58 protein-coding genes and 3 tRNA genes (2 of these 61 only partly in view) are annotated in these 57671 nt (G+C 40.2%); 37 read left to right on the top strand and 24 right to left on the bottom strand.

The window, feature by feature from the left end; translation table 11 throughout:
• The 3 genes from uppS to V7O67_RS13540 form a co-directional block, all read right to left on the bottom strand.
• A protein-coding gene (uppS, locus tag V7O67_RS13550; RefSeq protein WP_406670256.1) for a polyprenyl diphosphate synthase crosses the window boundary here: on the bottom strand, positions 1–384 show its 5' portion. The gene continues 498 nt to the left of window position 1, outside the view; 384 of the gene's 882 nt are visible here — the first part of the coding sequence; it begins with the start codon at positions 382–384; its stop codon lies beyond the left edge, outside the window.
• A gap of 74 nt (positions 385–458) precedes the next feature.
• The gene (locus V7O67_RS13545; protein WP_406658087.1) at positions 459–770 is read right to left on the bottom strand and encodes a DUF2551 domain-containing protein; all 312 of its coding nucleotides are present in this window, start codon (positions 768–770) and stop codon (positions 459–461) included.
• A gap of 118 nt (positions 771–888) precedes the next feature.
• Positions 889–1944 (bottom strand): radical SAM protein, encoded by a 1056-nt coding sequence (locus tag V7O67_RS13540; RefSeq protein ID WP_342304340.1) that lies wholly within the window; start codon positions 1942–1944, stop codon positions 889–891.
• A 91-nt stretch (positions 1945–2035) separates the two neighbouring features.
• Here V7O67_RS13540 and V7O67_RS13535 point away from each other — a divergent pair, with 91 nt between their 5' ends.
• Positions 2036–2221 (top strand): 4Fe-4S binding protein, encoded by a 186-nt coding sequence (locus V7O67_RS13535; protein ID WP_342304341.1) that lies wholly within the window; start codon positions 2036–2038, stop codon positions 2219–2221.
• A gap of 27 nt (positions 2222–2248) precedes the next feature.
• On the opposite strand, the gene V7O67_RS13530 is transcribed toward V7O67_RS13535, so the two are convergent.
• Genes V7O67_RS13530 through V7O67_RS13520 form a run of 3 tightly spaced genes read right to left on the bottom strand, consistent with a single transcriptional unit; the run spans position 2249 to position 7318 of the window.
• Positions 2249–2812, bottom strand: a complete 564-nt coding sequence (locus V7O67_RS13530; RefSeq protein ID WP_342304342.1) for a flavin reductase family protein — start codon at positions 2810–2812, stop codon at positions 2249–2251.
• A gap of 59 nt (positions 2813–2871) precedes the next feature.
• Positions 2872–4866 (bottom strand): hypothetical protein, encoded by a 1995-nt coding sequence (locus tag V7O67_RS13525; protein WP_406670253.1) that lies wholly within the window; start codon positions 4864–4866, stop codon positions 2872–2874.
• Complete coding sequence (locus V7O67_RS13520) at positions 4799–7318, bottom strand: type II/IV secretion system ATPase subunit (protein WP_342304344.1); 2520 nt, start codon at positions 7316–7318, stop codon at positions 4799–4801. The genes V7O67_RS13525 and V7O67_RS13520 overlap by 68 nt, the downstream gene beginning before the upstream one ends.
• A gap of 224 nt (positions 7319–7542) precedes the next feature.
• On the opposite strand from V7O67_RS13520, the gene xseA reads away from it, so the two are divergent.
• From xseA to V7O67_RS13505, 3 genes are read left to right on the top strand one after another with little or no spacing between them, the layout of a single operon-like run.
• Positions 7543–8766 (top strand): exodeoxyribonuclease VII large subunit, encoded by a 1224-nt coding sequence (gene xseA, locus V7O67_RS13515; protein WP_342304345.1) that lies wholly within the window; start codon positions 7543–7545, stop codon positions 8764–8766.
• A gap of 4 nt (positions 8767–8770) precedes the next feature.
• Positions 8771–9022 (top strand): exodeoxyribonuclease VII small subunit, encoded by a 252-nt coding sequence (locus V7O67_RS13510; RefSeq protein ID WP_342304346.1) that lies wholly within the window; start codon positions 8771–8773, stop codon positions 9020–9022.
• Positions 9023–9048: 26 nt separating this feature from the next.
• A complete protein-coding gene (locus V7O67_RS13505; protein WP_406670250.1) occupies positions 9049–9822 on the top strand; it encodes a class I SAM-dependent methyltransferase in 774 nt (257 codons plus the stop codon).
• A gap of 14 nt (positions 9823–9836) precedes the next feature.
• Here V7O67_RS13505 and ccsA read toward each other — a convergent pair whose 3' ends face one another.
• Together ccsA and V7O67_RS13495 are read right to left on the bottom strand one after the other, a co-directional pair.
• Positions 9837–10931, bottom strand: a complete 1095-nt coding sequence (gene ccsA / locus V7O67_RS13500) for a cytochrome c biogenesis protein CcsA (protein WP_406670249.1) — start codon at positions 10929–10931, stop codon at positions 9837–9839.
• Positions 10932–10935: 4 nt separating this feature from the next.
• On the bottom strand, positions 10936–11964 hold the full coding sequence (locus V7O67_RS13495) for a cytochrome c-type biogenesis CcmF C-terminal domain-containing protein (protein WP_342304348.1): 1029 nt from the start codon (positions 11962–11964) through the stop codon (positions 10936–10938).
• A 156-nt stretch (positions 11965–12120) separates the two neighbouring features.
• Between V7O67_RS13495 and V7O67_RS13490 the strand changes: the two genes are divergently transcribed.
• The 5 genes from V7O67_RS13490 (at position 12121) to V7O67_RS13470 (ending at position 15768) form a co-directional block, all read left to right on the top strand.
• The gene (locus tag V7O67_RS13490) at positions 12121–12654 is read left to right on the top strand and encodes a CDP-2,3-bis-(O-geranylgeranyl)-sn-glycerol synthase (protein WP_406670247.1); all 534 of its coding nucleotides are present in this window, start codon (positions 12121–12123) and stop codon (positions 12652–12654) included.
• 32 nt (positions 12655–12686) lie between these two features.
• Positions 12687–13220, top strand: coding sequence for an orotate phosphoribosyltransferase (pyrE, locus tag V7O67_RS13485; RefSeq protein ID WP_406670245.1), 534 nt, complete (start codon positions 12687–12689; stop codon positions 13218–13220).
• A gap of 159 nt (positions 13221–13379) precedes the next feature.
• Positions 13380–14684, top strand: a complete 1305-nt coding sequence (gene purD, locus V7O67_RS13480) for a phosphoribosylamine--glycine ligase (RefSeq protein WP_406670243.1) — start codon at positions 13380–13382, stop codon at positions 14682–14684.
• A gap of 31 nt (positions 14685–14715) precedes the next feature.
• Complete coding sequence (gene argF, locus V7O67_RS13475; protein ID WP_406670241.1) at positions 14716–15621, top strand: ornithine carbamoyltransferase; 906 nt, start codon at positions 14716–14718, stop codon at positions 15619–15621.
• 59 nt (positions 15622–15680) lie between these two features.
• Positions 15681–15768, top strand: a tRNA-Leu gene (locus V7O67_RS13470).
• Positions 15769–15809: 41 nt separating this feature from the next.
• On the opposite strand, the gene V7O67_RS13465 is transcribed toward V7O67_RS13470, so the two are convergent.
• The gene (locus tag V7O67_RS13465) at positions 15810–16595 is read right to left on the bottom strand and encodes a winged helix-turn-helix domain-containing protein (protein WP_342304352.1); all 786 of its coding nucleotides are present in this window, start codon (positions 16593–16595) and stop codon (positions 15810–15812) included.
• 333 nt (positions 16596–16928) lie between these two features.
• Positions 16929–17702: a winged helix-turn-helix domain-containing protein gene (locus tag V7O67_RS13460; protein WP_342304353.1), complete on the bottom strand. Its 774-nt coding sequence runs from the start codon at positions 17700–17702 to the stop codon at positions 16929–16931.
• A 56-nt stretch (positions 17703–17758) separates the two neighbouring features.
• On the opposite strand from V7O67_RS13460, the gene V7O67_RS13455 reads away from it, so the two are divergent.
• Together V7O67_RS13455 and V7O67_RS13450 are read left to right on the top strand one after the other, a co-directional pair.
• Positions 17759–18441, top strand: a protein-coding gene (locus V7O67_RS13455) for an IS1 family transposase (protein ID WP_406669886.1) whose coding sequence is annotated in 2 segments (ribosomal slippage) — positions 17759–18119 and positions 18119–18441 — 684 coding nt in all. Because the reading frame shifts where the segments join, the coding sequence is not laid out codon by codon here.
• Between the two features lie 63 nt (positions 18442–18504).
• Entirely contained in the window at positions 18505–19098 is a 594-nt protein-coding gene (locus V7O67_RS13450; protein ID WP_342306466.1) for an FAD-dependent oxidoreductase, read from the top strand.
• A gap of 25 nt (positions 19099–19123) precedes the next feature.
• Here the strand turns inward: V7O67_RS13450 and V7O67_RS13445 are convergent, their stop codons facing one another.
• Entirely contained in the window at positions 19124–20422 is a 1299-nt protein-coding gene (locus V7O67_RS13445; RefSeq protein ID WP_342304354.1) for an MFS transporter, read from the bottom strand.
• A gap of 99 nt (positions 20423–20521) precedes the next feature.
• Here V7O67_RS13445 and alaXM point away from each other — a divergent pair, with 99 nt between their 5' ends.
• Entirely contained in the window at positions 20522–21235 is a 714-nt protein-coding gene (gene alaXM / locus V7O67_RS13440; protein ID WP_342304355.1) for an alanyl-tRNA editing protein AlaXM, read from the top strand.
• 25 nt (positions 21236–21260) lie between these two features.
• Here the strand turns inward: alaXM and V7O67_RS13435 are convergent, their stop codons facing one another.
• Positions 21261–23648 (bottom strand): ATP-binding protein, encoded by a 2388-nt coding sequence (locus V7O67_RS13435; protein ID WP_342304356.1) that lies wholly within the window; start codon positions 23646–23648, stop codon positions 21261–21263.
• A gap of 355 nt (positions 23649–24003) precedes the next feature.
• Between V7O67_RS13435 and serA the strand changes: the two genes are divergently transcribed.
• The 16 genes from serA to V7O67_RS13355 all read left to right on the top strand — a co-directional run bounded on the left by serA (position 24004) and on the right by V7O67_RS13355 (position 35398).
• Complete coding sequence (gene serA / locus V7O67_RS13430) at positions 24004–25575, top strand: phosphoglycerate dehydrogenase (protein ID WP_342304357.1); 1572 nt, start codon at positions 24004–24006, stop codon at positions 25573–25575.
• A gap of 92 nt (positions 25576–25667) precedes the next feature.
• On the top strand, positions 25668–26108 hold the full coding sequence (locus tag V7O67_RS13425) for a hypothetical protein (protein WP_406670237.1): 441 nt from the start codon (positions 25668–25670) through the stop codon (positions 26106–26108).
• Positions 26108–26584, top strand: a complete 477-nt coding sequence (locus V7O67_RS13420; RefSeq protein WP_342304359.1) for a DUF2240 family protein — start codon at positions 26108–26110, stop codon at positions 26582–26584. The genes V7O67_RS13425 and V7O67_RS13420 overlap by 1 nt, the downstream gene beginning before the upstream one ends.
• Before the next feature lie 135 nt (positions 26585–26719).
• Positions 26720–27100: a 50S ribosomal protein L18e gene (locus V7O67_RS13415; RefSeq protein WP_406657879.1), complete on the top strand. Its 381-nt coding sequence runs from the start codon at positions 26720–26722 to the stop codon at positions 27098–27100.
• 11 nt (positions 27101–27111) lie between these two features.
• On the top strand, positions 27112–27531 hold the full coding sequence (locus V7O67_RS13410; protein WP_406670235.1) for a 50S ribosomal protein L13: 420 nt from the start codon (positions 27112–27114) through the stop codon (positions 27529–27531).
• Between the two features lie 17 nt (positions 27532–27548).
• Positions 27549–27953 carry a 30S ribosomal protein S9 gene (locus V7O67_RS13405; protein ID WP_406657881.1) on the top strand — a complete coding sequence of 135 codons (405 nt, stop codon included), beginning with the start codon at positions 27549–27551 and terminating at the stop codon, positions 27951–27953.
• A 10-nt stretch (positions 27954–27963) separates the two neighbouring features.
• Positions 27964–28152, top strand: coding sequence for a DNA-directed RNA polymerase subunit N (locus tag V7O67_RS13400; protein ID WP_406657882.1), 189 nt, complete (start codon positions 27964–27966; stop codon positions 28150–28152).
• A 1-nt stretch (position 28153) separates the two neighbouring features.
• Positions 28154–28250: transfer RNA gene (locus tag V7O67_RS13395), tRNA-Pro, on the top strand.
• 197 nt (positions 28251–28447) lie between these two features.
• Positions 28448–28630 carry a DNA-directed RNA polymerase subunit K gene (locus tag V7O67_RS13390; protein WP_406670233.1) on the top strand — a complete coding sequence of 61 codons (183 nt, stop codon included), beginning with the start codon at positions 28448–28450 and terminating at the stop codon, positions 28628–28630.
• Positions 28631–28638: 8 nt separating this feature from the next.
• The gene (gene rpsB, locus V7O67_RS13385) at positions 28639–29289 is read left to right on the top strand and encodes a 30S ribosomal protein S2 (RefSeq protein WP_406670231.1); all 651 of its coding nucleotides are present in this window, start codon (positions 28639–28641) and stop codon (positions 29287–29289) included.
• A gap of 68 nt (positions 29290–29357) precedes the next feature.
• On the top strand, positions 29358–30155 hold the full coding sequence (locus tag V7O67_RS13380) for an MEMO1 family protein (protein WP_406670229.1): 798 nt from the start codon (positions 29358–29360) through the stop codon (positions 30153–30155).
• Positions 30156–30179: 24 nt separating this feature from the next.
• Positions 30180–31097, top strand: a complete 918-nt coding sequence (locus V7O67_RS13375; RefSeq protein ID WP_342304367.1) for a mevalonate kinase — start codon at positions 30180–30182, stop codon at positions 31095–31097.
• Entirely contained in the window at positions 31090–31860 is a 771-nt protein-coding gene (locus V7O67_RS13370) for an isopentenyl phosphate kinase (RefSeq protein ID WP_342304368.1), read from the top strand. Before V7O67_RS13375 ends, V7O67_RS13370 begins: the two co-directional genes overlap by 8 nt.
• A gap of 19 nt (positions 31861–31879) precedes the next feature.
• On the top strand, positions 31880–32989 hold the full coding sequence (gene fni / locus V7O67_RS13365; RefSeq protein WP_342306467.1) for a type 2 isopentenyl-diphosphate Delta-isomerase: 1110 nt from the start codon (positions 31880–31882) through the stop codon (positions 32987–32989).
• A gap of 60 nt (positions 32990–33049) precedes the next feature.
• Positions 33050–34396, top strand: coding sequence for an RNase J family beta-CASP ribonuclease (locus V7O67_RS13360; RefSeq protein ID WP_406657889.1), 1347 nt, complete (start codon positions 33050–33052; stop codon positions 34394–34396).
• 36 nt (positions 34397–34432) lie between these two features.
• Positions 34433–35398, top strand: coding sequence for a polyprenyl synthetase family protein (locus V7O67_RS13355; RefSeq protein ID WP_406670227.1), 966 nt, complete (start codon positions 34433–34435; stop codon positions 35396–35398).
• A gap of 136 nt (positions 35399–35534) precedes the next feature.
• Here V7O67_RS13355 and ppdK read toward each other — a convergent pair whose 3' ends face one another.
• Positions 35535–38201 (bottom strand): pyruvate, phosphate dikinase, encoded by a 2667-nt coding sequence (gene ppdK / locus V7O67_RS13350; protein WP_406670225.1) that lies wholly within the window; start codon positions 38199–38201, stop codon positions 35535–35537.
• A 229-nt stretch (positions 38202–38430) separates the two neighbouring features.
• On the opposite strand from ppdK, the gene V7O67_RS13345 reads away from it, so the two are divergent.
• The 4 genes from V7O67_RS13345 (at position 38431) to V7O67_RS13330 (ending at position 41535) form a co-directional block, all read left to right on the top strand.
• Entirely contained in the window at positions 38431–38691 is a 261-nt protein-coding gene (locus tag V7O67_RS13345) for a Gar1/Naf1 family protein (protein ID WP_342304372.1), read from the top strand.
• A 99-nt stretch (positions 38692–38790) separates the two neighbouring features.
• Positions 38791–39804, top strand: a complete 1014-nt coding sequence (locus V7O67_RS13340; RefSeq protein WP_176964572.1) for a transcription initiation factor IIB — start codon at positions 38791–38793, stop codon at positions 39802–39804.
• A 115-nt stretch (positions 39805–39919) separates the two neighbouring features.
• Positions 39920–40531, top strand: a complete 612-nt coding sequence (locus tag V7O67_RS13335) for a LysE family transporter (protein WP_406657893.1) — start codon at positions 39920–39922, stop codon at positions 40529–40531.
• A 26-nt stretch (positions 40532–40557) separates the two neighbouring features.
• The gene (locus V7O67_RS13330; protein WP_406670222.1) at positions 40558–41535 is read left to right on the top strand and encodes a class I SAM-dependent methyltransferase; all 978 of its coding nucleotides are present in this window, start codon (positions 40558–40560) and stop codon (positions 41533–41535) included.
• A 23-nt stretch (positions 41536–41558) separates the two neighbouring features.
• On the opposite strand, the gene V7O67_RS13325 is transcribed toward V7O67_RS13330, so the two are convergent.
• Entirely contained in the window at positions 41559–42473 is a 915-nt protein-coding gene (locus tag V7O67_RS13325; protein ID WP_342304376.1) for a hypothetical protein, read from the bottom strand.
• 203 nt (positions 42474–42676) lie between these two features.
• On the opposite strand from V7O67_RS13325, the gene V7O67_RS13320 reads away from it, so the two are divergent.
• A tRNA-Thr gene (locus tag V7O67_RS13320) sits at positions 42677–42748 on the top strand.
• A gap of 140 nt (positions 42749–42888) precedes the next feature.
• Entirely contained in the window at positions 42889–44565 is a 1677-nt protein-coding gene (locus V7O67_RS13315; protein ID WP_342304377.1) for a hypothetical protein, read from the top strand.
• Here the strand turns inward: V7O67_RS13315 and V7O67_RS13310 are convergent.
• Positions 44558–44806 carry a hypothetical protein gene (locus V7O67_RS13310; protein WP_342304378.1) on the bottom strand — a complete coding sequence of 83 codons (249 nt, stop codon included), beginning with the start codon at positions 44804–44806 and terminating at the stop codon, positions 44558–44560. The two genes, V7O67_RS13315 and V7O67_RS13310, sit on opposite strands and share 8 nt — an antisense overlap.
• 443 nt (positions 44807–45249) lie before the next feature.
• On the opposite strand from V7O67_RS13310, the gene V7O67_RS13305 reads away from it, so the two are divergent.
• Positions 45250–47223, top strand: coding sequence for a UvrD-helicase domain-containing protein (locus tag V7O67_RS13305; RefSeq protein WP_342304379.1), 1974 nt, complete (start codon positions 45250–45252; stop codon positions 47221–47223).
• A gap of 760 nt (positions 47224–47983) precedes the next feature.
• Here V7O67_RS13305 and V7O67_RS13300 read toward each other — a convergent pair.
• A complete protein-coding gene (locus V7O67_RS13300) occupies positions 47984–48946 on the bottom strand; it encodes an endonuclease/exonuclease/phosphatase family protein (RefSeq protein WP_406670220.1) in 963 nt (320 codons plus the stop codon).
• A 102-nt stretch (positions 48947–49048) separates the two neighbouring features.
• Between V7O67_RS13300 and V7O67_RS13295 the strand changes: the two genes are divergently transcribed.
• Positions 49049–49729: a tetratricopeptide repeat protein gene (locus V7O67_RS13295; protein ID WP_342304381.1), complete on the top strand. Its 681-nt coding sequence runs from the start codon at positions 49049–49051 to the stop codon at positions 49727–49729.
• 386 nt (positions 49730–50115) lie between these two features.
• Here the strand turns inward: V7O67_RS13295 and V7O67_RS13290 are convergent, their stop codons facing one another.
• The 8 genes from V7O67_RS13290 to V7O67_RS13255 form a co-directional block, all read right to left on the bottom strand.
• Positions 50116–51852, bottom strand: a complete 1737-nt coding sequence (locus tag V7O67_RS13290; protein ID WP_342304382.1) for a DUF2326 domain-containing protein — start codon at positions 51850–51852, stop codon at positions 50116–50118.
• Complete coding sequence (locus V7O67_RS13285; protein ID WP_342304383.1) at positions 51840–52085, bottom strand: ABC-three component system middle component 6; 246 nt, start codon at positions 52083–52085, stop codon at positions 51840–51842. The genes V7O67_RS13290 and V7O67_RS13285 overlap by 13 nt, the downstream gene beginning before the upstream one ends.
• Positions 52085–52993, bottom strand: coding sequence for an ABC-three component system protein (locus tag V7O67_RS13280; protein WP_342304384.1), 909 nt, complete (start codon positions 52991–52993; stop codon positions 52085–52087). The genes V7O67_RS13285 and V7O67_RS13280 overlap by 1 nt, the downstream gene beginning before the upstream one ends.
• Before the next feature lie 164 nt (positions 52994–53157).
• A complete protein-coding gene (locus tag V7O67_RS13275; protein ID WP_406670217.1) occupies positions 53158–53637 on the bottom strand; it encodes a YecA family protein in 480 nt (159 codons plus the stop codon).
• 79 nt (positions 53638–53716) lie between these two features.
• Complete coding sequence (locus tag V7O67_RS13270; protein ID WP_342304386.1) at positions 53717–55165, bottom strand: hypothetical protein; 1449 nt, start codon at positions 55163–55165, stop codon at positions 53717–53719.
• A gap of 34 nt (positions 55166–55199) precedes the next feature.
• Positions 55200–55409, bottom strand: a complete 210-nt coding sequence (locus tag V7O67_RS13265) for a hypothetical protein (RefSeq protein WP_342304387.1) — start codon at positions 55407–55409, stop codon at positions 55200–55202.
• Between the two features lie 226 nt (positions 55410–55635).
• Positions 55636–55869, bottom strand: coding sequence for a hypothetical protein (locus tag V7O67_RS13260; RefSeq protein ID WP_342304388.1), 234 nt, complete (start codon positions 55867–55869; stop codon positions 55636–55638).
• 117 nt (positions 55870–55986) lie between these two features.
• Positions 55987–57159 (bottom strand): site-specific integrase, encoded by a 1173-nt coding sequence (locus V7O67_RS13255; protein WP_342304389.1) that lies wholly within the window; start codon positions 57157–57159, stop codon positions 55987–55989.
• Between the two features lie 150 nt (positions 57160–57309).
• Between V7O67_RS13255 and V7O67_RS13250 the strand changes: the two genes are divergently transcribed.
• Positions 57310–57671: the 5' end (the start) of a tyrosine-type recombinase/integrase gene (locus V7O67_RS13250; RefSeq protein WP_342304390.1), read on the top strand. 808 nt of this gene lie beyond the right edge of the window; 362 of the gene's 1170 nt are visible here — the first part of the coding sequence; the start codon lies at positions 57310–57312; its stop codon lies off the right edge, out of view.

Raw genomic sequence — 57671 nt, 5'->3', positions numbered from 1 at the left:
ATCGATATCTCCAATGGCATGAACTCTCATCTTTCTTTCATGCGTTCTTTCGTCGACGACTATCTCATCGAACTTAATTCTGATAAGGTCAAAGAGTTTATCCTTCTCATCGTCAGACCTGTTAAAATTCTCAGTTGAAAAAGCGTAGATGGTAAGGTGTTCCACTCCTATCTCACAGGCCCATTCCATTACATTCTCAGTAACATCTGCTCCCCTGCTGTGTCCGAAAGAACTGATCTGGCCGAGCTTACGCGCATACCTGCGGTTCCCGTCCATAATAATAGCTACATGTCGTGGAACATCTTCACTTTGAACTTCCTGCGTAAGCAGACGTTCATATCCTTTGTATACTATTCGGGGTATACTTCTTAGTATGAGTGACACTCCCGTGTTTTAAGTGAAATTTAATTATGTTTTTAGCTTGAAACCTTTCAAAATGGAAAAAGAGAGAGTTTACGTTAATAATTTTCCAGAACAGTTTTTACAATATCTCTATAATCTTCTTTCAACAAATAGATATTATGATCACCAGTCACATCAATGCTAAGTATTCCTAATCTGGTATTCATAAGGCCTACCATTGCTGAAACACCTCTGTAACTTACATCAAAATCAGCGTTGTGAAGATGTTCGTAAACGTCGCCTGTAGTGAATTTACCCCCTTTGAGGAATAATTTCAATACGACTTTACGTATACCTGTGTCATCGCGACTAAGATATTTTATGAGTCTCTCCCTTACTCGCTCTTCTATCGTTTCCAGTACAAACACCTCTTTTTTTTATATGTTACTTTCTCTTATAAAACTATTTATTTGAAATAGCTTTAAAATCCTTATTGGATATGAGAATTGTACCATCTATATCATTCTCCCTTATATATTTTAGCTTTTACAAGGGTATCTTCTCAACAATTAGTCCATCTTTAAGAGGATATCTTTCAAGAATGTACAATTTTCTTATCGGAGTCCTGATCGATTCTGCAACATCTTCCAGTATCCACCAGGCAATATCAATTCCATCTGCAGCGGTTTCCATCATTTCAGGAGGTACTTCCATCTGCAATAGTTCATTATTTACAATTTTAAGTTCATCACTTGTAACACATTCAATATGTCCATAATATATAGTGCCATCCTCACTTATCTCATCAAAGGGCCTTGCGGTGTTCTCAGCAATACGTATAAGCCTGTTTCGAAGCTGAACCGCATCTTTGTAACTTGATGAACAGAAGTGTATCATTTCACAATTTTGGGCAATTTCAGTTGCATATTCCTCAGAACCGATAACTGCATTTGATACATCATCTCTCAGCGTATAACCTTTTGCTTTCATCGCATCAGTATTTGTGTCGGAAAACTCCAGTTCATTAAGGTTAAGGAAGCACCCGACCTTCTCTACAAAAAGTGCCATTTTATCAGCACCTTCAATAGAAGGTATCTCTATTCCTGCTTCCATTTCCAGTTCCTTTGCAAAGTTTATTGAATCTGCATAGCTGGTAGTATCCATTCTGCCCCACAGCTCCACAGGGGGATGGAACCTTATCTCATCGAGTCCTGCCTGAGATAGCTCATTTAGCGTTTTCCTGTCAGGAGCAATGGATGTATACATGTGTATATGGTGTTGAGCCCCGAACTCTTTTTTCAGGAGTTTAATATAATGGATAACTCTATCCATTTTTAAAAGAGGCTCTCCTCCGGTAATCCCTGTCCCGAGTGCATTCATCTGTCTCGCTTCTTCAAGGACATCCTGGTCAGAAAGGACCTTCCTTTCATTGGCATAAGTATCGTCAGTACGCCTCTCGTCTGATACAGGGCAATAAAAACAATCTTTCGGGCAGACTCCTGTGACGAAAAGCACCATCTTTGCTCCTTGCTGGCAGAGTTTGCATCCATCCGATAGAAAAGAAGAGAATGAACCTGATTCTCCCGGGATAAGTTTACTCATTCAGGCTTCCTATAACTTGCAGGTATATAAGGTTATTTTTATAGCCCCACATCCTAACTCTTATTTAGAATCCACGTAATAATTAATTCCGATGGAAGAACGTGAAGGCTTTATTGTATCCATTGGATGCAGGAAATGTGGGAGGTGTGAGAACATTTGTCCCAATGGAGCACTTTACAGGATCAATGGTTTTACCAACGTGGATCACGAAAAGTGTGATCTCTGTATGAAATGCGTAAAAATATGTCCTAACAAGACACTGGAATATATGGAATGAACCAGGCCACTCCATATAGTTTCGCAGTTATTCTTTCATTCCGATGGAAAATGCCTTGCCTAGTAACTTGCCAACACCGTAGTAATTCCTTTCAGGTGAGTAGATAATCGGTTTTATTTTTTGAATTTCGGGATTTCCTTTTTCATTCAGTACAGACTCATCTGCTTTTATATCTACGATCTCCCCTATGAATTGTGTATGAAGTCCCAGCTCAAAGCTCTGTACCAATTTACATTCAAGGACAATGGGGAATTCTTCTATGTAGGGTGCATACACAAGATCACTTTTCACAGCTGTAAGTCCCATCTTTTCGAACTTGTCAACATCCTTTCCACTTGCCATGCCAAAGTAATCTGTTTCCTTCACGTATTTCTCAGAGGGAATGTTTATGGTAAAAGCTTCCTTTTCCATTATGTTGGTATAAGTGTAAGTGGCCTTGCGCATGGATACGCTAATGCATGGTGGTTCTGAACAGCAGATACCTCCCCAGGCGGCAGTCATTGCATTTGCATTTCCAAACATGTCATAGCTTCCAACGACCCACGCAGGTGTCGGGTAAGCTAAGGATTTTGCTCCGATCGATTTTTTCATAGGATACACCTCTGCAAAAAAGGTCTTAGGAAACCTTTAATCTTGCGGCAGTTGCCTCATCATATCATTCCCCTGAAAATGACCCTTGAAAGTATGGTTGACACAGTGAAGACTATTATGGTAACCGGCAGGATCTGCCCGATATCGTATCGCAGTTGTGCCTTGTCACCTCCATACTCGATAGTGCCTGAAAAGCGAATTAGTATAACCGTTATAAATATGATATATATTCCAATGGCGAACATGAAAAGATCAGAAGGTATGGACTGGTTCAGGTTCTCAGGGGATATTTGAGCAGGACCCGGGAATGCATTTTCAGGCAGACGTTTTATGCTTTCTGCTATATTCTGGAGGATCTTTGCTATCACTTCAGAAAGGGCAATGGTAACTCCTGCTATAAGGGGTGCGAAGACCGCAGCAGTCGTACGCATGGTTGAGGTCATATCATAGAGTGACTGCTTTATGTTCAGCTCCACGTCCTGAAGTTCCTTAAGGTGGTCTGCAAGCTTAACAATAGCGACACCTGCTACCACATGGCTCTTGTGGGCACTTTCAATGAACAGCATCATTGTGGTCTTGATCCTCTCTGAATAGATGTCCTTGAATGCTCCGAAATCCTCATCGAATATTGCTGAATGGATATCTGTTCGCATGTTCATCAGGTTAAGTGATATCCTCTCAAATGCGGTTGCTATGTCAGAACCACGCATTGTAGCTGCTGTGTGAATGAATGCTTCTTCAGCAGACCTGCCCTCGGATATCCTTCGACCAAGGACAAACAGGGCATCTGAGAACTCATTTTCCATTCTGCGTATTTCATCTCGTATCTTTTTGTAGGGTGCATAGCTGATATTCAGGTAAACGGAAACAGCAAATACAATACCCCATATTATGAAAAGCGTGGGTGGAATAATTCCATCCAGGGTTGCTGTTGACACTATGTTCCACGGGTTTCCCCTGTAGATCAAAACGTATCCAAGTAAAGATATTGCAATACCTATTGCTGAGGAAAGCAGAAGTGCGTGTCTTTTTCGATTTTTTATATTAGCGAGTTCCGGGTGGCTTTCAGGTATGTCCTGTGGGATGAATGCAGCAGGTCGTTGCATTAATATATATTCTGCATATGCGAAGGTTAGCAAGGGCAGGACCACATCATAGACTGTCACAAGGGTTCCAATCCCAAAACGTATCCCTACCACGGTTATTGCAGGCATCAAAGCTACAAGTGCAAGTGGTATCAGGATGAATATGGAGTAAAGTACGTAGGTAGGTGTCTTCAGTTTAGAGGCGAAACTATCCATAAGGGTACGTGTACTTTCAAGCACCAGATCAAGTGCCCGGTTAAGAGTGATAACTCTCTGTACCTCATCCGGTTCACATGTAGAGCTTTTGATTAGATGCAACGCCCTTTTGAAATACTCGCTGTCCTTCCCCCATAGGTTGGAAAATTCCAGTATAGCATCATCGATTCCCCTGTATTCTCTCACATGCAGGTTCCATATCATCTTTTTCAGGTCCTTTGCAAGAGGCCTGCTGGAGTTGCTGGCTGCAAAACGAATGGCTACCTCCATATTTGGCACCAGTTTCATTGACATCACAATGTAGCTGATGATCTCCGGCATATCGCCAAGCGAACTTACTTTCATCCATTTTGCATGTATTTTGATGTACTCGCTCATGTAGAGCAGCACTGCCAATGGAAATAGCAGGCTCAGCAAAACAACGGCCATGAGGGTAGACGTTTCAAAGTTAGTGATCCTGAAAAGGAAAAAGTCAAAAATAAGTATTCCTATCAGTGTAAAGGCAGCAGTCACATAGGAAAGAAGCACGGTTTCATGAGCTTCGAGTCCCAATCCTGTGTATACCATTGCATTGCGGTAGCTCTCACTGGTAGCATTATCTGAACTCTGGCGAAAAACATCGAAATCCTTTACAAGCCATCTGAAGTTTGCAGAAGTGAACTTGCAGCTATGATAATACCAGTTCTCATTGTACAGCCTGACCACCTGCGCAGATATAATGTTCAATTTGCCCGACAGTTTGCTGTCCTTCACCTGTGATTGTAGCGTGTTCTTCAGTTTTCCCGGCAAAATCATTGAACCAGTCCAGCCAGCGCTCATAGACTCTTTGGTAATCAGTGCCGTCAGGTTCTGTGATCTCCCTGTCCATAAGCAACCAGAACATGTTGTTTGCAACAGCCACATTCCTTGCATCAAGCAGGCGCTGGTCTTCTTTGCCGTATTCTGCTATCCTGGTTTTTATTTGCGCTCGCATGCGTATGTTGCGGGAAGCCTCATCCATGGAAATTCCCCATTTGTCTGCAATCTTAGCGATTAGGGCGGATTGTCCCCTGTCCATTATGTCAGAAGGTTTGAGACAGTCATCTAATGCACTGTAGGTGAGTATATCCGAGAAAACCTTGCCTGAGTTTTCTTCCCATTTTTCATTGACCTCAGCAACCTGCATGACCCGCCGTTTCATTGTCATACTTCCTGCTATTCTGGTATTGGCGCAGACAATGACCGCATCAGTGGCTTTGAAGGACGCAGGCGGAACTCCAAGTGTATTTACTATTCTCTCGTAGACTGCATCTGTGGATGAGCCATGTATGGTTCCTATTACTGAGTTTCCAGCGGCACCTACCTGCATGGCTTCATATAGAGCAGCTACCTCTGGTCCCCTCACTTCTCCCATAATGAGGGATGAACTGCCAAGTCTCAGGGATGCTCGCAGTGCTACAGTTGGCTCTATCTCAACGCCGTACTTCATTATGGCAGATTGCGAGTTAAGCCCCTGGACTTTCCAACCCATTTCCTGGAACTGTTCAACAGGTATCTCAGGTGTGTCCTCAATGGTTATCATGCGGTATTTTTGTGGCATTTCCATGAGCAAGGCACACATAAGTGAAGTCTTTCCGGCTCCAACACCCCCTGCAACAAGGACAGAAGCCTGTCCGTCCATGATAAAACTGAGAAGGCCTGCAGTGAGTGCTGAGATGGAACCGTTATTGATGAGTTTAGGGAGTGTCCAGGGGTCCTTTGCGTGTTTCCTGAATGCATAGGCTATCCCTTTTGCACTAAGGGGATCTCCAATGACTGAAACACGTACTCCATAGTCCCTGAGGAACATTTCAAGTACAGGTGTCGCTTCTCCAAAAGGACGTCCGCTAATGGAACGAAGTCTTGAGACCATGGATTCCATATCTTCCTGGGAAAGATAGATGTTAGTTACACATTCCTCGCCATCCAGAACCACATGAACCGGATTGCGGTCTGCCGGTGCATTTACATAGACATCAGTGACACGTTCATCTGACAGCAGGTCCTCAAGTATCCCGAGTCCGGTAGTATATTTCGTCAGCAGGCCACTGCAGATATTCATCTTTGCAGGGTTGCAGGTTATATCGTCAACGTCCTTCTCTTCGAGCAAAAGCTGCTTGCTAAGCCTGCGGAAATATTCCCTTGAGTTAGCCGGGTCGGCAAACTGCAGGTCCACAGGCCGGTGCATTATCATCTTCTTCCTTACTCTCTCTATTAGTTTGAGTTCCTTTTCTTCAAGGGAGTATTCCATTGGGTTGATGATGTACATTTTCTCAGGACGGTCCGCTAACTGATATATGTTCACAGGCAAATGTCTCTCATCCTGATAACTGATGTCGTAACATTCCTGGAATATGGTATTGTCCGGTGGTTCTGTGTAGATCCTGGATGTGGAAAAAGGAGGTCTTACATAGGACCTGAGATGTTTTTCATAGTCAACTTCGCATTCTGTGCCGAATTCTCCAGAGCTTTCAGGACCAATGCCTTTTGTTATTCTTTTTGAAATGGAATTCATTTCACAGAGGATGCCTGTGAAATTCTTCCTGCATAGCACACATTCGTCCCGGATATCAGACAACTGATCTTTTGCTTCGTTGTATTCAATTAGCTTGTCAATTATGTAACAGGTTTTAAGTGGATCAGTTCCTGACGATTCAAGTATCATGTTCATTATGCTTGCGTGCTCTTTTCTGCACTGCTCATTGCTCTGACATGTTTCAGGTACGATTTTTGAACTTTTGTAGGATATCAGCTTGTCTTTCAGGCCGGACATCAGGTATATCGTTGCAAGTGATTTTCCCTCATAGTCTCTTTCGTAGAGTTTTGAAAGAGTGACCCTTCCTGCAACAGGTTCTTTCTGGAGGATATTGAATATCTTCTTTCTGCATTGTTCATCTTCAAAAGTGGATTCATGGTCGCATTCCTTGCAGTCAATGGTTATGGTTTTGCTATTTTTTGAGACCTTTGACCTGTAAGGGCAGCCTTTATCATCATTTTCCTTTTTCCCTGCAAGTAAGGAAACACCTGAACGGAATTTGCTTAAAATCCTGTTGATCTTTTTCTTATCACCAGGCAGATCATTAACAGGCATTCGTTCAGAAAGTACCAGTTGCATTTGTTGGTATTGTATGATATTATTGGTGTCGTTTTTCAATATCAGGTCGTTTTCTATTTTTTCAAATGTCACGTTTTTATCCCACCAAGTAAGTTTTTTTAAGAAACAGAATAATCTATTAAAAGTTTTCGAAATTAATTTCCAACAATTTAATTTTTTACACACTTATTTTTTAGAAAGTTGTTGTTCCTTTTCCGGTCAACCTGCAACAAGCGTTAATATAATACTTTCACATAACTTCCCACTGGACTTTATATTCCCGAAGCATAATTTGTTTTAGAGGCCGGAGATTCTACATGGGTATATACACTGTTTCACAATTGAATGAATACATAAAACAGGTTCTTACACAGGATCCGCAGCTAGGGCAGGTATGGGTGCGGGGTGAGATCTCAAATTTGACGAAACATAGTTCCGGTCATTATTATTTTACTCTGAAGGACAAGGGAGCTCAGATAAGTTGTGTGAGCTTTCGGATGACCAATCGTACTCTTAAGTTCGAACCGGAGGCCTCCATGAAGGTTCTGGTTTTTGGAACAGTGGATGTCTATACCGTGCGTGGGCAGTATCAGTTGCGGGTACTGGATATGCGTCCTGACGGAATCGGTGAACTCTACAAGGCGTACGAACAACTTCGTAACCGGTTACAGGAAGAAGGTCTGTTCGAAGTGGTCCACAAGAAAAAGATTCCTCGTTTTCCATCAAAAGTGGGTGTTGTTACGTCACCCACAGGTGCTGCAGTCCACGATATTATCCATGTGCTCAAACGAAGGTTCCCTGTAGATATACTGCTAAGCCCTGCAATAGTACAGGGAGATAATTCTGCTGAAAGCATCGTCAGGTCTCTTGAGCATCTCAACAGGACCGATGTTGATGTGATCATTGTTGGCAGGGGTGGTGGTTCGCTGGAAGACTTGTGGTCTTTTAATGAGGAAATAGTCGCAAGGGCAATATTTGACTCAGCAGTGCCGATAATCTCAGCAGTGGGTCACGAAACAGACTATACGATCGCTGACTTTGTTGCTGATGTAAGGGCGCCAACTCCATCGGCTGCGGCAGAGATTGCAGTTCCTGAAAAGTCAGACCTTAAGACGCATGTGCTTTCCTTGACATCACGTATGCAGCAGGCTACAATACATTTCATATCCGGCAATAGAAATCAGGTGGATTACCTTTCTTCCAGGATCGATCATGAAAGGTTTGCTGAAATACTGCGACGTGATATGCAAAGAGTTGATGAGCTCAGTTCCCGCATAGAGTTTGGTGTCAAAAAAATAATAGAATCAAAGGTATCATCTCTTTCCGGGGTTGCCGGTCGGTTGAACGCAGTAAGTCCTTTGAATACGCTGGAGCGGGGTTACAGTATCGCTCTTCGCAATACTGACCACAGTGTTGTCAGAGGTATTGATGATGTAAGTCCTGATGAATGTTTGGATATCAGGGTAATCGACGGTACCTTGGAGTGCAGGGTGACAGGCGTTAAGTCAGAAGAGCGAAGCATTGGTGAGAAGAAGAGTTGAGTTTATGAAGGAAAAGAAGAATGAGCCTGAAGACCAGGATGAAATGAGTTTTGAAAGCTCCCTGGAAGAGCTGGAGTCTCTAGTAGAGAAGCTTGAAAAGGGTCAGTTGACCCTTGATGAGAGTCTTGGGATATTTGAGCGTGGCATGAAACTTGCACGTGTGTGCAATCAGAAGCTCTCAAAAGCTGAAAGAAAGATTGAGATACTAATTGAAGAGAATGGGAAACTGAAAACTGAATCATTCAGTGATGAATAATTCTAATCTGGGGGAGTTTGAAGGGAATGGGTTTTGACGGTCAAAAATACGAAAAATTCTCAAAGCCTCAGCAGGACTGGGGAAGCAGGTTGATGGATGAGCTTGATCTTCAGGGCGATGAATGTATCCTTGATCTTGGTTGTGGTAACGGTCTTCTCACAGAAAAGCTGGCAAAAAAAGTGCCTGATGGGAGGGTTGTAGGAGTTGACAGTTCTGTCTCAATGCTTGAGCAGGCTAATTATCACAAGGCTGACAATATGGAGTTTCGCCTGCTGGATATGGAGGACATGATTATTGAGGAAAAATTCGATGTTATTTTTTCTAATGCTGCCCTACACTGGGTCAAAGATCACTCCCATGTCCTCAATACTATTCATGACTCTCTAAAAAGTAATGGAATAATGAGGGTGCAATTTGCCGGAAAAGGTAACTGTATACATATTGCTGGTGTAATGATGGAGGCAATATCCTCTCCAGAATTCGAATCAGAATTCAGGTCCTTTGAATGGCCGTGGTATATGCCTGATAAAGGTGAGTATGAAGAACTGCTCCGCTTGTCAGGCTTCGAACAATACAGGGTATGGATGGAGGATGCTGATCGCAATTTCCAGGACGATCAATCTTTTGTAGGATGGATTGAGCAGCCAAGCCTTGTTCCGTTTGTGTCTGTTCTTTCGGAAGATAGAGCTTCTCTTTTCAGGGATTTCGTAGTTGACAAAGCAAAAAAAGTAGCCGGACAGCCGGACGGGACTTATTTTGAATTTTTCAGAAGGCTAAATATATTTGCTGTCAAAAAATAAAAAAATGGGATGAATCAGGCAGAGTCTATTCCTGTCTCTTTCTGATCATTCTCATCTTCCAGGTATCTTTTTGCTAACAGGAATGTACTGCTTCCTGTGAGTATCACCAGGAATATGGCAATTACAAGACTTTCGGTTGTGAAGTCCTGCCATGAATGTACTGATGCCCACATACCGCTCCTTGTTACAAAGGTAGCAAATATCACAAGTATGAACGAAAGCACTGCAAGCAGAGGCGCAAGAAATCCGTATTCTCCATATGATACTCGTGTTCTTGCATGCAGGAATGCAGTGGATGTGATCCAGGGTATAAGGGATGAAGTTTCCACAGGGTCCCAGGTCCAGTACCATGCACCCCATCCAAGTACTTCATATGCCCAGAATCCTCCAAGCCCGATTCCGAGTGTGAGGAAGAGCCATGCTACACGCATCCAGTCCTTTGCTATATCTGTCCACCTGCTGTCCTTTGTAAGCAGATTTGCGATTGCTGCTGCAAAGGGTATCGTAAATGCAGCATATCCAAGGAAAAGTATGGGGGGATGCACTGCCATCCAGGGGTTGCGGAGCAGGGGATTCATGCCCTGGCCGTAGGGAACATCATAAAGTATAGCGAACGGGTTCCAGTTAGTTGCTTCAACCGTGCCAGTTGGCAGTATCTGGTACGCAGAAAATGGATTATCAATGACAAGCAATAGCAGGAACACGGATACAACTATCATGGATATCATTCTTGTGATGTCCATCATCTTTGTTTCAACAAGTTCTTTTGTGTGTCCTGTGTAGCGGAGCAGCAAAAGCATCACGAGGGTTGCCCAGGCCCAGAGTAGTAGTGATCCTTCCTGACCGGCCCAGAGTGCTGATATCCTGTAGTACCATGCCAGGTCAATGCTGGAATGGCTGAATACGTAATCATAGGATGCATTCACACTAAGCAGTTGTATTATGAGTATGAGTGCAGAGAGTGTAATACATGCTGTACACAACATTTCCAGCTTATTCCAGTGCATTTTTGCCCTGTGCTGCGATGATGTATAGTAACTAATTGAATAGAAGGTGGCACCCCATCCACAGATGAATGCCAGCCATATGAGGATCATACCTAAGTTCAAATCATCACCTCTTTCCCTTTGCTCTCTTAGCTTTTCGTTTTTCTATTTCATCTTCGAGCATGCGGTCATATCTTCCTTCATTTGCTTTATTGCTCATTCCGGATGTGCCTGATTTGATGCCTTTACTGCGGTCTGTTAGTAGCAGGCTGGTCATGCCTATTACCATCATGTAGATACCTCCCCAGAGGCAGTTGATGAATGGTACCGTTCGCATGTAGAGGTCGATCTCACCACCTGACTCGTCAATAGCTCTTGGAGCTATGAACAGTTCTTCTGTTGGCCCGCGGTTAATGTAGGTAGTCGTATATGTCTGCCCCCACTTGAAATCGGTGATGTAGCTGACCTTACCGCTTTTGAAATAATTACCGTTCTTATAAATGTCAAAATCGACCCTTGTAGTATAGGCTGATGCCGGATAGGTGCGGAAGGGTTCACCAGTGTAGTATGAATCCATATTATTGATCTTTAGCTGATAGTGCTGTCCTTCAAATGAACCGGTTTGATCTGTACTCAGGACAGCGGAACCTTCTACTTTCATGTTTGAGCTGAGGATAATTCCAAGCAGGATGAGTATGATGCCTACATGGATTACGTGCGCGCTGAGTTTCCTTATCTTTGCTGATGAAGGGGCATTTTTGTTGATGATGAATATCCTGATAATCCTGTAGAAGGTTGCCATCAGTGCAACGATAAGGATGGGCACAGCAATATCCATGGGTGTATTCCCAAAGGGCGACATCACTGCAAAAAGTATCGAAAGGGTAGCAGATAATCCTATTATTGGGATGATGTACTTGCGATCAGCATAACCCACGAGCATACCTGTGCTCAGGACCAGAACAAGGATAGCAACGGGAATTGCAGTTCTATTGTTGAAGTATGCGGGTTCAAGGCCAAGCTCGACCCCGGTTGTGAGTTTTGCTATAAGGGGTGTTAACATCCCCATTGTTATGATTGTTGCCAGTAAAAGAAAAGTGACAACAGCTGCAAGCATAGTATTACTTGTTGTCGGGTAGGGTATTTTGTTTTTCATCTTGCTGGCAAATCCTATGTGTACAACATATTTATAATTAAAGCTATTTTATCTATTGTGCTTCGATATATTAAATAACGATGTTGCATATCAGAACAGAACAACAAATGAGAGTTGATAATTACGATAGAAATGCTGATAACTGCTGTGTGGCTAATGCTTCCGGCTTATATCCCGAACTCGACTGCTGCTGTCTTTGGTGGTGGAAAACCCATTGATGGTGGCAAAACAATGGCTGATGGGCGGCGTATACTCGGAGATGGAAAAACATATCATGGCCTTCTTACAGGTATATTCTTCGGAATGGTGGTGGGTCTGCTTCAGATGTATTATCTTTCTAAGAGAACAACACTGTTCTCAGTTGAGCTACCATCGTTTGCAGGAAATGGTTTAAGCGCCAGTGCGGTAATCGTGATATTTACGCTCGCCTTTGGTTCTCTTTTTGGTGATATGTTCATGAGCTTCTTTAAGCGAAGGCTGGGGCTGAAAAGAGGTGCACCGTTGCCTGTAATTGACCAGCTTGATTTTGTTTTTGGTGCATGGTTGCTGACTTATATAGCATCTCCTGTGTGGTTTACTGAAAATTTCACAATTCCAGTAATCATTGTGCTTCTGGTGCTGACTCCTGTTCTACACCTGGGTACGAATGTCATAGGTTACTTCATTGGGGTCAAAAATGAACCCTGGTGAGCATTTTAAAAATATAATTATTAGGTGATCGAATGTCTGATGGGAATGGTAAACGTGCATTGATCGATGCCCTGAAAGAATGTGGAGCTGTCAGGTTCGGAGATTTTACTCTTGCTTCAGGGAAGAAGAGCAGTTATTATGTAGACATCAAAAAGGCAAGCACTGATCCTGCTACGCTTAAAGTGATAGCAGAGGATGCCGCAATGGTCATAAAAGGATTGGATCTCGATGCTGTTGGTGGTGTCGTGCTTGGTGGTGTTCCTCTTGCTACGGCTGTTTCCCTTGAAGCAGAGCTTCCATTGATACTAATTCGCAAATCTGCAAAAGATTATGGCACTGGTGGACGCTTCGTCGGTGAGTTCAAACAAGGTTCTAAAATTGTCCTGCTTGAAGATGTGACTACCAGTGGAGGCTCAGTCAAGGATGCCATTGAGGCTATTCGTGAAGCAGGTGGCATCGTGGAAAGGGTCATAACTGTTGTTGACCGAGAGTCTGGGGCAGAGAAAAACCTGAGTGACATAGGTGTGAAGCTTGTTCCTCTTGTCAGGGCAAGTGACCTTCTTTGATATTACACATTAAAATAAAGACAAGTTATTTATTTCAGGAATTAGAACTCTTTGATATTCTGATTCCTAACAAAATAGGAAATAATAACAGATATTGAGTTAAGTTCCGGCTTATCTGCATATCATTAATAATAATTTTCTGATGATGAGGTTTGATATATGAATGTATTAGTAGTCGGTGGTGGCGGAAGGGAGCACGCTATAATAGCAGCATTGGCAAAGAGCAGGAAAGACCCTTCTCTGTACGCAGTAATGTCAAAGAAGAATCCGGGAATTGCACATCTATGTGAGGATTTTTTGCTGGAGAAGGAAACCAATGTTGAGAAAGTGGTCGAGTTTGCTGCCAGGCACAACATTCAGATCGCAGTGATTGGTCCTGAGGCTCCTCTTGCAGCCGGACTTGCCGATGCACTTGAGGATGCGGGCATTAGTGCTGCAGGCCCCAGAAAAGCAGTTGCGGAAATAGAGTTCAACAAAGCATGGGCACGAAATTTCATGAAGGAGAACAATATTGCCGGATGTCCCGAGTTTGAAGTATTCGACGAAAGGGAGCCAATGGATGCTTTTATCGAAAAGCTTGGTGATGTTGCTATCAAACCTGCAGGTCTTACAGGTGGAAAAGGCGTCAAGGTCATGGGTGACCAATTGCCTGATCTGGACGCGGCCAAAGAATATGCTGCAAGCCTTCTTGATGGGGATAGCGTTGTGGTTGAGGAAAACCTCAAGGGCGAGGAATTTACCCTTCAGGCTTTCGTTGACGGTGAAAATCTTGCTTTCATGCCTACAGTACAGGATCACAAGCGTGCCTTTGAGAGTGATCTTGGTCCTAACACCGGTGGAATGGGTTCGTACAATGCGCCGGGAGAGATACTTCCTTTTCTTACTGCTGAAGATGTTGAAAGTTCAAAGCAGATAATGGTGGATACTGTAAAGGCGCTCTACAAGGAAACCGGGCAGAAGTACAAGGGTACATTGTACGGACAGTTCATGATAACTCCTAACGGCCCCAAGGTCATTGAATTCAATGCCCGTTTCGGTGATCCTGAAGCAATGAACGTTCTGCCACTTCTGGAGACCGATTATGTGGATGTTCTCTCTGCAATTGTCACTGAAACCCTTGACAAGCTTGATGTCAGGTTCAGCGGAAAAGCTACCGTCTGCAAATATGCGGTTCCTGCAGGCTATCCCGATAACCCTACAAAGGACCGGGAAGTTGTAGTAGGCGACATCGGAGAAGCACTGATATTCTATTCAAGTGTCTATGAGAAGGACAATAAGGTCTATACAACTGGTTCAAGGGCTGTGGCTGTTGTAGGTATGGCTGATTCAATACAGAGAGCTGAAGAGATTGCTCAGAATGCACTGGAGAACATAACCGGTGACCTGCATTCCAGGCGGGATATCGGTAAAGCAGCTCTTATCCAGAGGCGCATTGACCACATGAACCAAATACGTGGACAGTAAGATTATTAGTTATTTAATGAGGGTTGATAATATGAAACATCTTATTTCAATGGCTGATCTGACTCATGATGAGATTATTGAGATACTGGATATGGCAACGGACCTGAAGGAAAAACGCCAGAGGGGTAAAGTCACAGACCTGCTGAAGAATAAGAGTATCGGTATGATTTTTGAGAAATCATCAACCCGTACCAGAGTTTCTTTCGAGGTAGCTATGTCAGATCTCGGAGGTCATGCCTTGTATCTCAATACAAGGGATATGCAGGTTGGAAGAGGAGAAACCGTAGCCGATACCGCTGCTGTGCTTTCACGATATCTCTATTGTATTGTTGCCAGGGTATACAGTCATGATACTGTAAAAGAACTGGCTGAACATTCCAGCATACCTGTGGTAAATGCACTTTCTGATCTGGAACATCCCTGCCAGATAATTGCTGACCTGATGACCATCCGTGAATATAAGAATCGATTGACAGGTCTGAAATATGCCTGGATCGGTGACGGTAACAATGTTTGTAACTCTGCAATTCTGGGCTGTGCCCTGGTAGATATGGAAATAGTTGTTGCATGTCCTCCTGGCTATGAACCGGATGAAAATATAGTTGAGCAGGCCAGAAAAATGGGAGGCAAGGTCACGGTAACCCATGATCCTGCCGAAGCTGCAAGGGATGCAGATATCATTTATGCTGATGTGTGGGTTTCCATGGGAGATGAGGAAGAGCGCGAAAAGCGTTTAACGGAACTGGCACCCTATCAGATTAATTCAGAACTTGTAGACCTCGCAAAGCAGGATGTAATAGTTATGCATTGCCTCCCTGCACATCGTGGTGAAGAAATTTCCGCAGAGGTTATGGATGGTCCTCATTCTGTGGTTTTCGATCAGGCTGAAAACCGCCTGCATGCCCAGAAAGCCCTGCTATTGAAATTAATGTGCTGAACCGCTTATTCAAACACAAGCTTTAACTAGAAAAAGCGCTACTAAACAGCATTCAGTTTGCGGGAGTTGCCCAGCCAGGCCAAAGGCGCTAGGTTCAGGGCCTAGTCTCGTAGGAGTTCGTGTGTTCGAATCACACCTCCCGCACCACGAACTTTTTTTAGAGTAACGGAATAGTACAAAAAGCAATTTTATATTTTAGTTATTGCCGTTGAATCCTTCAAGTAATACTCGAAAAGATCTTTACTCCATTGTTTTGCTCTGGGGTTGCAGCAGGCTAATTGCTTGTTACTAAATTCATTCGTTTTGGAAAGCAACCTTAAATTAAAACAATGTTTGCTTACTGACAAGGATAACAGTTCCATATGTTTCTGGCAAATGTAAAATTTAATTTTACCACCATCAATTAACTCTTTGAATTCCTCATACCAATCTTCTTTGAGTTTTTCAAATAATTCTTCGGTGATTATTACATGAACATCTTTGTTTTTTTCTGCAAAATTTGAGAGTATTTGATAGAAGATCGGGTGTACAAAAGTAAATATAAAAGACAGTGAACTCGATTCATTAGCCTTTTCGATAAAATCCTTGTTGATCTCATATGTATTGATCAAACTGGGTTCTATTATTTTGCAATCCTTAATTTCATTTATTCTTTTTAATAGGTGAGGGGGAATGAATTCAGTTTCGTGGCATGCAAAATAGCCTTTAGTATGCTCAAAAGCAGCAATAGTATCCAGGAAAGGTTTCGTTTCATCAACTATTAGTTTTCCTATAGTAGTTAATTCGTAAACATCTCCGGATTGAGTTACAAGGGAGTAATTTTTTAAAATCTTGGCTTGAGGAAGCAATGCCGTTCTTGTTGTTTTTAGTGACTTTAGAATAGTCTCCATTTCCTGGGGACCTTCATGCAACAATAAAAGCATACTTTTTCTTTTTTCAGATGCAAACATTACATCGGTCAACATTTTTTTCATGCACTGCACATCCTGCCAGTAAATCCAATTATCTGTCTACTGCAACCAAAAATAACACAGAGTCATATAATATTCCTAATAAATCGCCTTTTATAGATATAGCTATCGAAAGTTTTCACATGTACACATGTATATCTCCACTACGCAGTACTATTTATTTTTCTTTCCTGAAAACATTTTTTTCTAAACATGAAATTGTGGAAACTAGGCTAACAAATATTGGTGAGAAGAAGGTTTATGAATATGCACATAACTAAAATACGTAGGGCTGAAAACAGGACTGAATATAAACTATTATCATAAGAATGTAGTAGCATACAAATCAAAAAGATTCTATATTTCAGTTATTGCTGTTGAATCTTTCAAGTAATAATTGAAAAGGTCTTTACTCCACTGACGTGCTTTAGGATTGTAGCAGTATAGTTGTTTGTTACTAAATTCATTATTTTTAGACAATAATCTCAGAACAAAGCGCTGATCACTTATTGATAATGGCAAAAGTTCTATATCTTTTTCACAGACGTAATATTTGATGTTTTCACACCCAAGAAAGTGCTTAAATTCATCATACCACTCATTCTTATGTTTTTCAAAAAGCTCTTTGTTGAGTATCATTGAAACTTTTATGTTTCTTTTTGCATAATCTGACATAATTAAAGGAAAATCAGGATGCATAAAAGTAACTACAAAGAATAATGAATTTGATTTATTAGCCATTTCAGAAAATATCTTGTTGACTTCATATGTATTCAGTAAACTAGGTTCTATTATTTCACAATCTTTGATTTCGTTTATTCTTTTCAAAAGATTATTGGGAATACAATCTATATTATGAGATGCCAGATATTCCTCATTCTGATCAAGAGCATCAATAGTTTCCAGGAAAGGTTTTGTTTCATCAACTACAACTTTTCCCATAGTCGTCAATTCGTAAACATCTCCGGATTGAGTGACAAGGAAATGATTTCTTAAAATCTTAACCTGTGGGAGTAATGCTGTTCTTGTTGTTTTTAATGACTTTAGGATTGTCTTCATTTCTTTTGGACCATCCTGTAGTAACAAGAGCATATTCTTTCTCTTCTCAGAGGCAAATATTACATCAATCAACGTTTTGGCTTTGGTAATTAAACATCGTTATATAATATGATGGCCTCTTTTTATATATGAATTGTCCAAAGTGTAAGAGTTCCAGTCATAAGAAGAACGGTAGGATTGATGGTCGACAACGCTACAAATGCCATGATTGTGGATACAACTATTCAGTAGATATAAAATCCACCGCTAGCCCCGTATCTGTTAAGCGACAGGCTTTACAACTCTATCTGGAGGGGTTGGGATTTCGTTCAATTGGACGTTTTTTGGGCGTTAGTCATGTTTCTGTTCAAAAATGGATTCGAAAATTTGGTAGTGAATTAGAGGATCTAAAAAGTGAAAATGAGATTTCTGTTGTGGAATTGGACGAGATGCATACTTATATTGGGAATAAAAAAACTACTGCTGGATATGGATTGCTGTTGATAGATATGGGAAGAAATTCATCGATTGCTCTTTTGGCAGCAGAGGAACAAAAACAGGACAAAAACTCTGGAAAAAGTTAAAGACAAAAGAGGTTGGGGAAGTAATGACGGATTATTGGAGGGCATATGCCAAGTTAGTCCCCAGAAACATCCATACTCGATCAAAAGCAGAAACATATACTGTTGAAGGATACAACAGCATATTTAGGCATTTCCTGGCAAGACTAAGGAGAAAGTCAAAGTGTTATACTAAAAGTCTTGAAATGCTAAAAATCTCCGTTTTGCTCTTGATGAAATATAGGAATAAAGAACTAGCTATGTTTAATTAACAATGCCAAAAAAAGAACGGTTCTCTTGAATTAAGCGCTTATGACAGTAAAAAGCAGAAAGATATCGTCCATGAATGCAACATGGTGGTCCACGGACTTGGAAGGGTTCCTGCCATAGATGGCCTTGAACCTGAAAAAGGTGGAGTGGATATCGAACATGGAGCCATTGATGTCAATGAATATCTGCAAAGCATATCAAATCCTTCAGTATATGCCGCAGGAGATTGTATAATCCCCGGACCTGCACTTACCCCTACTGCAAGTCTTCAGGCACACATAGTTGCATCCAATATACTGGATGGAAACAAACATACAGCAGACTACACAGAAATAGCCTCTGCAGTATTTACCATTCCCACACTTGCAGCAGTAGGAATAATGGAAAAGGATGCTACTGACAGACATAAAGTTCTATTCAATGACATGAGCCAGTATTATTCTGCAAAGAAAACGAACCTTGGGTTTTCTGCATCCAAGATCATTATTGAAAAAGATACCGGAAAAATAGTAGGAGCGCACGTAATTGGACCAAATGCTGAAGATACTATCAATCTTTTCACTCTGGCCATAAAGGCAGGACTTACCGCTGAACAGGTAAGGGAACCCATGTACGCCTATCCTGCAAGCAGTTACGATGTGAAGTATATGCTCAAATAAGAGCATAATTTTTTTTCAAAAAATACTATTCAGTTGAAAAATCAAAGGAGCGAAGACGCAGGGCTAGTACAAATACAAGATAGATTATAAGCGCAGATACTATGAACGCTCCTCTTCCCATAAGTTCATAGATGAAACCGCCTCCGATTAGTCCCAGAATACTGGCGATGCTCATAAAACTCCCTGAAACTCCCTGAACAAGCCCTTGATTTTTATTTCCTGCAAGTTTTGATAGCATGGACTGTATGGAAGGCCACATGAAACCGTTGCCAACTGCGAAAAATATCGCTGCCACATACGTAAGTAATGTGCTACCAAAGGCCAGAAGCACAAAATTGCTTCCGAGTATCAGACTCCCTGATATTATCAGAAACACGTCCGAATATCTTTTGGAAACGTATGAGAGTACCGGCCCTTCAACTATCACAAGCATGATACTCAAGAAAGAAAAATAGAAACCAAGCTCTGCAATACTCCATTGAAGATCATTTGCTGCATGTACCGGGAAAGCCGTATAGAATGTATTAAAACCAAGGAAGATGAGGAAATAAATAAGGAACATGTAAGGTATGTGTTTCAATTTCATCACATCCCTGAACTTCTGCTTTTGTATAGGTGTGGCGTCAACACATCCACCCGGCTTGTCAGACATTGCGGATAATTCCATCGGAATCTTGTTCTTTAAAGCGCATCTATGAGACTCTGGGACATAGAGTGCTATCATTATAACGCCTGCAAGGGATATGAGAATGGCTGCAAGCACCGGCAGAGCTTCACCATATATGGTCACACTGAGAATTCCGGCAAGTGCAGGCCCGACTATGAAGCCAAGGTTTGTGGAAACTGACATTTTACCGAAATTCTTGCTTCTGTCCTTATCCTTAGTAATATCAGCGATGTAGGCGTTTGAAACGGAAACGTTACCCCCGGTAAGTCCGTCAAATCCTCTTGCAATGAAGAGAAGAACAAGTGGAACCGTTATTACGAAAGTTCCCAGTATCCCGGAACTTACAGGCACCAGCACGGCTACCGGTACAAAAAGAGCAATGAAGAAAATGATCCATGACAAAAGAGTGCCTGCCTGGCTGAGAAAAAGAACTTTTTTCCTGCCATATGTATCAGACCATCGTCCCAAAAGTGGAGAGCCTATTAACTGGAAAACAGGATACATTGAAGACATAATACCATATATCAGTGCATTGCCACCGAACCTTTCAACAAGAAATATGAGAAAAGGCAAGACTAAACTAAGCCCCATGGTGCCGATAAAATTCACCAGAAGGAGAGGATAAAGAGAGATTTCATTTGTTTCTTTGTCATCCATTTTCTCAATAATTTTAGGGTACAGCTAATATATGATGCTTTTGTGACTTTTGTAGAATATCCAAAAAATTAATTATGGAAAGGATCTTTACCTGTATCCATGAAAGAACTATACCTTACTGACTGTTACTTGAAAGAATTCGATGCAATGGTTGAGAGTGTCAAGGACGACAAATTCGTAGTACTTGATAAAACAGCATTCTATCCTAATTCCGGCGGACAGCCAAATGACACCGGAATGCTGGTAAAAGAGGATGGAACTGAATTCCCTGTGAGCTATGTCGCAAAATTCGAGGGCAATATCAGCCATGAGGTTACAGCAACAGGATTGAAAGCAGGAGATAAGGTAAAGGGAATTATCGACTGGGAGAGAAGATACAGGTTCATGCAATACCACACAGCCTGCCATATACTAAGTGCCATAATACACAATGAGACAGGGGCTAAGATATCAGGCAACCAGCTGGGAGAAGAAAAGACCCGTGTAGACTTCAATCTGGAAGATTTTGACCGGGAGCAGATAAAGTCCTACGAAGCTAAGGTCAATGAAGTAATAGACCGCAAGATACCTGTGACTATTACTATTATGCCAAGAGATGAAGCATTCAAGATCCCTTCTGTAATTAAGCTGAAAGATGCATTCCCTCCGGAAATTGATGATATTAGGGTAATCAGCATCCCTGATGTGGATACACAGGCATGCGGTGGCACTCACATCGCAAATACAGGTGATATACCCCATATAGAGATAATCAAAGCCGAGAATAAAGGAAAGAACAACAGGAGAGTATATTTCCGATTTGCAGATAACTGAGGAAATATAAGAAAATGGCTTTTTTCTAATCGTGAATATCCGGGTTGTACAGAGGAATGGACACGTGGACAACTGTGCCAACGCCTTCCTCACTTTCAACCTCAATTGTTCCGGAATGCAATTCCACAATATTCTTTGCAAGATAAAGACCCAAACCATTACCCCCATGGATACGTGTGGCTGAACCATCAACCTGATAGAACCTGTCAAAAATCAGGTCCATACAATTTTTGGGGATTCCCATACCATGGTCACTTATGTCCACATGAATACTATTAACATCTTCCTTGATAGAAATAGAAACTATAGAGCCATGTGAAGAGAATTTTATTGCATTATCCAGAACATAAACAAAAAGATACTGTAAAAATTCACAATTACCATATACCAGGTTCATATCAAAAGAATAATCTGTGTTTAGCTGAATGTCCTTTTCTTCCACCTTGCTATGGAGGCCGAATATAGAATTATCAAGAACTTCTTTAAGATGAATAGGTGACAATACATGATATTTTTCAAAGTAAAGAGAATTCATGTTAAGCAAAGACTCTATTAACTGCTCAAGGCGTTCTGAATTAGAAACAACGATTTTCATACACTTCTTTTGTTTTTCATCAAGCTCACCAAGAAGTCCGTCATAAATAGCTTCACTATACCCTTTAATGGAGATGAGAGGTGTTTTGAGCTCATGGGTGATATTAGCTACAAACTCATCTTTCATCCTGTCAAGAGATTTCAGCTCTTCATATGCGTTTCTGGTTTCATCAACAAGACGAATATTCTCAACAGCGATACCAACCTGATGACCTACGTTACCAAGTATATCAAGGTCAGTGTTTGAGATAATAATCGCATCATCGGGGAACAATAATATGACACCAACCAGATCTTCACGGGAAATAACAGGAACAAAAACAAATCTTCCGGCATTTTCGTTCACGTTAAACTTTTTCAGGCTACCCTGAATATCATTTGCCTTATCTGTGACCAATGTACTCTTTTTTAAATCGGGAATGGTCCGGAATAGGGAATCATCACAATTGATACCGTTAAGTTCTCCTTTTAGCTCGTCTTTTATTCCGTTCGATGAGCAAACCTTTAAACTCTTGTCCGGGGAACAACAAAGACAAATCACACCTGAATTGCACCCTAGATAAGAAAGTACCTCATTGAGAATATCATCTAAGAAATCCTCCATCTCCATTGAACTTGCAGCGATCAATGCCGTGGACTGTAAAATCAGCAGGTTACGGTTTTTTCTTTGAAGGTCTTCTTCTGCAAGTGATCTGTCAGTGATATCCTGGGTGGTTCCCAGAAAAAGAACCTGTTTGCCATTATTATCCCAAGTTACTTCACCAAGAGAATGAAGGATGCAAATTGAACCGTTTTTCTTTATTACCTTGGTCCTAACTTCGAATTTGTAACCCGGAATTGAAAGTGCCTTGTCTAAGCAGGAATTGAACAAACTGCGATCATCCGGGTGTATGAAAGTAGAATAGAGATCCTTGTTAATTGATATTTCATTGGGTGAAAAGCCCATGATCCGATACATCTCATCAGACCAAAAATGCTTTTTTGTGCGCAGATCAATTTCCCAGCTCCCTGTACGTGATATTTCCTGTGCCCTTATGAGCCTTTCTTTGTGTTTAACAACAGATTCTTGAGCTTTTTTTCGTTCTATACTGTCTACAAAAATATCTCCAATTATCCTCATGAGTTTTATGTGATTTGGTGGCCATATCCGATTCTGGCTGAAGGAATCAAATCCCAGAAAACCAATCAACAAACCATTGGATTGAAGAGGAATAGACAGTGCAGACATAATTCCCGCTTTTTGCAAAGCTTCTTTTTCTTTGCTTGCTTCTGCCGGTAATTTTGATACATCTGGTATGTTTAGTATATCAGGATTCCTTAGTTTCTCCATCCACCATGGAAAATTTCTTCCAGAGAGATTGTCCACATAGGCATTATCGATATTTTCTGCGTGCCATTTGTACACTGTATCATTTTTGTACCGATGTTTTGAAAAAAGTATTAAGTAACTGCGATCAGCACCTGCAAATTCAGCTATCTTCTTAAGGGAAAGATGGATTCCAGTGTCTATATGCTCTGATTTTTTTCCAATAAAATGAGAAGATATCTCTGCGACAATATTCTCAAATTTCAATTGTGAAAGTAGTTCACTTTCAACAGACTGGCATTTTTGGGACATTTTGGAAACGGTCATGCCAAACAAAAGGAAGCCGATGAAGACAAATGACCTGACATAATGGTCATAGTTAAATATCTTTTGCGATAAATAATCAGGCAAGATGCTTGCATTTTGTAAGAAATGTACTAGGTAAGCATCTATGATCCAGAATACAAGACCAAAGGAGATTGATATTAATACTATTTTTACTTCTTTCCTCATATACAACCCTGTTATGAAAAAAATTATTTTAGCATTTTTAAATACCTAAATTGATTATCATTGGCCTGATAGGTTATTATAGAGTCTTTTATATATATGTTCCTATTTATTCCGGTAACAAAAGTAAAATGGCTTTGCAGTTGAAATCAAAGATAATATGTATTTAAGATGGTAAAGAGACAAGTATATGTAAAATGGCGCATTTTCAAAATAGATTAAAATAGCTTGAAAAGAACTAGGGAAGCATAGGACGGTATGTGAACAATTATAAAAGAGATAATTGTATTAGTCCCTAACCACATTAAATCAAAATGCGTAATTAATTATATTGCATTTATCTGCGGAGATATACAAAATGAAAGTACTAGTTAGTGATCCATTATCAGAACAGGGATTAACGATACTTCAACAACATTTCACAGTTGATGTCCTTACAGGACTTTCCGAAGAAGAGCTCGTTGAAAAGATACCAGAATATGACGCACTTGTTATCAGAAGTGGTACACAAGTCACAAGAAAGGTCATAGAGGCAGCTGACAGGCTGAAGATAGTAGGCAGGGCAGGAGTTGGAGTTGATAATGTAGATGTAGAGGCAGCTACGGAAAAAGGAATAATAGTTGTCAATGCACCTGAAGGAAACATGCTCTCCGCGGCAGAACACACTATTGCAATGATGATGGCGCTGGCAAGGAATGTGGCACAGGCCAATGAGTCACTCAAGTCCAAAAAATGGGAGCGCAGCAAGTTCATGGGCATAGAGGTCAATGGTAAGACCCTTGGTGTAATCGGGCTGGGGCGAATTGGTGCTGAGGTTGCAAAAAGAGCACAGGGACTTAACATGGATATCTTAGCATACGATCCTTTTGTCTCAGATGAGAGAGCAGAGGAAATGGGTGTGAGAATGATGTCCGTGCATGAGATAGTGAAACAGGCTGACTTTATTACTGTTCACACACCGCTTATCAAAGAGACCAGAAACATAATTGATGCTGAAGAGTTCGCGATGATGAAAAGCAACGCAAGGATCATCAATTGTGCACGTGGCGGAATCATCAATGAGGAAGCACTTGCAGATGCATTGAACACTAACAAGATAGCAGGCGCTGCAATTGATGTGTTCGTTAATGAACCTCCTTTTGACAGCCCTCTTATTGATTGCAAGACCCTGATAGCTACACCACACCTCGGTGCTTCAACTAAGGAAGCACAGATCAATGTCGCGGTTTCTGTGGCCGAAGAAGTAGTGTCTGTACTTAACGGCGGACCTGCGAAAAGTGCTATCAATATACCATCGGTCAAACCAGAGATCATGACCATGCTTGCACCTTATATCCAGCTTGCTGAAACAATGAGCAGTGCATGTGCACAACTTCTTGGCAAGAACTATGAAAAGATAGAAATATCATACAACGGGGACATTTCTGAGAAAGACACACGACCGATAACTGTTGCTGCACTAAAAGGTATGCTCCAGGTCGCACTTGGTTCAGCTGTCAACTATGTAAACTCAAGCTCCCTTGCAAAATCAAGGAAGGTGGAAGTTGTTGAAAGTAAATCTGAAACTACAGAAGAGTTCACTTCAACAATAAAGGTAGAGATCACAATGGATGAAGAGAAAGTATCGATCATAGGTACCGTAGTTGGTGGCAAAGGAAAGATCATCAACATCAACGGGGAACATGTTGATATTATACCAACCGGATATATGATAGTAGCAAAACACATTAACAAACCTAACGTGATCGGACCATGCTGCATATTGCTTGGAAAGAACAATATAAATATATCTGGAATGCAAGTTGGAAGAGCAGATATTGGCGGAACGACCATAATGGCACTTAATGTTGATTCAGAGGTTCCAGATCCAATACTAAAAGAAATGAGATCGGTTGAAGGAATAATCGATGCCAAACTCATTCATTTATAAGTCAGACAAACAGAGATTTATTTAAAATATAAAGGATGGTAGCAGTTTAAATGATGCGAAAACGGATATATCATCGGTTTCCCCACAGAAATGTGGAATTTGAACAGAAGTACCGCTACCATTCGGACCTACCTTTTTTTGTGAAAGTGATGGCAAACACGGACGGAAAATTCGGCATGTTTGTCACTGAGTCTGTTACTCAGAGAGGACATCGCATACAGGCTAAGAGGGAAATTGCGGTGGAAGTCGTAACCAATGGCATCGATTTTGCCCCACTTAATTATGATACGGTGGATGAAGTACTGGATACCATTGAAAGAGAAGGAATAATGGATTTCAGGGTTCACTTAAGGTATAGTTATCTTGACGGGAAGTATAACCGTGTACCATTTCGAGGTGACATATATCTTGTGAGAGCCATTCTCGAATATGAACTACTGGTACTTCAGATAAATCATATAGACGGTCCGAAGAGAACAGAATGTGGCCGGGTTGCCGACACAATTATTGACGAGCTTCGAAGGGGTTCCTAATGGACGAATTGATGCTTGTAGCTGCAACCCCATTCAAAAGAAATAACAAGAATTCACTTTCGATCAAGGATTTTGAATTTGTGCTCTCTTTTGACCTTAAGTGGATGGCACCTGATGTTGCATCAAAGGTAAGAGACAGGGCCATAGGTGCCCATTTGTTGAAATTTAGCGGGGCAGAATTAATTCCTAATTTTGACATAAGTACAATAGAGATACCACACGGTTTCAAGCCTTCTGAATCAATCTTCAAAGATAGATCAACCATTGAGGATATAATAGCCCTGATAGTTGCAAATTGCGGAAAAAGTGCAAGAGATACAACTGCACTTATCAATAAGAAACAGGAACTATTCGATGATCTTATAGATATAGAGGTTGCTGGTCTGCTAACAGCAAAAGAACTTGGATGTGACATCGAGCCAATATACGACAAAGTGTATAGCAATGTTTTTAGTGACGACCAAAATCCCACATAATCTTTATGTACTATTAGTGTTATTCAAAAGCAGTCTGATTCTACAGACAACTCATGTTCTTACTTTACTGGCACCTTACGGATGTTCGAACGCATAATCATGCGTGAGTGAGACATAATCTTGCGGAGGAACATTATGAGCAAGAAAACACACGTGAAGATAGTTAGAAAGACCAACCCACGGATACCAAAGCTGGTCGCAGATCTCAAACAGGTATCCCGTGACAACGATGTGCTCATCTGGAGAGATGTGGCAACCAGGCTTGAAAAACCAAGGCAGAATTATGCTGAAGTAAACCTCAGTAAAATCAACAGGTATGCAAATGAGAATGAAACTGTTCTTATACCTGGCAAAGTACTGGGTTCAGGAGTAATTGGCAAAGCAGCAACTGTAGTTGCATTAAGCTTCAGCTCAACAGCAAAGGAAAAGATCACCGACCTTGGCGGAAAGTGCCTGACAATTGAACAGGTCCTCGAAGAGAATCCCAAGGGATCCGGAATAAGGATTCTGCAGTAAAGGTGACCAAGATGACAATTATCGATGCAGACGGACTCATTATGGGAAGGCTTGCAAGCAAAGTAGCAAAGAGATTACTTGCAGGCGAACAGATAGACATAGTAAACGCTGAGAAGGCAGTAATATCAGGTTCCAAGATCAGCACCTTAAGGGAATACGATGAGATAATAAACATCGGTACCCGTGAATTTGGACCATATTTCCCAAAAAGACCGGAGAGAATACTGAAAAGGACCGTAAGGGGAATGCTTCCTTACAAGCGTGCAAGAGGAAAGGACGCAATGGCACGCCTCAAGGTCTACGTAGGGGTTCCGGCAGAGTTCAATGACAAGGAAAGTGTAAGAATTGCTGAGGCAAGCATGGACCGCCTGAGCTCAAACAAATACCTCAGACTTGGCGATGTCAGTATAAAACTGGGTGCTAAGTTCTAATAAGGAGGAAGATTATAATGTCAATTAAAGTTGTAACTTCATCCGGTAAAAAGAAGACAGCAATAGCACGTGCGACTGTCAAGAAAGGAACAGGAAGAGTGCGAATAAACAAGAAACCTCTCGAGATATATGACCCCGAGTTCGCAAAATTGAAGATCGACGAGGCAGTCATGCTCGCAGGCGAGACGGCAGCTACCCTTGATATCGATGTTACCGTCAACGGAGGAGGTATCATGGGCCAGGCAAATGCAGTCAGGACTGCTATCGCAAGAGGCATAGTTGATTGGACAAATGATACCGAAATCCGTGATACATACATGGCATACGACCGTAACCTGCTTGTAAACGATTCCAGGCAGAAAGAGACTAAGAAGTTCGGCGGACCCGGTGCACGTTCCAAGTATCAGAAATCATACAGGTGAGCTTTAAGAAATGATTCCAGTCCGGTGTTTTACCTGTGGAAAGGTAATTTCAAACTGTTGGGAAGAATATAAAAGACGTGTCCAGGAAGGAGAAAATCCTGGCACAGTACTTGATGACTTGGGAGTCACAAGGTACTGTTGTCGCAGGATGATTCTTTCCCATGTCCAACTTGTAGATACGCTGGCTCCATACCAGTAAAGGGACCGTAGGGTAGCCTGGACCATCCTTCGGCGTTCGGGACATGAGTACATCATGCGAATTACGCCGGTACCTGAGTTCAAATCTCAGCGGTCCCATGGCACCTTATAGGAAACCTACTGTTCAGGACATACATACGACCACATTCGGAGGGATTCCGAATAAAATATTTATAATAACTATCATTGACCCCATTAATGGCTATCCATACAGGAACACTTTTTGTAAGCAATAGGATTAGCTGTCGATAAATGGACTATTGATATTTTCATTATGATTTTGATAAGGTGATCGATTGAACACAGAACACTATACCAGGTATGAAAAAGCAAGGATCATTGGAGCAAGGTCATTACAGATTTCAATGGGAGCACCAGTGCTGATCGATGATCAAAATACAAATTCCCTTTATCTTGCCAAAAAAGAGTTCGAACTAGGGGTTACCCCGATTACTGTTAAACGAAATTTTGATAAATAGGTGATTTTATGGATTCAACAGAGGAAACTATAATCAATGAAGCAAGTGAAGTGACAGAGGAAGTAAACGAAGAAGCAAAAACCACTTCACTTGTCCCGATAGATGAGTATCTCGCAGCAGGAGTACATATCGGTACCCAGCAGAAGACAGAGAACATGATGAAATTCGTGTACAGAGTCAGGACCGATGGTCTATATGTCCTTGACATCCAGGCAACAGACGAAAGGATAAAGCTGGCTTCAAACTTCCTGTCTTCATACGATGCTTCAAGAATATTGGTAGTATCCGCAAGGCAGTACGGACAATATCCTGCAAAGATGTTCGCAAAGGCAATCGGTGCAAAGTCAATGGTTGGAAGATTCATCCCGGGTACACTCACAAACCCGAAAGTAGAGAATTTCTTTGAACCTGACGCAGTCATAGTGACAGACCCTACCGGCGATGCACAGGTGATTAAAGAGGCTAACGACATCGGAATACCCGTAGTAGCCCTTTGTGATACCAACAACATGACATCAAATGTCGATCTGGTCATTCCTACAAACAATAAAGGTAGAAAAGCACTTTCACTTGTCTATTGGCTGCTCGCAAGGGAAGTTGCAAAGGCCAACAACTCAATGTTCAATTACGAGCTCGAGAACTTCGAATCAGGCGTCTGAAACCACCAGCTGCACAGGCATACTACAAATAGAAAAAACCCTTATATTGCTATGGGGTGACCAGTAGTATGAGACAAACAACAGTTGCCGGCCAGTTCTATCCGTTAAATCCCAAGGACCTAAAGAAAGAACTTAGCAGATGCTTTAAAGATATAGAAATCCGGGAAAGGGATATCACAGGTGCTGTGGTACCCCACGCCGGTTATATTTACTCGGGAGAAATTGCAGCACATGCTTACGCTTTGCTCCCAAAAGCAGATACCTACGTATTATTCGGACCTAACCACACAGGATACGGATGTGCTATCTCTCTTTCCCAGGAAACATGGACAACACCATTAGGAACAGTAGAAACCGACAGGGATATTGGGAAACTCCTTGCAGGAACTATAGTTGACTATGACGAGCTGGCACACAGGTTTGAACATTCCATAGAAGTACAACTACCTTTTCTTCAGTACAGGTTTGGAGATGATTTCAAAATACTTCCAATCTGTATGGGATTGCAGGATGAAGAGACCGCCGTAGAGGTTGGAAAGGAAGTTGCAAGGGCCGTTAAGACCTCAGGAAAGAAAGTGGTGTTCATCGCGTCGAGTGATTTTACTCACTACCAATCTGCTAAAATTGCCAGCGATAATGATCAGTACCTCATCGAGCCAATACTTGAAATGGATATTCCTGAATTTTACAGACGTAAGGAAGAAAGGAATATTTCAGCATGCGGATTTGGCCCGATAGCAGCAATGTTAGCAGCCACAATAGAATTTGGTGCCAGGAAAGTCTCACTGTTGAAATATGCAACCAGCGGAGACGTAACCGGAGACATGTCAGGAGTTGTCGGATACGCGGCAATCACTCTGGAATAAATATCAATATAAAAAGGACATTCTATGATCACATGTTCTGCACCCGGAAAAGTTTACCTTTTTGGTGAACATGCAGTAGTGTACGGCGAAAGCGCCATCTGCTGTGCAATAGAGCTACGCACAAAGGTCCATGTCCAGAAAAATAATGATATAATAATTGAATCGGCCCTTGGGACCACCGGACTGGATTTTGAGATACATCCCTATGTATCCCATGTCATCGAAAAAATGCGCCAGTATGCAGACATAGAAGGAGTTAGAATAAATATCGAATCCGAGCTTCCCGTAGGTTCCGGGCTTGGATCATCAGCCGCAGTAACCATTGCCAGTATACAAGCATTGAACCACTTATATGAATGTGACCTTTCGCTTGAAGATATTGCGAAGACCGGACATGAAATAGAAAAGATAGTACAGGGCAATGCAAGCCCCACAGACACATATGTGAGTACCATGGGTGGTGTTGTGATGATACCCCAACGAAAGAAGCTTCAACTTATCGAATGTCCAATTGTGGTCGGCAATACGAACAAGTTCTCCTCAACAAAGGAGCTTGTAGAAAATGTTGCTAACCTTCGCAGCGAATTTCCTTCTGTAATTGACCCAATACTTTCCAATATTGGCCAGATGTCCACACTTGCTGAAAAGTTCGTTAATCAGAATGATTACATAACCATTGGCAAGCTTATGAATGTAAACCAGGGACTTCTCGATGCCATTGGTGTCGGAAGTGCGGAACTTTCATCCCTGGTATATGCAGCACGCAAAAATGGTGCTATAAGTGCCAAGATAACAGGTGCCGGCGGTGGAGGATGCATGGTTGCACTTGCAGAGAACGAAAATGCAATGGCCATTTCAAGAGCCATTGAGAAAGCAGGCGGAGAAGCTATTATTACTAAAAATACAGAAGAAGGCGTACGACTGGAGTCATTAAATGGATAACAATAGTATCACCATCTTAAAGATCGGTGGCAGTGTCATTACAGACAAAAGTGCTGATGACGGTGCTGCAAGATTAAATGAAATTGAGCGTATTGCCAGTGAAATTGCAGATTTTAACGGTAAACTTATCATCGTACATGGAGCCGGTTCGTTCGGCCATCCACAGGTCAAACGTTTTGGCCTGACAGGAAAGTTCGACCACGCTGGATCGATAATAACACACATGTCCGTAAGGGAACTAAACACAATGGTTGTCAAAGCCCTTAACTCTGCAGGGGTTAATGCATTACCAGTGCACCCAATGGCCTGTGCGGTATCCGAAAACAGCCGAATAAAGAGTATGTTCCTTGAGCAGATAGAGGAAATGCTTGCAAACGGTTTTGTTCCTGTGTTACATGGAGACATGGTAATGGACACTGAACTTGGAACTTCGGTCCTTTCAGGAGACCAGATAGTTCCATATCTGGCAATCCAGATGAAAGCATCAAGAATTGGCATCGGAAGTGCTGAAGAAGGTGTACTTGATAATAAAAATGAAGTGATACCCCACATCAGCAATGAGAACTTCAATGAAGTTAAGGAATACCTTGGAGAGTCATCCAATACTGATGTCACTGGCGGTATGCTGGGAAAAGTACTTGAGCTTTTAAATCTTAGTGAGCAGTCAAGTAGCACTTCTTATATATTCAATGCAGGCAATTCAGGGAACATATCCGATTTCCTGAAAGGACAGAATATCGGCACCGCAATTTCTGGTGTCTGAACAATATAGATCTTAAGGTATTATTATGAGCACTTCCAGGAGAAAGATAGAGCATCTAGAGTTATGCGCTTCAAGCCCGGTAGAATCAAGGAAAATTGGACCAGGATTCAAGGATGTAATGCTGGTACACAGGGCTTTGCCAGAGATGGACATGGATGAGATCGATCTGTCTGTCCGTTTTCTGGAAAAGGAAATAAATGCACCTTTTATGATAGCATCCATAACCGGTGGACATCCGGATACAAAACCTGTTAATGCTGCACTTGCAGAAGCTGCAGAAGAACTGGGGATTGGAATTGGCGTTGGAAGCCAGAGAGCAGCCATAGAAGATCCTTTACAGGAAGAATCATTCAGCATTGTCAGGGATAAAGCACCCAGTGCATTTGTATATGGGAATATTGGTGCTGCACAAATACGAGAATATGGCGTTGAAGGTGTAGAGAAGATCATTGAAATGATCGATGCAGATGCCATTGCAATTCATCTGAATTTCCTTCAGGAAGCAATACAGCCAGAAGGTGACCGAGATGCTTCTGGAGCACTTGAAACTATAAAGGAGATATGTTCACTGGCAGTACCCGTTATCATTAAAGAAACAGGTGCAGGCATATCACATGAAGACGCATTACTCCTCAAAGATGCAGGAGCATCTGCCATAGATGTAGGTGGTGTGGGAGGTACCAGCTGGTCCGGTGTGGAAGTATATCGTGCCAGGGAAAGAAAAGATCTGGAATCTGAATTACTAGGCGAATTGTTCTGGGATTTCGGCATACCTACCGTTCCAAGCATAGTGGAATGCAGCGTGTTTTTACCAGTAATCGCAACCGGTGGAATTAGAACGGGACTGGATATTGCAAAATCACTCGCACTTGGTGCATCAGTTGCAAGTGCTGCGCTTCCTTTTGTTGAGCCGGCACTGAAAGGGAAAGATGAGGTTGTAAGCAGCATTCAGCATATGCTGAATGAACTCAAAGTAGCAATGTTCCTTTGTGGCTACCAAGATGTGAAAGACTTGCATCTGGCACCCACTGTAATCAGTGGCTGGACAAGAGAATATCTTGAAATGCGTGGCTTTAACGTAAAAGACCTTGCTCTTCGTTCAAAGAACACTGATTTCCAGAGAGTTTAACATTCATCAAATTAGGGAATATTTGAATAAAATATATATAATAATTAGAGAGTAATACATATGACTGAAATAGGTATTATCGCAGTAGGCGGATATAATGAAATGGGCCGCAACATGACTGCGATCCGGATTAACGAGGATATAATAATCATTGATATGGGTCTTCGTCTGGACAGAGTCCAGATACATGAGGATGTGGATATAGACCGCATGCACTCCCTTGAACTAATTGAGATGGGTGCAATCCCGGATGACACTATAATGAATGAGGTCAACGGGAATGTGCGTGCTATTGTCTGTACGCACGGTCACCTTGACCACATTGGTGCGATATCCAAACTCGCACACAGATACACTGCACCCATAATCGCAACACCTTACACTACAGCACTCGTAAAACACCAGATAGATTCTGAAAGAAAATTCGGAGTCAAGAACAACATTGTTGCATTAAAGGCAGGAGACACAACTGAGATCACAAAGGATATTTCAATCGAGTTCGTGAATACACAGCACAGTATCATCGATACTGTATTTGTAGTAATACACACCCCAAGTGGAAGCATTGTATATGCATGTGATTTCAAACTGGACAGGACACCTACTGTAGGAGAAATTCCTGATTTTGAGAGACTTAAGCAGCTCGGCCAGGAAGGAGTCATCGCACTTATAACCGAAAGTACGAATGCAGGCAGGAATGGAAAAGCACCTTCTGAGATGATTGCACACATGATGCTAAGAGATGTGCTGCTTGGCACTGAAGAAGCAGATGTTGGTATGATCGTCACGACTTTCGCTTCCCATATAGCCCGTATGAATTCAATCGTGCAGTTTGCCGGCGAGATGGGCAGGATACCTGTACTCCTTGGAAGATCCATGGAACGATATGTAGGTACGGCCCACCAGCTCGGATACATTGATCTGCCGGAGACAGTAGAGATTTACGGCAATCGCAGAGATATTGACAATGCACTGAAAAAGATAATGGAAAAAGGCAAGAACAAGTATCTTCCGGTCGTCACAGGTCATCAGGGAGAGCCTGGTGCAGTACTTGGCAGGATTGCAAACGGAGAAACGCCTTTTAAGGTAGAAACCGGGGACAGGGTGATTTTCTCGGCAAACATAATACCAAACCCGATGACACAGGCAAACCGCTATGCACTTGAAACAAAACTTAAGATGAAAGGTGCAAGGATATATGACGATGTCCACGTTTCCGGACATGCCTACAGGGAAGACCACTGGGAATTGCTCAGGATGCTTAAACCTGAACATGTTATTCCCGCACACGGAACCATACAGATGCACAGCGAGTATATCCAGATGGCAGAAGATGCCGGTTATTCACTAGGTGATACACTCCATCTGCTACGAAACGGTGAAGAACTCTACATAGAAGATGAGTGATTATTTATAAGAACCAAAAAAACAGTGGGAATGAGTATGGATTTAATTGAAGAGATCAAAAAAAGGTCTGTACATGTTGACAAAGGTATTGAGGATTACCTCCCTGTCTCCAGACCCATAGAACTTTACAAGGCAGCCCGTTATCTTCCGGATGCTGGTGGAAAAAGACTTCGTCCTGCAATCGTTATGCTCACTGCTGAAGCAGTAGGTTCTGACCCATATAAAATAATACCTGCTGCTGTAGCCGTAGAACTGGTGCATAATTTCACACTTGTACACGACGATATAATGGACAGGGATGATATTCGCAGAGGAATTCCGGCGGTGCATGTTAAATGGGGGGAAGCAGGAGCTATACTTGCAGGTGATACCCTTTATTCGAGAGCTTTTGAGATACTTACTCAAGTAGAAGGAAAACCTGAAAGGATCCTGAAGTGCGTTGATATACTGTCCAGAACATGCAAAGAGATCTGTGAAGGGCAATGGATGGACGTTGAGTTTGAAAACCGCATGGATGTGACAAAGGAAGAATACCTTGAGATGATCGAGAAAAAAACCGGTGTCCTCTATGCTGCTTCATGTGAAATCGGTGCTATCCTCGGAGGAGCATCCGACGAAACTGCAGAAGCTCTTTATGAATTTGGAAGATTGATAGGTATCGCTTTCCAGATATATGACGATGTTATCGACATGATAACTCCTGAAGAAATACTCGGAAAAGTGAGGGGAAGCGATCTTATGGAAGGTAAGAAAACACTGATCGCAATCCATGCATTGAACAGCGGTGTCAAGCTTGATATTTTCGGCAAAGGAAAGGCCACCACTGAAGAGATCAATGAGGCTGTCCATCAACTGGAAGAAGCAGGCTCCATAGATTATGTAAGAGATCTTGCACTGGGCTACGTGGCAAAGGGTAAAGAGCTTCTTGATGTCGTTGAGGATTCAGATTCAAAGACCATACTTCTGGCAATTGCAGATTATATGATCACAAGATCATATTAATCTGTTCTTCCTTTTTTTTATTTTACTTTACTTTTCTAAGAGCTATGCTCTTAGAGTATTCTATTTACCATTTATCAGAATGAGTTGATACGAAAAATACCCAGTTATAGATTATCAAAAAAAAAGTATTGAAAAATCAGGAGTTATCCTGTTTTTCAATTGCAGCCTGTGCCGCAGCCAGCCTGGCGATTGGTACACGGAATGGGGAGCAGCTTACATAGTTCAGTCCGATATTGTAGCCGAACTTAACGGAACTTGGCTCTCCTCCATGTTCACCGCAAATACCGATCTTTAGATCAGGTCTTGTGGATCGGCCCTTTTCTATACCAATCTTTACCAGTTCACCAACACCATCCTGATCAAGGACGGCGAACGGATCTGCCTCAAGAATGGAATCTGAAACATAGAATGGAAGGAACTTGCCTGCATCATCCCTGCTGAAACCAAAGGTAGTTTGCGTCAGGTCATTGGTACCGAAGGAAAAGAATTCTGCTTCCTGTGCAATCTGGTCGGCTGTCAATGCTGCCCTTGGAAGTTCAATCATGGTACCCACAAGATAATCCAAATCAATACAGTTTTTGGCTATCACGGCTTCTGCAACTTCAACAAGATCCTTCTTAGCAGAACGGAGCTCATTTACATGGCATATCAGAGGAATCATGATCTCAGGTACGATATCAATACCCTCAAGTTTGAGTTCGCACGCAGCTTCAATGATTGCCTGTACCTGCATCTCGTATATTTCAGGATATGTAATACCAAGACGGCAGCCTCTATGTCCCAGCATAGGATTTATCTCTATAAGAGATTCAACGCGCTCCATCACTTTCTTCAGACTCTCGATCTCGACCTTAGGCCTATTAGATGCATCTTCTTCAAGAATCTTCAATTTATTGGCCAGTTCTTCATGTTTTGGAAGGAACTCATGCAATGGCGGATCAAGCAGGCGTATGGTCACCGGATAACCTTCCATTGCACGGAAAATACCAATGAAATCTTCCCTTTGCATGGGAAGGAGTTTCTTAAGAGCCTTCTTTCGGACATCTTCATCTTCCGCCAGGATCATTTCCCTTACAACAGGTATCCTGTCATCGCCAAAGAACATATGCTCAGTTCTGCAAAGTCCGATACCTTCTGCACCAAACTCCCTTGCTACAAGTGCATCATGCGGTGTATCTGCATTTGTCCTTACACCCATTTCCCTGAATTCATCAGCCCACTTAAGCAGTGTTTCCAATTCTCCGGTAACACCTGGTGTGATCAAATCGACTTTACCAATAATTAGACCACCAGTAGCCCCGTCCACTGTAATGTAGTCCCCTTCCTTCACAGTAACATCACAGACTGTAAATGTCGAGCTAGTCATGTCAATAGTGATAGCACCACACCCTACAACACATGGTTTTCCCATACCTCTGGCAACTACTGCTGCATGCGAGGTCATTCCTCCACGAACCGTGAGTATACCCTGGGCCGCATCCATACCACCTATATCTTCAGGTGATGTCTCAGCCCTAACCAGAATTACTTTTTCATCAATTGATGCCATCTCTTCGGCATGCTCTGCAGTGAAAACAACTTTACCAACCGCAGCACCGGGTGATGCCGGCAGACCTGTAGCAATAATCTCATATTCTGATTCCGGGTCAATCATGGGATGTAGTAACTGATCCATCTGCTCCGGTTTAACTCTCATCAAAGCTGTTTCTTTGTCAATCAGGCCCTCGTTAACCATGTCTACAGCGATGTTCAAAGCTGCTGCTGCAGTTCGTTTACCGGTTCTGGTCTGGAGCATGTACAGCTTGCCCTCCTCTATGGTAAACTCAATGTCCTGCATATCCTTGAAGTGATCCTCAAGTTTCTGGTAGATCTCCTCAAGCTGTGCATATGCATCAGGCATTGTCTGCTTCAGGGTTGCTATGGGTTGTGGAGTCCTGATACCAGCCACCACATCTTCTCCCTGTGCATTAATAAGATACTCACCAAAGAATTCTTTCTCCCCGGTTCCCGGATCTCTTGTGAATGCAACACCTGTGCCGGAAGTCTCGCCCATGTTTCCATAGACCATTGATTGCACATTGACTGCAGTACCCCAGTCCGTAGGAATGTCATTGAGCTTCCTGTATGTGATAGCACGCTGGTTGTTCCATGAATTGAAAACAGCATCTATTGCCATCTGAAGTTGCTCACGTGGATCCTGCGGGAAATTATTACCGGTGTTCTCTCTTATTATACTCTTGAAGATCTCAACGAGCTCTTTAAGAGACTCTGCCTTAAGCTCCGTATCAAGAGTTGCACCGATTTCTTTTTTCTTTGCACTCAGAACAGATTCGAACTTGTGATGGTCAATATCCAGTACAACGTCCCCGAACATTGTAAGGAATCTACGATAACTGTCATATGCAAACCTTTCATTACCTGTTTTTCTTGCAAGCCCTTCGACTGTATCGTCATTCAGGCCCAGGTTAAGGACAGTATCCATCATACCAGGCATGGAGACACGTGCACCTGACCTTACTGAAAGCAGCAAGGGATTCTCGACGTCCCCGAACTTTTTATTGTTTATCCTTTCAAGCTTCTCAATCGCATCATTGATCTGATCAAGTACACCATCAGGATATGCTCCCTTTTCAAGATAGAGCACACAAACCTCAGTTGTGATGGTAAAGCCGGGAGGAACTGGAATTCCCAAGTTGGCCATTTCTGCCAGGTTGGCACCTTTGCCACCCAGCAGATCTTTCATGCTATTTTTGCCTTCTGTATCTTCGTTACCGAAAAAATATACGAATTTTCTATCTGCCACCGAATTTCCTCCATACATAAAATATATGATGGATCGTATTAAGTATAAGTCGTGCCAAAATAGTCTTGTTATCTCTTTAAGTTTGTGGTCTGTGAAATATTAACATGGTCCTAAAAAGAATGGATATACTTTTGTACTGAAAAAAACAAATATTTAAATGCATACCATAAGTATATATAGCATAAACGTACCATATAGTACAAAACCTAAATATAATGAATGAAGACATATGAAAAGATTAGGTCAAATACTGCATATTTCAAAGCAGAATGAAATCGTTGTTAGAGGGGACGAGAAACAATTTTCTGGGTCAATGAAGGAGCTACCTAGAATTAACTCTTTTGTCCTAGACAAATCCATTAAGCCCATCGGAAAGGTTTCCGGCATATTTGGTCCTGTTGACCAGCCCTATTTTACTCTGAAACCTGATAAGAGAATTATAGCTACCGGATTAGAAAAACTTGTAAATGAGCGAGTTTACGTTCAATGATGAATTGAATTAGATCATAAGTAGTTACGCTGTGAGCTGTGAATGACTAAAAATATACTTATGAAATATATTTTATGATTATGATGAAAGGTGATTGAAATGGTCGAAGTTGAAAGGGTACGTTATTCAGACACTTCCGAAAGGGAGAAGATACGTGCAATGATCAAGGCACGTAAAGAGAAAGAAAAGGACATGGAAGTTGAGAAAGCAAAGGTCCAGTGTCCTGAGTGTGGAAGTCGCAGCCTTGTACAGGATTATGAAAGAGCGGAATTGGTATGTGCTGACTGTGGGCTTGTAGTTGATGCAGAGTTTGTTGACGAAGGACCAGAGTGGCGTGCTTTTGATCATGACCAGAGAATGAAGCGTTCCCGTGTGGGAGCACCTATGACCTACACTATCCATGACAAAGGTCTCTCAACCATGATCGATTGGAGGAACCGTGACTCCTACGGAAAGTCCATCTCATCAAAGAACAGGGCACAGCTTTACAGGCTCAGAAAATGGCAGCGTAGAATACGTGTAAGTAATGCAACTGAGAGAAACCTTGCCTTCGCACTTTCAGAACTTGACCGTATGGCATCGGCTCTTGGTCTTCCAAGAACTGTACGTGAAACCGCTGCCGTCGTATACAGGAAAGCAGTTGACAAGAATCTTATCCGCGGAAGGAGCATTGAAGGCGTTGCAGCAGCAGCATTGTATGCAGCATGCCGTCAATGCAGTGTTCCGAGGACGCTTGACGAGATCGGAGAAGTATCAAGGGTAAGCAGGAAAGAGATCGGAAGGACATACCGCTTTATATCAAGGGAGTTGTCTCTCAAGCTTATGCCAACATCACCGATTGACTATGTCCCGAGGTTCTGCTCAGGACTTAATCTCAAAGGTGAAGTTCAGTCAAGGGGTGTTGAGATCCTCAGGCAGGCTTCAGAAAAGGAACTTACCAGTGGCCGTGGTCCGACTGGTGTTGCTGCTGCAGCCATCTATATTGCATCCATCCTTTGTGGCGAACGCCGTACCCAGCGTGAGGTCGCCGATGTTGCAGGTGTGACCGAGGTCACAATCCGCAACAGATACAAGGAACTTGCAGAAGAGCTTGACATCGAAATCATTCTCTGAACACATAGATAACGATTTAAACAAGCGAAGGAAGACTGTAACAGCACTTCCTTTGTTCTAATTCTTTTTTGCCCAAACCTTTTTTATTACCTGACCCGATTAAGCAGTGTAGACTATGCTGGAATTACTTGAGATGCTGACCATAGGATTTGCTGTGGGAATGACAGGGGCACTTGTGCCCGGTCCAATGCTTTTCGCTACCATAGATACATCCTTGAAGAAGGGATGGAAAGCAGGTCCTGAAGTATTTTTAGGACATGCAGCCCTGGAGTTTTTGGTCTGTATACTGGTAATCTTCGGAATGGCATCTGTAAGTGAAAACACGATACTTGCAATATCCATGATTGGAGGAGCTACACTTATCTTGTTCGGCATTCTGACAATGAGGAATGCAAAGGGAGCAGGAGATTCACTGCACGAACATGGAACGGTTAACACCAATCCAATGCTGGCGGGAGTAATCACGTCCGCCTCAAACCCCTATTTCTGGCTATGGTGGCTTGCCGCAGGCAGTGCACTTGTCCTGCGCGGACTGGAGATCAGCCTGTTCGCCGCGACAATGTTTGTAATCGGACACTGGATTGCAGATCTTACTTATTTCACCGTGGTTTCCACATCCTTCAGTAAAGGAAAAAGGCTCATGTCCCCAAAGGTTTATGAGCGGGTATTGATGTCTTGTGGTCTGTTCCTTGTCCTGTTTGGGTCATGGTTTATCATAGGTACGTAAACATGAGAAAAAATTGCATTAAGGTTTTGAAGAAAAATGGAGAGCCGATACGCAGGGAACTGCTGGAAATGAACATGCTTGACAATTCGGCACGCATTATTTCAGAAGGAGAACATCTGTACCTACCTCTGACAGAAGAGCCGCAGGAAAGCCAGTTAATGAACCTGGCCGGAGAGTTCGAACTTACAGAGCACGATTTTGAAGAGCAGAAAGGACAGCTTAAGCTTGAAGACCTGCTGGAAGATGTGCCACACTTCGAGGTTATAGGGGATATTGCACTCATCGAAGATGACGTCTTTGAACCTGAAAAGGTGGCAAATGCTATCATGAAAGTTAAGATCAACGTGAAAACGGTGCTTGCTGCCCTTGGACCCGTCGAGGGAGAGTTCAGGACCCGCAGGTTCAAGGCAATTGCAGGAGAAGACAGGACTTCCACAATCCACAAGGAATACGGGTGCAAGTATTATATTGACCTTGAGAGAGCATACTTTACCCCCCGCCTGGCAACTGAACGTTCGCGCATACTTGCACAGGTAAAAGCAGGCCAGACTGTTGCAGACATGTTCGCAGGCGTTGGCCCATACAGTATCATGATAGCAAGAAAAAACCCTGATATAAGAGTCATAGCAATGGACAAAAATCCCGATGCTGTTGAGTTCCTGCGACGTAACATTGAACTTAACTCAGTAACAAACGTTGAAGCCATAGAAGGCGACGCCAATCAGGAAGTAGAAAAATTCCCTGATGTTGCAGATCATGTTATTATGAACCTGCCTCACAATGCAAACGAATTTCTCGACGCTGCCATGAAACTGTGCGCCCAGGGAGCCATAATCCATTACTATGATATCACTCCTGAAGACGACCTTTTCGACAGCTCCCTGAAACTTATCGAAGAAGCAGCATCAAAAGCAGGAAGAGAAATTGAACTAATAGATGCACGTGTAGTCCGCTCCTACGCCCCGCACCAACTCAATGTCTGTATTGAAGTAAGGGTAATTTAAAGTGAAAAATTACAGTATTATTTTCAGTTATGTTCTAAATGCTCCTTGTTCAGATAATGTGTAGCGTCTTCCATCAGACTATCTGGAATCTCATCTGAAGCCGTCAGTACAGCATAGAATATTGTGAAATATATTGTTTTCACCATGTCTATGACTATCCTACCAAAGAAACTGGCTATGATAGCCAGAAGTACTAACATGTATATGACATAGATCAGAAGAACATTTTCGGTGATGAAAAACGCTACCATGGAAAGAAGAACACCGATAATTACTATAAAGGTCATGTAACCTTTAACAGTATTACCTACAAAGTCAATTCCAAATACTCCTACCAGAGCACCGGGAACATTCTCTTTTATATCTTTGATATCTGAGATTGCTTCACCCAAATTCTTCTCAGGAATTATTGAACCTGGCAAAAGGTAATTCCCCATTAGATCCCACCCTTCTTCAACTGCTGCTCCTGCTATTATAAGAAGCATATTAAGCAAAGACCACAGACCTCCGCTTTGCTGCGATCCTGATTTTAGTTTTCTTGAGATAGCACCAAATACTAACTCAAGTGATGAAAGAAGAAATATATCAAGTAAGTTTTTCCTTGCTCTGGAAAGACCTCCTTTATAGGAAATGTTCTCTCCTTTGAAAGTATGATAAACTATCCAGCTCTGAGCAGCCCGATAATACATTTTGATGTAGGAGAAAAATAGAATTAAGAATAGTGAAAGGAAAAGTACTAGAATACAAAGCAGAATAAAAAGCCCGTTCTTAACGATGAACATTGCTCCAATACTTCCAATGACAAGTAGCCACAATAGCATTCCAATAACAAACTGTGCAATCGTAGGCTTGAGAATCGAAGGATTTCTCCCAACAATAGTAAATGTATTTTGAACTAGTTCTACTGTTTCGCTTAATGATTTTGTTAAACCGACCATGAAACCCTCTCCCTGTACTTATGCTGTTAATTTATACATACACAATAAATTACCCCTACATAGATAAGTTTTCTAAAATAGTTAATATAGTTATTGGTTAAGATAAGTAGAAGCAAAATACCAAAATGAAATTCAAAGCTACAACAATGGTAATAAGCGAAATGGTTAAATGATTAAATAGAGTTATACAGTCGTTCACATTTGCCTCTGTGGCTTAGCGGTATAGCGGCTGATTCGTAATCAGCAGGCCGAGGGTTCGAATCTCTCCAGGGGCTTGATATCTCGGGGTTAAAAGCCCCCTTTTTCTTTTTTGTTCAATGAAACATTGTGATTTTTAGATTGTTCTGCGTAAATTCATTTCGATGACTTTATATTTCTTATTGTTTTATGAAATATATGGGGGGACATAGACATCATGTCACGGTGGAAAATTGAAATAATATATTTTCTAATGATAGCAATTTTGACATATTTACTCGACTCATCCTTAGGTATTAACTATTTACCAAATGCTCTTTTGCTTTTTGCTATTTTTGTGTTGGCAGCAAAATTATTAGTTAAAATCTTCATGAACAATGAATTCTTTGATATAAAGGGAAAAATAACATTTTCCCGTTTATGGAGGGAAACAAATTTTCAGACAAAAATTGCTCTCTTAGGATGGGTGTGTTTCTATTATTTTATGATCTTGTGGGGTCTTTCATATGTGCTCGATGAAACACTCGGTCTTCTTTCCGTGGTATTCATAGAAGTTGGAGGAATGTTAATATCTTTTGAAGGATATTATATGATTGTTAAAGGTTCCAACCCTAAAAGAACATCCTCTAAAATGACAAAAACTCGAATAATAAGTAATGTTTTCAATCTTGGAAATTATAACCGCAAATTGTTGTTAATGATTTCATTCATCAGCTTGTTAATTTCTTTCTTTGCAATGGGCAATATTCATCCATCCATAAATCAACTCTTTCTATTTTCTTTTGCAGGTATGGACATTCCATTTTTGTTCTGGTTTATTGTGCTTTTCATATCCTTTTATATCTACATTTCTTTAAGCGTTCATTTGTTCTTTAGAAAAATCAATTCAAAAAGATACGTTTCATTTAAGATTACGTGGATGTTTTTGATTTACATCTTTTTTTATATTGTTGGGCTTTATATGTCTTGGTATTTGGCGATAATGTCTTTAGATTTAATCACATTTTCAAATGATATGGGGGGACCTATATTAGATCCACAAATTCTTCTTACTTTTTTCAACTACGAATACCCTGATTACTCTGTTCACCTTATTCAAACTTATGAATTAGCTTTTTGCTATTCATTGCTTAATGCTTATTTAGTCAAGAGGTATGCTTTGAAAAAATTGATTCAAAAAAACACAGAACTAGATGGTATGAGATATTTCATTGAAACTGCACCCACTGAAAAAGCAAAACGACTTATACAGAAAATAAAAATTATCTTCGAAAAAAACCTCCTGCCATCTGAATCCCAAGTTGAGTATTCTAAAGAAAGTCTTTTTTTCATCTTCCAGAAGGAGAAATATGCATTATTATATTGTAAGGGGTATGCAATTTTAACGATAATTAGCGGCTCCCTATTTTCTATATTTTGGTCATGGCACATTTATCGTTATTATATGGAAGAAATTCCTATCATATTCACTCTATTTTCATTTGATACGCTCATTTACATTACTATTCCAGCAATACCTATAATTTTGTTCGGAGGACAATACGTAAAGATTTTCTCAGTATATGATTTCGCTATCGAACAGATAATTAGTATAGAGTTCTTTAAAAAATACTGGGTTGGATTGGGATTATCCATTAAACTTGTAATCCCATGGTATGTTTACTCTATAGTTGTATCTTGCTATTACTTACTAGAAGAATATGAACAGATAAGAGTGATACATTTTTACCAATTACTTACTCTGTTTATTTTGGAAATAATACTTGTTTTGCATTCTGATAAAGCAGATTCAATATGGAATAGTATATGGTCAATACTCGAAGAAAATATTAATCACCAAAAAAATAAAAAAGATGCATTGAAAATCAATGCATCAAAAAAGAAACTTAGCTAGCAATCTCATTTTTCAGAGATTCAAGTATTGAAGGAAGCTTAACACTCAACACTTCCAGATCAGAACCAAAGAGAGTGAAGTTCTCCCATCTGTTTGATTTCTTGTTGAACTTGGAGAACTGGAGCCATTTCACGCTTGAACCATCATCCTTTTTCTTTTCAGAGATTGAGACTGACGTATTTGCTAGGTGGATTTTTTCGCCTATCTGTCTAATTCCAAATTCATTATATTCATTTGACATTTAAAATCCTCAATCAGAAATTAGAATATATGAATATATACATTTATAATTTCAATAAAAAGAGGGCACAAAAGTAATACAAAAACAATACTGTTTTTCACACTTGTCTACGATGAAGTAAATAATAGTCTGTTTTTTGGGTTTGGTTAGGATGTTCCTCACTTGCGCCCGCAGTGTTCGTCACATCATTTTTAGAGGGGAGTTTGGTATTTGACGGACAGAATTACTGCGCAACTCTGTCCTTTAAAGATGGTTGGTGCGTCAATGCGCCACTGTATTCATTGGCTTAAATCTACGATATTGAAATCCAAACGGATAGTAAATAACTATATATTCTATATAGCAGACAATAAAAATATTTAAAAAAATATATATAAGGACAGTTGTAATTCATATATACATATTGATAATGTAAGGAGAATAGAAAATTGGGTTTACATGTGATGAAGCAGGCCGATCAATCAAAATTGACCAATGGGGAAAAAAGGATTGCGAACAAAATAATTCAAATATACAAAGATGTTAGCTGGAACGCTTATCTTTATTATGAGCCTCGAATTAAACATCTAATTCCTGATTTTGTTCTTATTGATGAATGCAAAGGTGTTTCGATAATTGAAGTCAAAGATTGGAGATGGGAAGATCTCGATACGATAAATCAGAAGACTGCCATTATCAATGAAACTTCAAGAGAAAATCCAATCAATAGGACAAATGAATACTTCAATGCCGCAAAGAGCAAATTACAGAACCATGGGACATTAGTTAACGATAAGTACAAACTAAAATACGGCCTATATTCAAATTTGATCTTAACCAATCTTAAAGCAAATGAGCTTCAAGAGCTTGATAGTTGTTTTTATCAACCTCCATCAAAATGCATTACTTCTGAGAAAATAACTGACTTGACAGTTAACGATCTTTTTAGTGAGGAACTTCAACAGATCAATGAAAACGATCTATCGTTGATAAGGAGCATCTTTTTCCCTGAAATTAAAGTAAAGCTATTGCAAAAAGAGATTTGGGAATATAGCAAAAAGGAATCTGGGGAAAACAGCATAATTAAGACTCTTGATATAGAGCAGGAAAAATTTGCTAGAAGGGTTCCGTATGGGCATTACATGGTCTCAGGTATTCCTGGAAGTGGCAAAACAGTTATTCTTTTAGCTAGAGCAGTTTTCCTTGCTAGAGAACATCCAGATTGGAAAATTAAAATTCTGACCTACACAAATTCATTGAATTCAAAGTTATCAAGTAAAATAGAATCTCTTCATGATGATCTCGAAAGTATGGGTGTAAAATACCAGAATATAGAAGTTTCCACTTTCCATGGTTTAGCAAAATACGTTGCTGATATTGGCAATGTTCCCAATCCTGTACCTGAGAACTATTGGGATGAAATTGTCCCGTTCAAGGCTATTGAAAATGCAAAGCCTACCTATGATGCAATTCTAATCGACGAATATCAGGATTTTCGCGATAGTTGGATGAAGCTTTGTTTATTGTTATGTAATAAACATGAATATAATAATCAACTTAGCGAGAATATTTTTTTAGCAGGGGATAGACTTCAGAGCATCTACAATCCTTCAACGCATAATTGGAAAAGCCTGGGAATAAATATTGCAGGCCACTCAAAACTTCTGAAGAACTCCTATCGTTCAGGTAGCAGGCATGTAAATTTAGCTTTGGAGTATTTGGTAACAGACCCAGATAATAAAAGGGAAGTGGAAACTTTCTATGAAGGTAGAGATGGAATATGCTGCAATTTCAACACAGATGATAATGTCAAGTTTGTTACTGGAAGCTTTAAAGAGACAAATTCATTGTTAAATGGTCTGCTGGAAAAAGAAAATTACAATCCAGAAGATATTTTGGTTTTGTTTCCGAGTGTTTGGCTTCGGGACAAAACGTATGAGCATTTGACTGAAAAATTGAAGATGAATGCAATTGCTTCAAAAGACCTAGTAGAAGACAAGATCAATTTGGTGACATATCATTCTGCCAAGGGTATTGAAACTAAGGTTTGTATCTTAATGGATGTTGATAAGGTCAAGGATAAAAAGTTGCTATACGTAGGAATGACTCGTGCTTCTGAAAAACTAATCATTCATTCTCATGATAAGAATGGAGGACCAATTTTTAAGGAACTAAAATCTTGCTATAATTCGATTTCTGAAAATCCAGTTGAAGAAGAATTAAAGCCTGAGAGCGAACCAAGTGACAAGAAAAGCTCTTTGATTGAAAAAGCTCAAGAAAAGAATTTGAAAGCCTATGAGCCCTGGAACAGAACTGATGAACTGAGGTTGATCAATGACTATTCGAGTGGTAAGAAGGTTAGTGAGCTGGCCAAGAAGTATGGAAGAAGCCCTGGTGCTATAAAGAAGCGGCTTGAGAAACTTGGTTTAGACAAATGAATAGCTTCAAGTATATTGACCGGACCGTATCGCACGCGAAGCGTTCCTCCAAACAAGGTTGATGCGTCAGTGCGCCTGGTGGCAGACACACTCACGCAGAGATTGAGATTACCTGCAACACTTGAATAATAAAAGTGTGGCTTGCAGCCACACACATACCGTTTACTACGGGGGCAGGGCTTGTCAGCCCCACTCCGTAAATGATATTGCTTTTGTTACGGGATTTTGTGGGGATGGAGTGAATTGAGAGTATGCTGCGCATACTGTGGGGTTTCGAGGAAACCCCACTATTTATTAAGTGATTAGGATTTCTGATGCTTACTTGTATTGAGCATTTGATTTATATATTAAATACTCCTATAAAATATAGAGGTATTAATACCTCTACTTATCGACTCTTGGATGAGGGCGCAGTCACTGTTAGCATTAGGCACATTGCAAAAATGCTGGTATCTAGGTTTAATAACGCGGAAACGATTAAACCTGCTGATAGCACAGTACAAATGCCTGTGCCCTCGATAGGTCCTAACTTAACTTTGTTTTCTATGGTTTTTACCTCCAAATATATGGAGGCATGTACATGCTATTAATGGACATGACCATATTTAGCATAATTGTGTACATGGCACAGGATTACGTTTTAATCATAAAACATGCGTACTTTTCAAAAGTAATAAAAATGTGAGGCATGTTTGACCCACAGTATATGTACATGTTTATATTAATAACATATATAAAAGGTACATTTTGGAAATTATTATCAATCACCATCTTCATTAATTACAAACTCAGCATACACCGGATAATGATCTGATACTGCAATTGTATTGTCTTCTGTCAAGTTATATTCCAGGTCATACCTGAGAACACCAAACTGGCCATACAAATCAGAAGTGTCTGTTAGGATTATTCTATCATAGGTGTAATCTGTGGATTTGGTTGTTGTATCCTCACTGTCATCGATCAGCCAGTAGTATTCATCCAGATCTGAGGTAGAATCTTCATCGAAATATGAACCGTCTGCGTTGAGATCTCCCATGATTATGAAATCCTGTTCATCTGGATAAATGCTTTGTGAGTATTCCAGAACATCATCAAGTGCATTGATCTCTTCTGTGGCCTCATCAGGATCTGTGTGGATGACTATGAGAACTGCATCATAGTTACCTGCAGTTGCTTTGAATGGTGCTATGTATGGCTGTCTGTGGAAAGGATCTGTGTTCTCTGGTTCTGGGTAGGTTTGAGGATCTCCTATTAGTTCTACTACGTTGCTGTTGAAAACGTAGGCATATTGTTCCTTTGAGCTTGTTCTGCCGAGTCTTTCACTGACAACGTATTCATAGTTTGAACCATCAGAGTTGACTAGATCTACCAGCTCAGGAAGGGCAGTTTGTGACTTGTCGCGGATTTCCTGGATGGCTATTATATCGTGGGTTCTGATGATGTCTGCCAGGACTTCCATTACCTCGGGTTTATCGGCTTTTGAGACACCGAATACCTGGACGTTGAAGGCTCCTATTCTTAGAGTTTCATCTGGTAATGGAGATGTGTTTATTTCTTCATCCAGTACTTTCGGCTGGATATCTTCTGTAGGCTGAACATCGATTTGTTCAATTTGCTCGATCTCTTCTGCTATCTCCTTGATAGTTTGTTCTGTGTCTTCGGAGATGCAACCAAGAGTGAATGATATCAAAATGAGTACTACTAAGAGTTTGATTTTCATGTTAATCAAAAGATAAGAAGTAATATTAAAGGGACTTGGTAAAAAAGTTAGATTAAACAATATAATAGAAATAGATATGTCAAATAGGAACATGAAATATTTATGAAAAATCAAAACATAACGATACTATTTATCCTGCTTTTCGGAATATTTCTAACAGTGTTTGCAGGCTGTATTGATAAGGAAGCTAGTGAAGTCGATCAATTAATTGAAAGTGCAAATGAGCAGAGAGACTATGGTAGGTATAATACTGCACTAGAATATTATAATCAAGCATTGGATATTGATCCGAGCAGCGAAGCAGCATGGTCAGGAAAAGGACTAACCTACATTAATCTCGATAAGAAGGAAGAAGCAACCAAGTGTTATGATGTGATACTAAGCAATAGCGATGATGTTAGATGGTTAAGAATTGCAGGAATGGCATATGATATTAGTCTTAATCAACCCAAAAAAGCAATTGAAGCTTATGATAAAATGTTGGAGATTAATCCAGATGATTGTTATGTTTGGGCATCAAAAGGATCAAGTTTACAGCATATCAATCAGAATGAAGAAGCAGTGAAATGTTTTGACATGGCACTTTCTATCAACTCGGATAATGGAATTATATGGAGAAATAAAGGAGATTCACTTCTCTCTCTGGGAAAACAGAATGAGGCTGTTGAATGTTACAACGAAGCAATCAAATGTTACAACAAGGATTTAGAAGTTAATCCTGAAGATATATTCGCTAATTTTGATAAAGAAAGAGTTGAAGAGAAATTAGAGGAAATCAAATAACCCTTTTATTTTTTATAGAGTTAGAATTTTTATCCATTGATTATACTGAATCCTCAGTTTCAATTGGAAATTCAAACTGTAAAAATCATACGAAAAATCGGGTTGCAGGCCAACTGTGGCACACACGCCTTAATCGTGTACCTAAGGGAACATAGGAAAAAAGCCACGGGCGCCGCGAAGCGGCGCGAGTGCTGGGTAGGTTGGATTTTTTAATTGAAGTGCTGTTTTGTAAAAACGATAGCAAGGGATTGTTAAAGAAAAAGAAATACTGGTTTTTACAGTACCACAGTATAGACTTAGTCCAATGGAAGCTGTGCAGGGATAAAAATATTTTAAGATAGAAAGCATGAAGAAAATCAACATTTGAAAAGGGACTATATTTGGTTTTATTCTTCTCGTATATCAACATTGATTCCTAGTAATTTGCAATCATCTGATTTATCAGTTAAAGTTAATACTTTGTTTTTTGTGATGATCTCATCAAATTCTTCATCAGTTAATTGTTTTTTGATTTCATCAAGCTGATTTTGATTTACGGTTGCTATATATTGCTTACCAGAATTTGAGAATTTATCGTATATTAGTTTGAACATATCAGATGTTTGTCTCTCGTCAGTATCAGAAAATAGTCTACTGTCATGGAAAATAAAATCGATGTTATGATTATGACCTTCAAATAGGATTGTTAAATCATAGCAAAAAATCTTGACATGATTTATACCATCAGAAGCATCTGACTCAATTTTTGCATCAATATTAAACCTTAATTGATTTACTCCACTATTTGATTCTATTGTAATACCTGCTATGCTATCTGGATAGAACGTTTTAGCAAGACTTCTAAAATAATCTCGCAGTACATTAATTTCACTCTCAACACCTTCTAAATATTGGTCTGCAATTTCCGCATAATCCACAAATTTCTTTTTAATATCTCTTTTTGTGGCTTTGTATTCAGCTTGCAAAGCTTGGTATTTTTTAATGCTATCTCTTTCTAATTCATATTCAGCTTTTTGATTGTTCAGACTGACAAAAAGATCGAGTGCTTGATGCTCTCCAAGATACCTTATAAGCTGGTGTAGCTCTCGTTGTAAAATTTCCATTTTATTTTCTTTATTTTTCTTTTCAAGCCTTAGTTTATTTTGCTGCTCAACTAATCTTCTTTTCCTATTTGATATTAGTTTTTCATAGAATATTTTCGTGTCATCTAATGTTTTAACAAGATTTTCAGAAAAATGTATGTTTGTTTCTTGGTAAACACTTAATAAACTTTCTTTTGAAATATCCGGGGTAAAATTGAAACTCTCGTTTATCTGCTCTATATTGCTTTCTAAAAGTAGACTGTCATTATTTAATGTGAATAACTCTTTCTCTACTTTATCTGCTTTCAGTTGGATTTCTCGATAATTTTCTGCTACTTCAAAAGTCTTTAAACTATTTTCCAATTTTTGAATACGCTCTTCAAGGTCTACGAGTGTTAAAACAGCATCTTTATTCCCTGTAAAAAAATCCTTTAGCAACGAATCTTTTTTAAAATTTTTCTCTAAAGTAGTTATACGATCCAATTCTTTCTTAATTTTTTCTTTTTCTTGTATTAAGGATATATCCAATCCAAGTAAAAATGAATTGAAAAGTAACGTTTGATATGGTCTTACTACCTTTCCGGGTTCATTAAAAGCTACATATGAGTTCCTTTTTGGTCGGATAAAAAAAGGAATTAAGCTGCGAAAAGAGATATCTGTAATATTCTTCGGTATGTTAAAACACAAAGAATTCATTTCATCCCTAAATGCTGAAACCGAAATTAATTCATTATTTAATTCCATTCCATTAGGTTCATTTGTTGTTCTTTTGACAGTGTATATATTATTTCCAAGTTTAAAGTCAACATAGAACTCCCAGTCTGGCAACTTTTCGCATAATTCTTTGTATCCATTTTCATTGGCGCCAAAACAAAAATGAATTATGCGAACTAAAAAAGACTTCCCTACTCCATTATAGGTTTTTCCTTTATCGTTAGACTCAGGATTATCTTGTTCAGCAACAATAAAGCTAAGTCCAGTTTCATTAAACGTGACTGTTCTGAAACTTTCTTTATTTGAGTAAACTTTTAACAAATACATTTTTTTACAACACCGTCCTGCTCTTCAACGGCACCTATGGAATAGAGAAAGACTATTGTAAGTAAAAGGTTGTCAAAGCTATGTTTTGCATGGTATAAGTCTTTATGATAGTCATATTGATATTGATTCCATAAATTATCAATAGACTTCGATGATTCTAGTGAATTTAAAATGTAACTTCCAAAACCAAGAAGAGATTCTGAGAAATTTGTGTGCTTAGTTGGAAGTATCATTACATCTCTCCTTGAGTAGGTTCTTCAAATATATCACAGGTTTCAAAATACTTTGCCATTATTACAATAACTGAGATTTGATATATTTGTTCTGGCCTCGGACTTGCACAATTGATGATTGCCCAAAATAATTCATCCCCTGAATTATCTTTCTTTTCTTGAATATATATTTCGTTCATCTTGTCTCGTAAAGAATCTACGAGAAAATCACTGTTATTTTTTAAGTACTTATTTAAAGAACTTAACTGAATACATCCATTATTGAGATATGTAGCTACATGTTCAGATAGATTGTTAAACTCAATTTTGTCATCCCAATCTGGATATCTGATTTCAGGTTCATCGTCTTTTGGCAAAGGTAATTTCATGATATGTGATATTACCTCAGCTAGGATTGAATAGTCCAAATATTTTATGCTAGCCGGATCTGGAAAAAATCCAGTTATAACCAAAATTTGGTCATCTTCTAGTTCAAAAAGTATATTTTCAAGCTTTCTCGCAGTCCAAAATCCTGCTTTTTTGAGTTTGTGAGATGTTTTAATTTCTTGAATTAATTTTTCAGAATCTGGATTAACACCTTTGTTTTTGTCATTAACAACAAAATAAAATTCATTAATAGGAGACCAATGTGTTTTTAGACCGGCAAAATCAGTTTTTAGCTTGCTGACAAGACTTGTATACGATTTCTCAATGTCTTCAGGAGCAAATACTTGAAAAAAAATGCCCTTGGATTTAATGTATCCATCATTTTTTCGGTCTCCAATATTTCCCCATGGTTTAATCTGTTGAAAATCTGGTTCTGCATAATTCATAATTGCACTGAATAAATCTTCAAATGCTTGGCCATCAGCTTTTAGGATTTTATTTTGAAATAAATGCCTAGCAATTGTTTTTTCGTTAATATCCATCTAATGACACCTATTCTATTTGTGTAGAAACTCATGGGATGTTTATGCAGATTGTTCCTTATTTCAACTATTTATTAAACATAATACCCATATATAGTACTTCCGAAATGATTTTACATTTATTTTAAAAGTGACGATTTGATACAATTTTTTTGTTGCTGTTACTATTCTGAGAGAAGACTATGTTCTTTAGCATAGTCCAAATATTCAACTAGAGCTCCTTTTATTAGATTGTCATCATGAGCAATTAGCTTATCAATCGCAAGCCTAACATCATTATTGCTCCAGTCCTCTGATATTTCAAGATTTGTTATTACTTCCTGTACATTCAGGTCATCATTTTCAGCTAAATGTTGTCGAAGTGTAAAAGCTAAATCGCATTCATAAGAACAGAAAGGCACTTTAGTCCCTATTCGATGATCCAAAAAAGAACATACAAGAGTTGTAGTGGAATAAACATCGGGGTCACGCATTTTCGTGGAACATAATCCACATTCAAGAGTAGGATTCATTCTTTCTTCAATATCTTTTTGCATGCAACATTTTTTGTATTTATTTCCACTGCCACATTTGCAAGGGTCATTTCGTCCAATTTTGCCTATAATATCAACTCCTATTTTGTCAGAATGGAGATAACACTTCATAGTATTTTTGACTATGGTCTTATTTTATGCATTGTACGTACAAAAATATAAAAATAATCTATACCTTCGGCTATCCAAGTTAACTGAAGACCCTGCTATATCTCACTGTGTTGTGATTAGACCTTACAGCAATCTTACGAGTAATACCAAGCTCTTTGAGTTTTTTTGATATCTTCTTTCCTTGCTGATAGGTGTCTACTATAATAGGTTCTAGGTCTGGTAGATGTCTGGGTTTAATTGGCTTCAGATTCTTATTACGTTCCTTGAAAGGACGAATAACACCGGAATCCACGAATACATGACCGAATACTTTTTTGAAGCCTATGTTAAAGGCTGAACAGAAGTTGATTAGAGGCTCTTTTGTATTTTCCCATAGGTGTTTGGTTTTGAAGAATACCTTTGTGCAGTGTTCGCGGGCTGTGTCTAGGATGCCTTCGGATTTCCAGAAATTGATGTAGCGCCAGAGGGAACGCTCGGGGATTTCTGTTTGTTCCTGGATGTCTCGGAAGTCTGCGCAGCCTTCGGATTGGAGAGCGACATAGGCAAGAGCTTTAACGGCTTTGAGGTTCTCGCCCAGGTCTATGTTTTCATTTTTGGAAGATTGATTATTATAATCCCATTTTGGGAGATTATAGCGATATTCAAAGACCTTTTCGGCATCAAAGTAATTGTCTGACACGTATTCTATGGGAGAGATGAAGTTAAGAAGGGAGAACAGGAGTTTATCGAGGTCTTTTTTCAGGGAGAGGAAGTCATTGATAGAGGGGTTTTGTTTTGAATCAGATTTCAGGAAGACTTCGAGTTTTGGGTGTCTTAGGGGATCTTCTGGCCTGCGGTCCAGGAAGTTTATTATACGGTATGATTTAACGCTGTGCTGATATTCTGTTTTTATTTTGCAGGTGGAGAAGTCGGGATTATCCAGTTTATACATGTCATATTTACCGGACCTTAGATTTTTGATGAGCTTTGAGTCTCCACGCATGGAGGATTCATATTCTATTGCCTGGAGCATTGTTACCAGGTCATGCTCATGTCTTTCATGATAACGGATGTGTCTGGCCATCTGGTATATTGTGGACCTTGAGCGGTCTATCATGTGCTGGAAGCGTGATGCTCCCAAAAAGTCCATGAGTTCAAAAATGATGTCAAAGTGTTCGTCAAGATCGATATAAGAGGACTGGATATGTATTTGAGTTCCTACTGAAGGAAGGTTAAGGATCTTTCCTGTTTTTGTCTTTGTACCTGCTCCAAATAGGGGTTTTATGGTGTAGGTGCATTTTGATGCTCCTTCTTTATCGGTCCATTGGAGCATGTATTCAAAGGCGAGTTTCTTTGTTTTGGGATTGTAGAGGCCGCCTTGCTTGGACCAGAATTTGAAGTTACGGTCACCTATCTTGATGTGATGATTATAGCTATCGGTTACGTTGTTAGAGAAGTAACTGACAACTGTATAATAGAAGTCCAGGTCTGTTATATGGAAATAACAGCCGAACTCATGGGTGACGGGTTCGGAGAACTTATGAACCATGTTTGAAAGAGCTTATTTTGAAGTCCTGCTACTTTCAGTCGTTTATTAAATGACCTTTGTTAGGCTCATAAGGTCGGATGATTGCGTATGGTCCGTTTTCATCCCTATCGACTTCATATTTGATGCATTCGATTATTAAATTGCCATCTTGATCCAGAATGTCCAAATAAAGTGCAACTTTTTGAGGTAATGTTATACTCAGACGGCCACCATTTTCCCTGATACGATATTCTGTTTTTCCCATTAGATCAAACCCCTTGACCTTTTGAGCTCATCCAGCGTCATCTCTCCTCGTTTTACCGGTTCAAGAAGCTCATCTACCTTTTCTTTTGCGAGCTTATTGATTTTAAGCATCAATTTTTTAGAGGGAGACAAATGGTTTAAAAATTCATCATCAAGCTGTTCAGAATAACTAGTGTCAGAACTATACTTATTGTTATTATCTAATTGAAAATTAATGCTAAACACTCCTATTTGTTTAGCAAAAAAGTGTGCATCTTACGATGCACTTTCAGGAGCTTAGGATTTTGTTTGTTATTTTGTTTGTTATTTTGTTTGCATCTGGGATCTTTGCCTCTGCGTCTGAGCTTATCTTTGTGTATTGGTTTTTTTGCTTCTGCGTCTGGGATCTTTGCCTCTGCGTCCGAGCTTACCTTTGTGTTTTGATTTTTAGCTTCTGCGTCTGGGTCTTTTGCCTCTGGCATTTTTCTTTTATGGTATTTTCCTTTTTGTCCATAAAATCTCTTTTTTGCAAGGAAAACTTGTAACTTTTATCATATAAGACTATCGAAATTTAATAAAAACAGTCACGTTTTTGTATCTCAAATCTTTATATTCTGCAATATATCATTGACCCTTGCCTCAACCAAGTCATTGAGTTTTGATTCCATTAACTTGGATATTGAATCTTCTAGTGGTTGTGATTTCTCTTCTATTTCAAGTGCAGTTTTTAGTGTTAACACTGAACCACACTTGTAGCAGAACATGTTGTTTGGAGTGTTAAGTGTCTTGCACCTGGGGCACTTGTGCACTTTTGGCTTATTCTCTTCTTCTTCGATTTCAACACCGTTTGCTTTCAGTACAGCAGTATCGACATCACGTCCAGATAGGTGAACATATACTGATGGAACATCTGAACCTTGCACCCATCCAAAATAAGCATTCATCTGTGCCTCTGTTAAATGATTGGCCATAAATGTAGCTCGACTATGCCTGAATAAGTGAGCATGAATTCTTTTGTTTACACCTGCATTTTTGGCTATTTTTTTGAGCTGCTTAGCAATAGCGGCATAACCTATCATGGTAGAAGTGTTAGCTTTATTTCTATCAAAATTCCACCAAAGTGGCGCATCTGGATTATCCCTTTCTGGATGCTGTTCAAGCCAAGCCATCAGAAGACGAACCGAATAAAAAAGAAGTACAGTACGATGTCCGGTTTTACCATCAACCCTGATCTTCATGCCTTCATCAGCATGCATTATATGTTTTATTTTTAAGTTGCCAATCTCACCAATTCGACAACCTGAATCCCATAAAATAGCTATAAGAGCTTGGTCTCTTGTGTTGCGCGTTGCACCAATCATTTTGTTGACATCATCTTCTGTAAGCAGCTCTTCAGGCAACTTGCGCCCCTTACTTTTCTTTGTTGCCTTAAAGAATTCAATTATTTCGGGTTCTTTACCATTGTTTAACCATCGATAAAATTTCTTTAATGTAACTGCATAATCGTGTCTTGTATCTTCACTTTCCGTTCTTTTCCTAACAGCAATAAGCACATCTTCTATGTCAGTTTTAGTTGCTTCATTTAATGGTTTATCATTCATTATAAGAGCAATTTGCTTCAACGTGCTAACATACTTCATTTTCCTGAAGTCTGTCATGCCTTCAATATCACATTGTCTGACAAATTTTTTTATAAGCTGGATATTTGTATCAGATAGCTTTCCATTTAGTCCAGATATCCTTGTTTCGAGCTTTTGGTTGTAGAGTGCCATATACCATAATTGTAGTGGGGGCTTATAACCTTTAGGTAAAAATCCCTCCAGAGGCTCTTTTTTCTAATTCTAAAGCCGACAGGTATTTTCAAACTATTACTTTCACTTTGCTAGGTCAATGTTTTTTAAAAGTAAACTAGTTGTGAGAGTATGAGTATTTACGACCACGAAAAGAACCTGAAAAGAGTAGAAAAGCGAATAAGAGAGGCAGAATATTCTGAGAAGAATAAAGCAAATATTTTTAGATTTGAGAATTATCTTTTCGCTAAGGGATTAACTACAGTTCGTGTTTTAAAGTATTTGTCACAAATTAATATCATTTCTAGGGAATTGGGAATAGATTTTGAAGATGCAACTAAAGATGATATTGAGAGATATGTTGCATCTGTTGAGAGGTCCAAAAAGGCAGCATGGACTAAAAAAGACTATAAACAGTGTCTGAAGCGGTTCTACAAGTGGATGAACGGGGATGAAGAGGAACACCCACTTACTAAGTGGATATCCTTGAAGAT

It is taken from the genome of Methanolobus sp. ZRKC4, from assembly GCF_045291305.1.
GTDB lineage: Archaea > Halobacteriota > Methanosarcinia > Methanosarcinales > Methanosarcinaceae > Methanolobus.
This window is presented reverse-complemented; position numbering and strand designations above follow the sequence as displayed.

What these genes read in the sequence shown, in the direction of transcription:
- V7O67_RS13540 (WP_342304340.1), bottom strand. Translation starts at nt 1,944, where the DNA reads ATGAGTAAACTTATCCCGGGAGAATCAGGTTCATTCTCTTCTTTTCTA.
- V7O67_RS13535 (WP_342304341.1), top strand. Translation starts at nt 2,036, where the DNA reads ATGGAAGAACGTGAAGGCTTTATTGTATCCATTGGATGCAGGAAATGT.
- V7O67_RS13530 (WP_342304342.1), bottom strand. Translation starts at nt 2,812, where the DNA reads ATGAAAAAATCGATCGGAGCAAAATCCTTAGCTTACCCGACACCTGCG.
- xseA (WP_342304345.1), top strand. Translation starts at nt 7,543, where the DNA reads ATGGGTATATACACTGTTTCACAATTGAATGAATACATAAAACAGGTT.
- V7O67_RS13510 (WP_342304346.1), top strand. Translation starts at nt 8,771, where the DNA reads ATGAAGGAAAAGAAGAATGAGCCTGAAGACCAGGATGAAATGAGTTTT.
- V7O67_RS13505 (WP_406670250.1), top strand. Translation starts at nt 9,049, where the DNA reads ATGGGTTTTGACGGTCAAAAATACGAAAAATTCTCAAAGCCTCAGCAG.
- V7O67_RS13495 (WP_342304348.1), bottom strand. Translation starts at nt 11,964, where the DNA reads ATGAAAAACAAAATACCCTACCCGACAACAAGTAATACTATGCTTGCA.
- V7O67_RS13490 (WP_406670247.1), top strand. Translation starts at nt 12,121, where the DNA reads ATGCTTCCGGCTTATATCCCGAACTCGACTGCTGCTGTCTTTGGTGGT.
- pyrE (WP_406670245.1), top strand. Translation starts at nt 12,687, where the DNA reads ATGTCTGATGGGAATGGTAAACGTGCATTGATCGATGCCCTGAAAGAA.
- purD (WP_406670243.1), top strand. Translation starts at nt 13,380, where the DNA reads ATGAATGTATTAGTAGTCGGTGGTGGCGGAAGGGAGCACGCTATAATA.
- argF (WP_406670241.1), top strand. Translation starts at nt 14,716, where the DNA reads ATGAAACATCTTATTTCAATGGCTGATCTGACTCATGATGAGATTATT.
- V7O67_RS13465 (WP_342304352.1), bottom strand. Translation starts at nt 16,595, where the DNA reads ATGAAAAAAATGTTGACCGATGTAATGTTTGCATCTGAAAAAAGAAAA.
- V7O67_RS13445 (WP_342304354.1), bottom strand. Translation starts at nt 20,422, where the DNA reads ATGGATGACAAAGAAACAAATGAAATCTCTCTTTATCCTCTCCTTCTG.
- alaXM (WP_342304355.1), top strand. Translation starts at nt 20,522, where the DNA reads ATGAAAGAACTATACCTTACTGACTGTTACTTGAAAGAATTCGATGCA.
- V7O67_RS13435 (WP_342304356.1), bottom strand. Translation starts at nt 23,648, where the DNA reads ATGAGGAAAGAAGTAAAAATAGTATTAATATCAATCTCCTTTGGTCTT.
- serA (WP_342304357.1), top strand. Translation starts at nt 24,004, where the DNA reads ATGAAAGTACTAGTTAGTGATCCATTATCAGAACAGGGATTAACGATA.
- V7O67_RS13420 (WP_342304359.1), top strand. Translation starts at nt 26,108, where the DNA reads ATGGACGAATTGATGCTTGTAGCTGCAACCCCATTCAAAAGAAATAAC.
- V7O67_RS13415 (WP_406657879.1), top strand. Translation starts at nt 26,720, where the DNA reads ATGAGCAAGAAAACACACGTGAAGATAGTTAGAAAGACCAACCCACGG.
- V7O67_RS13410 (WP_406670235.1), top strand. Translation starts at nt 27,112, where the DNA reads ATGACAATTATCGATGCAGACGGACTCATTATGGGAAGGCTTGCAAGC.
- V7O67_RS13405 (WP_406657881.1), top strand. Translation starts at nt 27,549, where the DNA reads ATGTCAATTAAAGTTGTAACTTCATCCGGTAAAAAGAAGACAGCAATA.
- V7O67_RS13400 (WP_406657882.1), top strand. Translation starts at nt 27,964, where the DNA reads ATGATTCCAGTCCGGTGTTTTACCTGTGGAAAGGTAATTTCAAACTGT.
- rpsB (WP_406670231.1), top strand. Translation starts at nt 28,639, where the DNA reads ATGGATTCAACAGAGGAAACTATAATCAATGAAGCAAGTGAAGTGACA.
- V7O67_RS13380 (WP_406670229.1), top strand. Translation starts at nt 29,358, where the DNA reads ATGAGACAAACAACAGTTGCCGGCCAGTTCTATCCGTTAAATCCCAAG.
- V7O67_RS13375 (WP_342304367.1), top strand. Translation starts at nt 30,180, where the DNA reads ATGATCACATGTTCTGCACCCGGAAAAGTTTACCTTTTTGGTGAACAT.
- V7O67_RS13370 (WP_342304368.1), top strand. Translation starts at nt 31,090, where the DNA reads ATGGATAACAATAGTATCACCATCTTAAAGATCGGTGGCAGTGTCATT.
- V7O67_RS13360 (WP_406657889.1), top strand. Translation starts at nt 33,050, where the DNA reads ATGACTGAAATAGGTATTATCGCAGTAGGCGGATATAATGAAATGGGC.
- V7O67_RS13355 (WP_406670227.1), top strand. Translation starts at nt 34,433, where the DNA reads ATGGATTTAATTGAAGAGATCAAAAAAAGGTCTGTACATGTTGACAAA.
- V7O67_RS13345 (WP_342304372.1), top strand. Translation starts at nt 38,431, where the DNA reads ATGAAAAGATTAGGTCAAATACTGCATATTTCAAAGCAGAATGAAATC.
- V7O67_RS13340 (WP_176964572.1), top strand. Translation starts at nt 38,791, where the DNA reads ATGGTCGAAGTTGAAAGGGTACGTTATTCAGACACTTCCGAAAGGGAG.
- V7O67_RS13335 (WP_406657893.1), top strand. Translation starts at nt 39,920, where the DNA reads ATGCTGGAATTACTTGAGATGCTGACCATAGGATTTGCTGTGGGAATG.
- V7O67_RS13325 (WP_342304376.1), bottom strand. Translation starts at nt 42,473, where the DNA reads ATGGTCGGTTTAACAAAATCATTAAGCGAAACAGTAGAACTAGTTCAA.
- V7O67_RS13315 (WP_342304377.1), top strand. Translation starts at nt 42,889, where the DNA reads ATGTCACGGTGGAAAATTGAAATAATATATTTTCTAATGATAGCAATT.
- V7O67_RS13310 (WP_342304378.1), bottom strand. Translation starts at nt 44,806, where the DNA reads ATGTCAAATGAATATAATGAATTTGGAATTAGACAGATAGGCGAAAAA.
- V7O67_RS13305 (WP_342304379.1), top strand. Translation starts at nt 45,250, where the DNA reads ATGAAGCAGGCCGATCAATCAAAATTGACCAATGGGGAAAAAAGGATT.
- V7O67_RS13300 (WP_406670220.1), bottom strand. Translation starts at nt 48,946, where the DNA reads ATGAAAATCAAACTCTTAGTAGTACTCATTTTGATATCATTCACTCTT.
- V7O67_RS13295 (WP_342304381.1), top strand. Translation starts at nt 49,049, where the DNA reads ATGAAAAATCAAAACATAACGATACTATTTATCCTGCTTTTCGGAATA.
- V7O67_RS13290 (WP_342304382.1), bottom strand. Translation starts at nt 51,852, where the DNA reads ATGTATTTGTTAAAAGTTTACTCAAATAAAGAAAGTTTCAGAACAGTC.
- V7O67_RS13285 (WP_342304383.1), bottom strand. Translation starts at nt 52,085, where the DNA reads ATGATACTTCCAACTAAGCACACAAATTTCTCAGAATCTCTTCTTGGT.
- V7O67_RS13280 (WP_342304384.1), bottom strand. Translation starts at nt 52,993, where the DNA reads ATGGATATTAACGAAAAAACAATTGCTAGGCATTTATTTCAAAATAAA.
- V7O67_RS13275 (WP_406670217.1), bottom strand. Translation starts at nt 53,637, where the DNA reads ATGAAGTGTTATCTCCATTCTGACAAAATAGGAGTTGATATTATAGGC.
- V7O67_RS13270 (WP_342304386.1), bottom strand. Translation starts at nt 55,165, where the DNA reads ATGGTTCATAAGTTCTCCGAACCCGTCACCCATGAGTTCGGCTGTTAT.
- V7O67_RS13265 (WP_342304387.1), bottom strand. Translation starts at nt 55,409, where the DNA reads ATGGGAAAAACAGAATATCGTATCAGGGAAAATGGTGGCCGTCTGAGT.
- V7O67_RS13260 (WP_342304388.1), bottom strand. Translation starts at nt 55,869, where the DNA reads ATGCCAGAGGCAAAAGACCCAGACGCAGAAGCTAAAAATCAAAACACA.
- V7O67_RS13255 (WP_342304389.1), bottom strand. Translation starts at nt 57,159, where the DNA reads ATGGCACTCTACAACCAAAAGCTCGAAACAAGGATATCTGGACTAAAT.